This is a genomic window from Ensifer sp. 4252, from assembly GCF_050434565.1.
In the GTDB taxonomy this organism is placed as follows: domain Bacteria; phylum Pseudomonadota; class Alphaproteobacteria; order Rhizobiales; family Rhizobiaceae; genus Ensifer.
In genome coordinates this window covers 169,789-227,005 of sequence record NZ_JBNDIU010000008.1, presented here as the reverse complement: position 1 = coordinate 227,005, position 57,217 = coordinate 169,789, and the positions used below count along the sequence as shown (strand labels likewise).

Annotated in this window: 49 protein-coding genes and 1 riboswitch (1 of these 50 cut by a window edge); of the genes, 28 read left to right on the top strand and 21 right to left on the bottom strand. The window is 63.0% G+C overall.

What is annotated here, in order from left to right; translation table 11 throughout:
- Positions 1-135 precede the first annotated feature (135 nt).
- The gene (locus ABIE33_RS17780) at positions 136-327 is read left to right on the top strand and encodes a BA14K family protein (RefSeq protein WP_429127430.1); all 192 of its coding nucleotides are present in this window, start codon (positions 136-138) and stop codon (positions 325-327) included.
- 68 nt (positions 328-395) lie between these two features.
- Here the strand turns inward: ABIE33_RS17780 and ABIE33_RS17775 are convergent, their stop codons facing one another.
- The 6 genes from ABIE33_RS17775 to ABIE33_RS17750 are packed head-to-tail and all read right to left on the bottom strand — an operon-like array spanning position 396 to position 7,988.
- The gene (locus tag ABIE33_RS17775) at positions 396-2,135 is read right to left on the bottom strand and encodes a M14 family metallopeptidase (RefSeq protein ID WP_429127427.1); all 1,740 of its coding nucleotides are present in this window, start codon (positions 2,133-2,135) and stop codon (positions 396-398) included.
- Positions 2,132-2,986 carry an ABC transporter permease gene (locus tag ABIE33_RS17770; RefSeq protein ID WP_429127424.1) on the bottom strand — a complete coding sequence of 285 codons (855 nt, stop codon included), beginning with the start codon at positions 2,984-2,986 and terminating at the stop codon, positions 2,132-2,134. Before ABIE33_RS17770 ends, ABIE33_RS17775 begins: the two co-directional genes overlap by 4 nt.
- A 4-nt stretch (positions 2,987-2,990) precedes the next feature.
- On the bottom strand, positions 2,991-3,914 hold the full coding sequence (locus ABIE33_RS17765; protein WP_429127421.1) for an ABC transporter permease: 924 nt from the start codon (positions 3,912-3,914) through the stop codon (positions 2,991-2,993).
- Positions 3,915-3,974: 60 nt separating this feature from the next.
- Entirely contained in the window at positions 3,975-5,507 is a 1,533-nt protein-coding gene (locus ABIE33_RS17760; protein ID WP_429127418.1) for an ABC transporter substrate-binding protein, read from the bottom strand.
- Between the two features lie 50 nt (positions 5,508-5,557).
- Positions 5,558-7,390 (bottom strand): dipeptide ABC transporter ATP-binding protein, encoded by a 1,833-nt coding sequence (locus ABIE33_RS17755; protein WP_429127415.1) that lies wholly within the window; start codon positions 7,388-7,390, stop codon positions 5,558-5,560.
- A 13-nt stretch (positions 7,391-7,403) separates the two neighbouring features.
- A complete protein-coding gene (locus tag ABIE33_RS17750; RefSeq protein ID WP_176353696.1) occupies positions 7,404-7,988 on the bottom strand; it encodes a winged helix DNA-binding protein in 585 nt (194 codons plus the stop codon).
- 121 nt (positions 7,989-8,109) lie between these two features.
- On the opposite strand from ABIE33_RS17750, the gene ABIE33_RS17745 reads away from it, so the two are divergent.
- Positions 8,110-11,730 carry a hydantoinase B/oxoprolinase family protein gene (locus tag ABIE33_RS17745; RefSeq protein WP_429127412.1) on the top strand — a complete coding sequence of 1,207 codons (3,621 nt, stop codon included), beginning with the start codon at positions 8,110-8,112 and terminating at the stop codon, positions 11,728-11,730.
- 283 nt (positions 11,731-12,013) lie between these two features.
- A complete protein-coding gene (locus ABIE33_RS17740; protein ID WP_429127409.1) occupies positions 12,014-13,915 on the top strand; it encodes a methyl-accepting chemotaxis protein in 1,902 nt (633 codons plus the stop codon).
- A 76-nt stretch (positions 13,916-13,991) separates the two neighbouring features.
- Here ABIE33_RS17740 and ABIE33_RS17735 read toward each other — a convergent pair whose 3' ends face one another.
- The 3 genes from ABIE33_RS17735 to ABIE33_RS17725 form a co-directional block, all read right to left on the bottom strand.
- Complete coding sequence (locus tag ABIE33_RS17735; RefSeq protein ID WP_429127406.1) at positions 13,992-15,536, bottom strand: aldehyde dehydrogenase family protein; 1,545 nt, start codon at positions 15,534-15,536, stop codon at positions 13,992-13,994.
- Positions 15,537-15,554: 18 nt separating this feature from the next.
- Entirely contained in the window at positions 15,555-16,439 is an 885-nt protein-coding gene (locus tag ABIE33_RS17730) for an NAD(P)-dependent oxidoreductase (RefSeq protein WP_429127403.1), read from the bottom strand.
- Between the two features lie 237 nt (positions 16,440-16,676).
- Positions 16,677-17,666, bottom strand: coding sequence for a zinc-dependent alcohol dehydrogenase family protein (locus tag ABIE33_RS17725; RefSeq protein ID WP_429127400.1), 990 nt, complete (start codon positions 17,664-17,666; stop codon positions 16,677-16,679).
- 103 nt (positions 17,667-17,769) lie between these two features.
- Here ABIE33_RS17725 and ABIE33_RS17720 point away from each other — a divergent pair, with 103 nt between their 5' ends.
- Positions 17,770-18,669 (top strand): LysR family transcriptional regulator, encoded by a 900-nt coding sequence (locus ABIE33_RS17720; RefSeq protein ID WP_429127398.1) that lies wholly within the window; start codon positions 17,770-17,772, stop codon positions 18,667-18,669.
- 160 nt (positions 18,670-18,829) lie between these two features.
- On the opposite strand, the gene ABIE33_RS17715 is transcribed toward ABIE33_RS17720, so the two are convergent.
- The 5 genes from ABIE33_RS17715 to ABIE33_RS17695 form a co-directional block, all read right to left on the bottom strand.
- Entirely contained in the window at positions 18,830-19,195 is a 366-nt protein-coding gene (locus tag ABIE33_RS17715) for a VOC family protein (RefSeq protein WP_429127395.1), read from the bottom strand.
- A 107-nt stretch (positions 19,196-19,302) separates the two neighbouring features.
- Positions 19,303-20,220 carry a LysR family transcriptional regulator gene (locus ABIE33_RS17710; RefSeq protein ID WP_429127392.1) on the bottom strand — a complete coding sequence of 306 codons (918 nt, stop codon included), beginning with the start codon at positions 20,218-20,220 and terminating at the stop codon, positions 19,303-19,305.
- Positions 20,221-20,244: 24 nt separating this feature from the next.
- Positions 20,245-21,402, bottom strand: coding sequence for a M20 aminoacylase family protein (locus ABIE33_RS17705; RefSeq protein WP_429127390.1), 1,158 nt, complete (start codon positions 21,400-21,402; stop codon positions 20,245-20,247).
- A gap of 63 nt (positions 21,403-21,465) precedes the next feature.
- Positions 21,466-21,981 carry a hypothetical protein gene (locus tag ABIE33_RS17700; RefSeq protein ID WP_429127387.1) on the bottom strand — a complete coding sequence of 172 codons (516 nt, stop codon included), beginning with the start codon at positions 21,979-21,981 and terminating at the stop codon, positions 21,466-21,468.
- Between the two features lie 16 nt (positions 21,982-21,997).
- Complete coding sequence (locus ABIE33_RS17695; RefSeq protein WP_429127384.1) at positions 21,998-22,813, bottom strand: DUF3100 domain-containing protein; 816 nt, start codon at positions 22,811-22,813, stop codon at positions 21,998-22,000.
- Between the two features lie 463 nt (positions 22,814-23,276).
- Between ABIE33_RS17695 and ABIE33_RS17690 the strand changes: the two genes are divergently transcribed.
- From ABIE33_RS17690 to ABIE33_RS17665, 6 genes are all read left to right on the top strand, one after another.
- On the top strand, positions 23,277-24,302 hold the full coding sequence (locus tag ABIE33_RS17690; RefSeq protein ID WP_429127381.1) for an ABC transporter substrate-binding protein: 1,026 nt from the start codon (positions 23,277-23,279) through the stop codon (positions 24,300-24,302).
- A 68-nt stretch (positions 24,303-24,370) separates the two neighbouring features.
- Positions 24,371-25,876, top strand: a complete 1,506-nt coding sequence (locus ABIE33_RS17685) for a sugar ABC transporter ATP-binding protein (RefSeq protein WP_429127378.1) — start codon at positions 24,371-24,373, stop codon at positions 25,874-25,876.
- On the top strand, positions 25,876-26,868 hold the full coding sequence (locus ABIE33_RS17680) for an ABC transporter permease (protein ID WP_429127375.1): 993 nt from the start codon (positions 25,876-25,878) through the stop codon (positions 26,866-26,868). Before ABIE33_RS17685 ends, ABIE33_RS17680 begins: the two co-directional genes overlap by 1 nt.
- Complete coding sequence (locus ABIE33_RS17675) at positions 26,865-27,821, top strand: ABC transporter permease (protein ID WP_429127373.1); 957 nt, start codon at positions 26,865-26,867, stop codon at positions 27,819-27,821. Before ABIE33_RS17680 ends, ABIE33_RS17675 begins: the two co-directional genes overlap by 4 nt.
- Positions 27,818-28,840 (top strand): LacI family DNA-binding transcriptional regulator, encoded by a 1,023-nt coding sequence (locus ABIE33_RS17670; protein WP_429127370.1) that lies wholly within the window; start codon positions 27,818-27,820, stop codon positions 28,838-28,840. The genes ABIE33_RS17675 and ABIE33_RS17670 overlap by 4 nt, the downstream gene beginning before the upstream one ends.
- 22 nt (positions 28,841-28,862) lie before the next feature.
- Positions 28,863-30,107, top strand: coding sequence for a Gfo/Idh/MocA family protein (locus ABIE33_RS17665; protein ID WP_429127368.1), 1,245 nt, complete (start codon positions 28,863-28,865; stop codon positions 30,105-30,107).
- A gap of 79 nt (positions 30,108-30,186) precedes the next feature.
- On the opposite strand, the gene ABIE33_RS17660 is transcribed toward ABIE33_RS17665, so the two are convergent.
- Positions 30,187-30,657 carry a pyridoxamine 5'-phosphate oxidase family protein gene (locus ABIE33_RS17660; protein WP_429127365.1) on the bottom strand — a complete coding sequence of 157 codons (471 nt, stop codon included), beginning with the start codon at positions 30,655-30,657 and terminating at the stop codon, positions 30,187-30,189.
- A gap of 275 nt (positions 30,658-30,932) precedes the next feature.
- Between ABIE33_RS17660 and ABIE33_RS17655 the strand changes: the two genes are divergently transcribed.
- From ABIE33_RS17655 to ABIE33_RS17640, 4 genes are all read left to right on the top strand, one after another.
- Positions 30,933-31,532 (top strand): SLC13 family permease, encoded by a 600-nt coding sequence (locus ABIE33_RS17655; RefSeq protein WP_429127362.1) that lies wholly within the window; start codon positions 30,933-30,935, stop codon positions 31,530-31,532.
- A complete protein-coding gene (locus tag ABIE33_RS17650; RefSeq protein WP_429127360.1) occupies positions 31,529-31,780 on the top strand; it encodes a hypothetical protein in 252 nt (83 codons plus the stop codon). The genes ABIE33_RS17655 and ABIE33_RS17650 overlap by 4 nt, the downstream gene beginning before the upstream one ends.
- A gap of 6 nt (positions 31,781-31,786) precedes the next feature.
- Positions 31,787-32,407, top strand: a complete 621-nt coding sequence (locus ABIE33_RS17645) for an SLC13 family permease (RefSeq protein WP_429127357.1) — start codon at positions 31,787-31,789, stop codon at positions 32,405-32,407.
- Positions 32,408-32,578: 171 nt separating this feature from the next.
- The gene (locus ABIE33_RS17640; RefSeq protein ID WP_429127354.1) at positions 32,579-33,751 is read left to right on the top strand and encodes a glycerate kinase family protein; all 1,173 of its coding nucleotides are present in this window, start codon (positions 32,579-32,581) and stop codon (positions 33,749-33,751) included.
- A gap of 142 nt (positions 33,752-33,893) precedes the next feature.
- Here the strand turns inward: ABIE33_RS17640 and ABIE33_RS17635 are convergent, their stop codons facing one another.
- Positions 33,894-35,297, bottom strand: coding sequence for a S8 family serine peptidase (locus ABIE33_RS17635; protein WP_429127351.1), 1,404 nt, complete (start codon positions 35,295-35,297; stop codon positions 33,894-33,896).
- Between the two features lie 158 nt (positions 35,298-35,455).
- On the opposite strand from ABIE33_RS17635, the gene ABIE33_RS17630 reads away from it, so the two are divergent.
- Together ABIE33_RS17630 and ABIE33_RS17625 are read left to right on the top strand one after the other, a co-directional pair.
- A complete protein-coding gene (locus tag ABIE33_RS17630; RefSeq protein WP_429127348.1) occupies positions 35,456-35,998 on the top strand; it encodes an RNA polymerase sigma factor in 543 nt (180 codons plus the stop codon).
- A complete protein-coding gene (locus ABIE33_RS17625) occupies positions 35,995-36,807 on the top strand; it encodes an anti-sigma factor family protein (RefSeq protein ID WP_429127347.1) in 813 nt (270 codons plus the stop codon). The genes ABIE33_RS17630 and ABIE33_RS17625 overlap by 4 nt, the downstream gene beginning before the upstream one ends.
- 3 nt (positions 36,808-36,810) lie before the next feature.
- Here the strand turns inward: ABIE33_RS17625 and ABIE33_RS17620 are convergent, their stop codons facing one another.
- Entirely contained in the window at positions 36,811-37,305 is a 495-nt protein-coding gene (locus ABIE33_RS17620; protein WP_429127344.1) for an Lrp/AsnC family transcriptional regulator, read from the bottom strand.
- A gap of 104 nt (positions 37,306-37,409) precedes the next feature.
- On the opposite strand from ABIE33_RS17620, the gene ABIE33_RS17615 reads away from it, so the two are divergent.
- Genes ABIE33_RS17615 through ABIE33_RS17605 form a run of 3 tightly spaced genes read left to right on the top strand, consistent with a single transcriptional unit; the run spans position 37,410 to position 41,094 of the window.
- A complete protein-coding gene (locus ABIE33_RS17615) occupies positions 37,410-38,618 on the top strand; it encodes a diaminopropionate ammonia-lyase (protein ID WP_429127341.1) in 1,209 nt (402 codons plus the stop codon).
- 5 nt (positions 38,619-38,623) lie between these two features.
- Positions 38,624-39,799 carry a M20 aminoacylase family protein gene (locus ABIE33_RS17610; RefSeq protein WP_429127339.1) on the top strand — a complete coding sequence of 392 codons (1,176 nt, stop codon included), beginning with the start codon at positions 38,624-38,626 and terminating at the stop codon, positions 39,797-39,799.
- A gap of 44 nt (positions 39,800-39,843) precedes the next feature.
- On the top strand, positions 39,844-41,094 hold the full coding sequence (locus tag ABIE33_RS17605) for a Zn-dependent hydrolase (RefSeq protein WP_429127479.1): 1,251 nt from the start codon (positions 39,844-39,846) through the stop codon (positions 41,092-41,094).
- A 222-nt stretch (positions 41,095-41,316) separates the two neighbouring features.
- On the opposite strand, the gene ABIE33_RS17600 is transcribed toward ABIE33_RS17605, so the two are convergent.
- The 4 genes from ABIE33_RS17600 to ABIE33_RS17585 form a co-directional block, all read right to left on the bottom strand.
- Complete coding sequence (locus ABIE33_RS17600; RefSeq protein ID WP_429127336.1) at positions 41,317-41,835, bottom strand: hypothetical protein; 519 nt, start codon at positions 41,833-41,835, stop codon at positions 41,317-41,319.
- A 211-nt stretch (positions 41,836-42,046) separates the two neighbouring features.
- Positions 42,047-43,867 (bottom strand): phosphomethylpyrimidine synthase ThiC, encoded by a 1,821-nt coding sequence (gene thiC, locus ABIE33_RS17595; RefSeq protein WP_429127333.1) that lies wholly within the window; start codon positions 43,865-43,867, stop codon positions 42,047-42,049.
- 93 nt (positions 43,868-43,960) lie between these two features.
- Positions 43,961-44,091, bottom strand: a riboswitch (TPP riboswitch).
- 178 nt (positions 44,092-44,269) lie between these two features.
- Positions 44,270-45,634 (bottom strand): sigma-54-dependent transcriptional regulator, encoded by a 1,365-nt coding sequence (locus ABIE33_RS17590; protein WP_429127330.1) that lies wholly within the window; start codon positions 45,632-45,634, stop codon positions 44,270-44,272.
- A 3-nt stretch (positions 45,635-45,637) separates the two neighbouring features.
- The gene (locus ABIE33_RS17585) at positions 45,638-47,506 is read right to left on the bottom strand and encodes a sensor histidine kinase (protein ID WP_429127327.1); all 1,869 of its coding nucleotides are present in this window, start codon (positions 47,504-47,506) and stop codon (positions 45,638-45,640) included.
- Positions 47,507-47,735: 229 nt separating this feature from the next.
- Between ABIE33_RS17585 and ABIE33_RS17580 the strand changes: the two genes are divergently transcribed.
- From ABIE33_RS17580 to ABIE33_RS17540, 9 genes are all read left to right on the top strand, one after another.
- Entirely contained in the window at positions 47,736-49,061 is a 1,326-nt protein-coding gene (locus ABIE33_RS17580) for a dicarboxylate/amino acid:cation symporter (RefSeq protein WP_429127325.1), read from the top strand.
- Positions 49,062-49,314: 253 nt separating this feature from the next.
- Positions 49,315-50,583 (top strand): ABC transporter substrate-binding protein, encoded by a 1,269-nt coding sequence (locus ABIE33_RS17575; RefSeq protein WP_429127322.1) that lies wholly within the window; start codon positions 49,315-49,317, stop codon positions 50,581-50,583.
- 139 nt (positions 50,584-50,722) lie between these two features.
- Complete coding sequence (locus ABIE33_RS17570; protein ID WP_429127319.1) at positions 50,723-51,598, top strand: sugar phosphate isomerase/epimerase family protein; 876 nt, start codon at positions 50,723-50,725, stop codon at positions 51,596-51,598.
- Entirely contained in the window at positions 51,595-52,389 is a 795-nt protein-coding gene (locus ABIE33_RS17565; RefSeq protein WP_429127316.1) for a 6-phosphogluconolactonase, read from the top strand. The genes ABIE33_RS17570 and ABIE33_RS17565 overlap by 4 nt, the downstream gene beginning before the upstream one ends.
- On the top strand, positions 52,386-53,312 hold the full coding sequence (locus ABIE33_RS17560; RefSeq protein ID WP_429127313.1) for an ROK family protein: 927 nt from the start codon (positions 52,386-52,388) through the stop codon (positions 53,310-53,312). The genes ABIE33_RS17565 and ABIE33_RS17560 overlap by 4 nt, the downstream gene beginning before the upstream one ends.
- Complete coding sequence (locus tag ABIE33_RS17555; protein WP_429127310.1) at positions 53,309-54,382, top strand: ABC transporter ATP-binding protein; 1,074 nt, start codon at positions 53,309-53,311, stop codon at positions 54,380-54,382. Before ABIE33_RS17560 ends, ABIE33_RS17555 begins: the two co-directional genes overlap by 4 nt.
- 4 nt (positions 54,383-54,386) lie before the next feature.
- Positions 54,387-55,301: a carbohydrate ABC transporter permease gene (locus tag ABIE33_RS17550; RefSeq protein ID WP_429127307.1), complete on the top strand. Its 915-nt coding sequence runs from the start codon at positions 54,387-54,389 to the stop codon at positions 55,299-55,301.
- A 1-nt stretch (position 55,302) separates the two neighbouring features.
- Positions 55,303-56,142, top strand: a complete 840-nt coding sequence (locus ABIE33_RS17545; RefSeq protein WP_429127304.1) for a carbohydrate ABC transporter permease — start codon at positions 55,303-55,305, stop codon at positions 56,140-56,142.
- A gap of 36 nt (positions 56,143-56,178) precedes the next feature.
- On the top strand, positions 56,179-57,217 hold the 5' portion of the coding sequence (locus tag ABIE33_RS17540) for a Gfo/Idh/MocA family protein (protein ID WP_429127301.1). It continues 47 nt past the right edge of the window; only the first 1,039 of its 1,086 coding nucleotides appear in the window; the start codon lies at positions 56,179-56,181; its stop codon lies beyond the right edge, outside the window.

Here is a 57,217-nt window from a genome sequence, read left to right as displayed (position 1 = left end):
TGCACGACCAGAGCCTGCACTCTGCGAACAGGATTTCTCCATCACCGCGAAGCGGGCGACAAGGGCCGATCGTCTCAAAGCTTCCTTTTCCCACATCGGCGCGCAAGGAAGCGCGTCACAAGCCCGAAGGATCTCATGGCGGGACTTATCGGCTTGGCAATCGGTGCAATCATTATCAGCGCGGCACAGGAGGCAGAAAGAAAACGCCAGAGCGAACAATATGGCGGCGATGATCGAGACGCGCGCTGCCTCGCCCGCTACCACACATATGATCCGCGCAGTGGCACTTTCGTCGGACGCGATGGCCGCCGATACGAATGCCGCTAAAACAAGCAAGCGTGACGGCCTTCAAAGGCCGTCACGTCATTGGGGAAGGATTTGCCGGAGGTGTAAGCTTAGGCGACTGCCATCATCGATTGGAACGCCTCGTATGCGGCCAGAACCGTCTCCCGTTGAGCGTCATGGCCGGCAACGAAAGCGTCGCCGTAGATGGTCTCGTCGGGATATTCGGTGATCAGCGTCAGCGGCGCCTTGTGGCGATCGTCGACGGAGATCATGCAGGGGAAGCCGTTGATGATGCGGAATCCGGTTTCGCCAGCATGGGTTTCGTAAAGTGCGATCTGCTGGTCGTTGTATGCGAGCAGACCAGGCACAGTGGCGAGACGAGCTGTCACCGCTTCGATCAGCTGTTCGGCGCGCGTCTCCCAATCGGCGTGGTGGCGCATGATCAGGAAAAAGCCCTTCGGCAGCGTCCACATGGCAAAGCCGCGCGGGACATAGCCTGACAGCGGCCGCGTCCACTCGTGCGAGGGGTAACCGTGCAGGTTGACATGGAGCTCGGCGCCCGACAGTGCCTCGGCCTCGTTGCGGATCGCCCGCTCATTGAGGGCGGCACCGGCGCGGTATTCGAGATCGTCGCCAAGTGCTGTGTAGCGGGCGGCGTGATGCATGTGCAGCGGGTTGTCGGCGCGTAACCGCTGGTGAACGGCATAACCGTCTGGGTTTTCGAGCGGCGATATCGTGAAGTGCGTGCCGGGGAGAGTGGCCAGGGTCTGAGCCGCCCGCAATGCGCCGACGATGCCGGTGGTCTCGTTGGGGTGCTGGCCGCCGCTGATCATCACGGCAGCATCGGTGCCCTTGTGGTAGCGCGCCTTGACCGGCCGACGGGCGCGCGATTGCGCCTGGAAGGACTGGCCCTCGATCTTCTCCAGCTCGGCATGGACCTGGGCAACGGCGAGCGGCGCATGCGCCGTATCGAGAGGCTGGATCTCGCCATCGGCGTCCGCTGTGGCGAGCGGTCGCGTTTCGACCATGACGGTTGGCTTGCCGTCGGCAAAGACGATTTCTGGGACGATCTGGCCAGGTTTCAGGCCACGGTCGCCGAGCGGGCGGCCCGACTTCTTCTGGAAGACTTCGAGCAGCGAGAAGTAGAAATCCTCATGCAGCGCCTCGCGCAGACTGACGACCTCTTCGCCGACCGGCAATCGTAGATCGTTGATCGGCAACGTCGCGCGGATGTTGAGCTCGTCGAAATAGGGTTCGCTGTCGCCCCAGCCATGCTCGGCAATCGCACGCATGGCGCCTGTAAACAGCCGCTCATAGTCGGTTTCGAGATGGCATTCCCGCCGCTTGCTGCTTGTGTCGTCGAGGCGGACCCATCCGGTTGGAGACAGCAGCGTTTCGCCGATAAAATCAATGTGCTGGCGGTTGGGTGCAAACACCGCATGCCTTTCCGTGCGTCCGTCGGCAAAGGTCAGCGCGACGTCGTAGGTCAGCGCCGTATCGCTGCCGCCGACAAAGGTGATCTTGGCGTCGCCGACGAGTGCTGCCAGCGGATAGGCCTCGAGCAGGAAGCGGTTTGCCGGGCAGTTGTCCGGCTGCGGATAACGGACGTCGACGCGCTTGAGGGCCTTGAGGTCGATCTCTTCGAGAAAGAAGTGCAGCAGCGGCTTGTAGGCGCTCCTAAGCTTTGCCTCGACGCCGAAGGCGCCAAGCTTCTGCTCGGCCTCCCTGCGGCTTTCACGATCATCGAAGAGCCATGCCTCCAGCCGGGTGCCGCGGGCAGCCTCCTTGCCGTAGGTTGCGAGCATGGTGTCGAGCGTGCGCTCGAACGTCCCTTCGAAAATTGTGGTCATCGTGAAGTTCTGCCTGTTGGGTCGAGACTGTCGCGCAGCCAGTCGCCGAGAAGGTTGAGACCAAGGACGGTGAGAAGGATTGCAAGGCCCGGGAAGACGCTGACCCACCAGGCGTTCTGCAGGTAGGTGCGGCCATCGGCAAGCATGCCGCCCCAGCTCGGGATCAGCGGGTCGACGCCAAGGCCGAGGAAGGTCAGGCTGCTCTCGAGCAGGATGTTGTTGGCGACGTTGAGCGTCATCAGCACGATGACCGGGCCGATCAGGTTCGGCAGCAGATGCTGGAACAGGATCTTATAGTCGCGCACGCCAATGGCACGGGCCGACTGGATGAACTCCCGTTCGCGTAGCGACAGCACCGAGCCACGCACGAGGCGGGCATACTGCACCCACTGCGACACGATGAGCAGGATGATGGTGTTGGTCAGCCCGCCGCCGACGATGGCGATGAACGTAATGGCAAGCAGGATGAACGGCAGCGCCAATTGCACGTCGGCAAAGCGCATGACCACCATGTCCCAGAAGCCGCGGTAGTAGCCGGAGACGAGACCCATTACCACGCCGACGACGACGGCGCCGGCAACCGACGTGAAGCCGACCAGCAGCGAAATCTTGCCGCCGGCAACAACGCGCGCGAGCACATCGCGGCCGAGCGGGTCGGTGCCGAGCGGGTGCGCCCAGTTGACGAAGGGTGCTGTCAGCCGCGCCATCAGATCGATCTTGTCGGCGCCGCCGGGGAAGAGCACGCCAGACAGGAGAACGGCGAGGCACATGCCGCCGGCAAGCAGCGCGCCGAGGATGAATTCGAGGTTGCGGAAGCGGGCGAAACGGCTGTTTTCGGCCTTGGTGGTCATCGGCTCACTCCGTCCGGATGCGCGGGTCGACCAGGCCATAGGCGATATCGACGATGAGGTTGACGCCGACGATCATCAGCGAGAGCACGGTGATGACGGCCTGCAGCACGGGATAGTCGCGGGCGCCGACGGCGTCGAAGGCAAGCGTGCCCATGCCCGGCCAGTTGAACACGCGCTCGACGACGACGATGCCGCCGAGCAGACCGCCGAACTGGAGGCCGAAATAGGTGATGAGCGGGATGGCGCAGTTACGAAGCGCATGCTTGTAGAGCACCTTGCTTTCGCTGAGGCCCTTGGCGCGGGCGACCATGATGTATTGCGACTGCAGCGTTTCGAGCATTGCGGTGCGAACCAGGCGCACGTTGGTCGCCGTCAGGATGATGCCCATGGTGACAGCCGGCATGATGAAGCTTGCAAACCCGTCCATGCCGCTCGGTGGCAGCCATTTGAGGGTGATTGAAAACAGCAGCACCAGCATGATCGCCAGCCAGAAATTCGGAAAGGAAAGACCGACGAGCGAGAGGATGCGGATCGCCTGATCGGCCCATTTTCCGCGGGCGACGGCGGCCTTGATGCCGAGCGGGATCGAAATGATGATCGAAACGATCAGTGATGCGAAGGCCAGCATCATCGTTGCGGGCAGGGCGGCGGCAATCAGTTGCGACACCGGGGTGCCACCCATGAACGAGCGGCCGAAATCCAATGTGAAGAGGCCTTTGATGAAGGCAAAATACTGCGTCATGAAGGGCTGGTTGAGGCCGAGCGCCTCGCGGATGCGCGAGAGGTCTTCCTCGGTGACGCTGCCCGCACCTTGGGCGAGCATCAGTGCCGGGTCGCCCGTCAGGCGGATGGCAAAGGAGACGGTGAGCGTTACGACGAAAACGACGAACACCGCCTGCAGAACACGTTTGATCAAAAATCCGGCCAACTTACCCGCCCTTCATGAAGACGATCCGCCGCTCGCCAAAGCGAGCGGCGGATCTGATTGTTACTCTACCGTGACGTCCGTCAGCCGCAGGCGGCTGTCGGGAACGGGCGTGAAGTTCTTGACGCGCTTGCTCACGCCGTAGATGGCGTTGAGGTTGTAGAGCGGCATTTCCAGCGCACGGTCGGCGGCGTAGTTGGCGATCTGCTTGAGGATTTCCTCGCGCTTGGGCTGATCGGTGATCGAGCGCTGGGATTCCAGCAGCTTGTCGAGATCGGCGTCAGCGTCGTAGGGGTTCCACTTTTCGCCCGAGTGATACATCGAGTAGGCCGTGTTGTCGTAGTCGAGTGTCCAGCCGCCCCAGGCCTGCTGAAACATCGCGCCGGTCTTGCCGGCGGGGATGATGTCGTTCAGGAGAACGTTGGTCTCATACGGCTTGATCGTCGCGTTGATGCCGACGAGTTGCAGGTAGCTGGCGACAGCCTGCACCACTTCGTTGAACGTTGCGTCGTTGCCGCGCACGTCGATCTGGACGGAAGCGCCCGGAGCCACGCCTGCTTCCTTCAGAAGCGCCTTTGCTTGCTCGGGATCATAGGGCAGCGGCTTCATGGTCGGGTCGAAGCCGAACGACAGTTCGCCCTGGAAGCTGGCGATCGGTGCGGCCTGGCCGCCGAGGATCGACTGGATGATGGTGTCGCGGTCGACGCCGAGGATCAGCGCCTTGCGGACCTTCGGATCCTTGGTGATGCCGTCGCGGGTGTTGAAGCGCAGCGCATAGACGGTCGGGCCGGGGGTCGAGACGAGTTCGAGCTTGTCGTCACCCTCGATCGTCGGGATCATGCCGATCGGAATGGTCGGCGGGATGACGAGGTCGACGCGGCCGGCCTGCAGTTCGGCAACGGCGGTTGCCGGCTCGGCGATGAAGCGGAAGTCGAGGTTGGAGAGCTTCGGCGCGCCACCCCAATGATCGGCGAAGGCTTCGAGCTTGATCGCCACCTTCGGCTCATAGGAGACGAACTTGAAAGGGCCGGTACCAACAGGATGGGTGTTGAAGTAGTCCTCACCCTTTTCCTGGATGTATTTCGGCGGCACGATCATTGCGCCATAGCCTGCGAGCTTGGTCAACAGGACCGGATCCGGGGTCTTCAGGTGGAGATCGACGGTCTTCTCGTCGACGATCTCGACACGCTCGATCACGGCATAGTTGGACTTCTGCGGGCCCTTGGAACCTTCCTCGCCGAGCAGGCGGTCAAAGGTGTACTTCACCGCTTCGGCGTTGAAGGGCTCGCCATTGTGGAACTTGACGCCTTCGCGCAGCGTGAAGCGCAGGCGCTTGCCGCCGTCGAGCTCTTCCCAGGCAGTCGCGAGGCCGGGAACCAGCTTGCGGTCAGGGCCGCGATAGGTCAGGCCGTCGAAAATGTTGGTGGAGACAGACGCCCAGTTGACGAGGAAGGTGTCAACCGGATCCCAGCTACCCGGATCCTGCGGCGACGAAACCGTCAATGTGCCGGCGGCAAAGGCCGGCGCCGCCGTCAGAAGGCTGCCAGTCAGCGCAAGCGCGATGAAGGCGGCGTGGATCCCCTTTTTGTTGATCATTTTTTACTCACTCCTGTTTCGACTGCCTTCCCCCGACGGAGAAAGCGGCTTTACGCGTCCAGGGCCACGAAATGGCCTGGCGCGATCTCCTTGCGCGGAAGCACCGCGGGTTCCTCTCCGACGCGCCGGATCGGGCTCGGGATCTCGCCTTCGATCATCCCTCGGTCGCGCCCCTTGCCCGGATCAGCGACCGGAACGGCGGAAAGAAGCCGGCGGGTATAGGGATGGGTCGGGGTTTCGAACACCTGGCGGCGGCTGCCGAACTCCATAACCTGGCCGAGATAGAGCACGGCGACACGGTGGCTCATGCGCTCGACCACGGCCATGTCATGGCTGATGAAGAGATAGGCGAGACCTTCCTGCTCCTGCAGTTCCATGAACAGATTGATGATCTGGGCCTGGATCGACACGTCGAGCGCCGACAGCGCTTCGTCGGCGATGATCAGCTTGGGCCGGGAGGCAAGCGCACGGGCAATGCAGACGCGCTGACGCTGGCCGCCGGAAAACTCATGCGGATAACGCTGGGCATGGGCGGATGTCAGCCCCACCCGTTCGAGCAGTTCGTCGACACGCTTTGCAATCGCCTTTTCGCCAAGGATCAGCCCATGGGTACGGATCGGTTCGGCAATCGAGAAGCCGACAGTCTTGCGCGGGTCGAGCGAGGCGAAGGGATCCTGGAAGATGTACTGGATTTCCTGCTTCAGCCGCTGACGCTCGGCAAAGCTCATGGAAGAAACCGGACGTCCGCCGAAGAGGATCTCGCCCGAGGTCGCGTTCTGAAGCTGCTGGATCGTGCGGCCGATCGTCGACTTGCCGGAACCGCTCTCGCCGACAAGCGCCAGGGTCTCGCCCGGGAAGATGTCGAAGCTGACATTTTCGATCGCGTGAACGCGATGCGTGGTCTTGCCGAAAAGGTTCTTCTTGACGTCGAAACGGGTGACCAGATTGCGCACGGATAGGATCGGCGCGGTGTCGTAGCGGGCAGTCCGCTGGATGTGCTCTTCGCCCACCAACGTCGGCGCACCGTCGATCATCATCGTCAGCGGCATGCGCTTGGGGAAGTCTTCGCCGGTCATGCTGCCGAGCTTCGGCACGGCCGAAAGAAGCGTCTGCGTATAGGGGTGTTTCGGGTTGGCGAAGATCTCGGCGACCGGGCCTTCCTCAACCTTGCGGCCCTTCCACATGACGACGACATCGTCGGCCATCTCGGCAACGACGCCCATGTCATGGGTGATGAAGATCACCGCCATGCCGAGCTCCTTCTGGAGGTCGCGGATGATGGTGAGGATCTGGGCCTGGATGGTCACGTCGAGCGCCGTCGTCGGCTCGTCGGCGATCAGAAGCTTGGGGCGACAGGCAAGCGCCATGGCGATCATCACGCGCTGGCGCATGCCGCCGGAAAGCTGGTGCGGATAACGGCTGACGAGTTCGGCGGAATCAGGCAATCGCACCATGTCGAGCAGCCGGCATGTTTCGGCGAGCGCTTGCGCCTTCGTCATCTTCTCATGCAGCATCAGCACTTCGGCAATCTGGTCGCCGATCGTGAATACCGGGTTGAGCGAGGTCATCGGCTCCTGGAAGATCATGGCGATCTCCTTGCCGCGAATGCTGCGCATCGCCTTCTGCGGTTCGACTGTCAGGTTCACCGCGCCGTTCTTGCCCTGGAACAGGATCTTTCCGGTCGGGAATTTTCCGCCCATCATGTCGGCGAGCCGCATGATCGAAAGGGACGTCACCGATTTGCCGGAGCCCGATTCGCCGACGATTGCGAGCGTCCGTCCCGCCGTGACCGAAAAACTCAGGTCTTCGACGACGGCATTGCCGTTGAAGGCGACGGACAGGTTTTCAACCGCCAGCAGCGGAGGTGTCGTATCAGCAGTCACGCGATCTTCCTTGTCACAATGTGGTCGCGGCGCGCGCGGACTGTTCATAGGCCCCCGACATGAAGCGCAGCACGGCGGCGATTTCCGACAGCGTCTCCTCGGAAGGGCGGGCATTGGCCGTCGACGTCACGAGCAGGCGCTCGCGGATCTGCGCATAACGGGTGCAGGCCTCTGCCCCCTTATCGGTGATCTGGATGGTCTTTTCCTTGCCTTCCTTGCCTGTCGTGACAAGGCCGGCCGCCTCGAGCTTGCGGATGGCATAGGTCGCGACATGGGTGTCTTCGATGTCGAGCACGAGGCAGATGTCGGCAAGCTTCTTGCCGCGATCCCTGTGGCGGATCGTATGCAGGATCAGGATTTCTGTGGACGAAAGGCCGGGCACGCCGGCGGCCGCCATGCAGCGCACCATCCAGCGATGAAACGCGTGCGAGGCGAGAATCAGGCCGTACTCGACTTCGGACAGCCCGGGGGATCCGCCTTCGGCAAGATGTGCGGAGGAGACGATCGGCCCGATGGCAGCCACTGGCTTCATATGGCCGGGCAGAGCGTCTTGCGCCCATTCCCTGCCGTCAAAGCTCTCCTCAGACTTCTTCGTCATTCAGCACTTCCTCATCTTGACGATTTTATGTCATCATTTTATCGACATTTTGTCAACGAACTGCTTTGATGATTTTCGGAGCCGACCCGAGCTGGCGGCATACGAGTGAGAGGGATGGACGATGAGCGCACGCGAAACCGGTAGCTGGGACTTCTGGATCGACCGTGGCGGCACCTTCACCGACGTGATCGGCAGGGACCCGCAAGGCGTTCTGCATGCGCGCAAGGTGCTGTCGGAAAATCCGGAAGCTTATCGCGATGCGGCCGTGCAGGGCATCCGCCTGCATCTGGGCCTGCCGGCCGGCGCGCCGATCCCGTCCGGGCTCATCAGCGAAGTGCGCATGGGCACGACGGTCGCGACCAATGCGCTGCTTGAGCGCAAAGGCGAGCCGCTGGCACTGGTGACGACGCGCGGCTTCCGCGACGCGCTCAGGATCGGTTACCAGGAGCGTAAGAACATCTTCGCGACCGAGATCATCAAGCCGGAAGCGCTCTATAAGGACATCGTCGAACTCGGCGAACGGGTGCTGGCCGACGGCACGGTCGAGCAGGCGCTCGACGAGGCAGAAGCGCGCCGGGCCCTGACGGCGCTCCGCGACCAGGGTTACAACACTGTCGCGATCGTCTTCATGCACGCCTACAAATATCCGGAACACGAGGCGCTGGTCGCCCGGCTTGCCCGCGAAATGGGCTTCGAGCAGGTGTCTGTCAGCCACGAAGTCTCGCCATTGATCAAATATGTCGGTCGCGGCGATACCACTGTCATCGACGCGTATCTCTCGCCGGTGCTGCGCCGCTATGTGGCGCAGGTGTCGAGCGAGCTCGATGTCGCGCGCTCCGGCGCCCGCGTCATGTTCATGATGTCGTCGGGTGGCCTGACGGCTGCCGACATGTTCCAGGGCAAGGATGCAATCCTCTCCGGCCCGGCCGGCGGCGTTGTCGGCCTCGCCAAAACCGGTGAAGCGGCCGGTTTCGACCGGGTCATAGGCTTCGACATGGGCGGCACCTCCACCGACGTTGCCCATTTCGACGGCGAATATGAGCGCGCTTTCGAAACCGAAGTTGCCGGCGTGCGCGTGCGCGCGCCGATGATGCTGATCCACACGGTTGCCGCCGGCGGCGGTTCGATCCTGCATTTCGATGGCGAGCGCTTCCGGGTCGGCCCGGATTCCGCCGGCGCCAATCCCGGCCCGGCCTGCTATCGCAACGGCGGACCGCTGGCCGTCACCGATGCCAATGTGATGCTCGGCAAGCTGATGCCGGAATTTTTCCCGGCGCTGTTCGGGCCGGAACAGAACGAGCGGCTCGATGTCGAGGCGGTGCGTGAGCGTTTCGCAGCGATGGCAGCCGAAATCGGCGATGGCCGCAGCCCCGAGGATGTTGCCGACGGTTTCATCCGCATTGCGGTCGCCAACATGGTCGAGGCGATCAAGAAGATCTCGGTCCAGCGCGGCTACGACGTGACGCGCTATGCGCTCAGCTGCTTCGGCGGTGCCGGCGGCCAGCATGCCTGCCTTGTTGCCGATTCTCTGGGCATGAAGAGCATTCTGGTGCACCCGATGTCGGGCCTGTTGTCGGCCTACGGCATGGGCCTTGCCGATATCCGCGCCACCCGCCAGAAGGCGCTCGGCGTGGCGCTCGACGACAAGGCTCCGGCAGCCCTCGCTGGGCTTGGGTCCGACCTGCAGGTGGAATGCCTCGGCGAACTCGAAGCGCAAGGGATCGCTAGCGACGAGATCCGCACCCATCTTCGCGCCCATATCCGCTATGCCGGCACCGACACGGTTCTGGCTGTCGATGCGACCTTCCCGGAGCATGACGATATCGCCCGCCTGCGCGCAGAGTTTGAAACGCTACACAAGCGTCGCTTTGGCTTCGTTGCCGAGAACAAGGCGCTGGTGATCGACGCGGTCGAAGTCGAAACCGTCGGCGGCGGCGCGGCCCAGATGGAAGGTGAGGGCCTGGCAACGACGGAAGGCACACCGGCGCTCAGCCGCAGCACCCGCTTCTATTCCCAGGGCCAGTTCCACGATGCGCCGGTGGCGCTTCGCTCCGAGATCAAGCCCGGCCAGCACCTCGACGGCCCCGCGATCATCATCGAGCCGAACCAGACAGTGATTGTCGAAGACGGCTGGCAGGCGGAACTGACGGCCAAGGACCATATCGTGCTGCGCCGCGTCAGGGCGCTGCCGGCGCGCAGCGCGATCGGCACCAAGGCCGATCCTGTCATGCTCGAAATCTTCAACAACCTCTTCATGTCGATCGCCGAGCAGATGGGCGTGACGCTGCAAAACACCGCCTATTCTGTCAATATCAAGGAGCGTCTCGACTTCTCCTGTGCGGTCTTCGACAACAGGGGCAATCTCGTTGCCAATGCGCCGCACATGCCGGTGCATCTGGGCTCCATGGATGCCTCGGTCGCAACCGCGATCCGCGAGAACCCGGTTATTCACCCCGGCGACGTCTTCCTGATCAATGCGCCTTACAACGGCGGCACGCATCTGCCCGACCTGACGGTCTGCACGCCGGTGTTCGACGATCAGGGCCAAGAGATCCGCTTCTGGGTCGCAAGCCGCGGCCATCATGCCGATATCGGCGGAATTTCGCCCGGCTCGATGTCGCCGCTTGCCACCAACATCGAGGAGGAAGGCGTCTATATCGACAACTTCAAGCTCATCGATGCCGGACGTTTCTGCGAGGCCGAGCTTGAGACGCTGCTGAACGGTGCGCGTTATCCCGTGCGCAACATCGTCCAGAACGTCAACGATCTGAAGGCGCAGGTCGCCGCCAACGAAAAGGGCGTAGCGGAACTGAAGAAGATGATCGCCCAGTTCGGCGAAGATGTCGTCGAGGCCTATATGGGCCACGTCCAGGATAATGCCGCCGAAAGCGTGCGCCGCGTGCTCGACCAACTACCCAACGGCGAGTTCTCCTACGAGATGGATCAGGGCTGCAAGATCGTGGTGAAGATCACCGTCGATCGCGACAAGCGTGAAGCCACGGTCGATTTCACCGGCACGTCGGAGCAGCGTGGCGACAACTTCAATGCGCCGGCGCCGGTCACGCGCGCCGCCGTTCTCTATGTCTTCCGCGTGCTTGTCGAAGCCGACATCCCGATGAACGCCGGCTGCCTGAGGCCGATCCATATCGTCATCCCCGAAGGCACGATGCTGACCCCGAGCTATCCGGCCGCCGTCGTTGCCGGCAATGTCGAAGTCAGCCAGGCCGTCACCAACTGCCTCTTCGGTGCCGTTGAAAGCCAGGCGGGCGCGCAAGGCACGATGAACAACCTGACCTTCGGCAACGCGCACTATCAGTATTACGAGACGATCTGCTCAGGCGCGCCGGCGGGTCCGGGCTATAATGGCGCTGATGCGGTCCATACGCACATGACCAATTCGCGCCTGACCGATCCGGAGATCCTCGAGACACGCTTCCCGGTGGTGCTGGAGGACTTCCACATCCGCCGCGGTTCCGGCGGCAAGGGCAAGTGGTCGGCCGGCGACGGCACGAAGCGCACGATCCGCGCCCGCGAAAAGCTCGATTTCGCGATCCTCTCCGGACACCGCCGCGTTGCCCCCTTTGGCATCAAGGGTGGTGAGGTCGGCAATCTCGGCCAGAACCTCGTGCGCCGCAACGATGGACGGACCGAGGAACTGTCGGGCTGCGCCCATACGGTTCTGGAAGCCGGCGAGGCCTTTACCGTCGTCACGCCCACCGGCGGTGGCTACGGCAAGAATTGATCTCCCAAGACTGCTGCGGCGGTCTGCGGGCGGGCGAGCGATCGTCCGCCCGCTTTGCGTTTGCAAGGGCGCTCGACGCATGCGCATCCCGGTCGAGCCGATCCTGGTGTTGCTGTTTTAACGTTAATTTAAATTCGCAATTACTAAGTATCTCTCGGTCGGTGCGCTAGAAACCTCCGCCTCCTCCCACGGAGCGCACGCAACATTCCGGGTCTCCTCCCACCGGTTTGGCCGACCATGTTCAGCAAACCAGCGCGATCGCGACATCACAGGAGTCACGGCAGTGGCGTTCAAGAATTTATCGATATTGACCAAGGTCGGCCTCGTGGTCGTGGTCATGGGAATTTCCTCAACCCTGATCGCGCTTGCTGGCGCGCGCGGGCTCTCCTCACTCGGAACGACGATCGTCGAAGTCGGCGCCCGCGAAGAAGCGGCGCGCGAGGCGATGGACCTCCGGGTCGACATCATCGCCATCAGCCGCATGACCTATCAACTCGCGGCAACACCCACGAAGGCCTCGGAATTCGGCGCAGAGACCGAAACGCGCGCCTCTGAAATGCTTGGTCGCCTGACCAAGATCGAGGCGGTCGCCGACGATGCCGAGGACAAGTTGCTCAACGATATCCGCACGACGCTGAACAGCTATTTCGACGAGATCCGGGCGATGATTGCCGTCGCCGGCTCGAACGGCGCTGACGCCAATGCCGTCAAGGTCGCCCTCGACAAGGCGCTTGAAGCCCAGAAGACGGTGACCAGCACCGTCAAGGCCTACAGCACCTATTCGGGCGACGCGCTTGCGACCGCCCGCGCCGAAGCGCTCTCCTCTTCCTCAGTCGCGATGACGATCCTGCTTGCTGCAGCCGGCGCCTGTATCGTCTTCGGTGTGGCGGTCAGCCTGCTCGTCGCCCGCCGCGGCATCGTGCTTCCGGTGCAGTCGCTGACCTCGATCATGAGTGAGCTTGCCGACGGCAAGCTGGATGGCGACGCCGCAGACGTTTCACGTCGCGACGAAATCGGCGAGATGGCCCGTGCTGTCGAAGTCTTCCGCAAGAACGCCATCAGCATGCGCGACATGAAGGCCCAGGAGGCTGTGCTGCATGCCCGCAGCAGCGATCTCCAGTCAAACATCAGTATTGTCGTTGCCGCGGCTGTTGCCGGCGATTTCACCGGCCGTATCACCAAGGACTACAGCAACGAGGACCTCAACCGCTTCGCAGCCAGCGTAAACGAGCTGGTGTCCAGCGTCGACTTGACGGTCAATGAAGTCCGTCGCGTTGTTGCCGCACTCGCGGACGCCGACCTGACGCAGACGATGCGTGGCGAATTCCATGGCGCCTTCGCCGAGCTGCAAACCAATGTCAACGCCACGATGGTGACCCTGCGCTCGACAATGCAGAACGTGCGCACCGCGGCCGGCACGATCAACGACAATTCCGTGGAGTTGAGCTCGGCTGCAAACGATCTGTCGAAGCGGACCGAGCAGCAGGCGGCCGCACTCGAAGAAACCGCGGCGGCCCTCGACGAAATCACCTCGACGGTCCGGACCGCTTCGCAGCGGGCCAACGAGGCGCATGAAATGGTGCGCACCACCAAGGATAGTGCCGGCCGCTCGGGCGCGATCGTGCGCAGCGCCATCGATGCCATGGGCCGCATCGAGGATTCCTCGAACCGGATCAACCAGATCATTTCCGTCATCGACGAGATCGCTTTCCAGACCAATCTGCTGGCACTGAATGCGGGCGTCGAAGCGGCCCGGGCCGGCGAGGCGGGACGCGGCTTTGCCGTCGTCGCACAGGAAGTCCGCGAGTTGGCACAGCGCTCGGCGAATGCTGCCAAGGAGATCAAGACGCTGATCCACAGCTCGGCAAGTGAAGTCGAAAACGGCGTGTCGCTGGTGCGCTCGACCGGCGAGGCGCTGCTCGAGATCGAGACCCTGGTCAACAATGTCAGCGGCCACGTCAATACGATCGCCACGGCCGCACGCGAACAGGCAACGGCGCTGCAGGAGATCAACACATCGGTCAACCACATGGACCAGATGACCCAGCAGAACGCGGCCATGGTCGAAGAAACGACGGCCGCAAGCGGAACGCTCGCCGAAGAAAGCCGTCAGCTCCGCACGATGCTGGCGAAATTCAAGCTCGAAGGAGCGGCAACGCGCGAAAACTGGAGCCGCGCGGCCTGACGGTTAAAGGCAAACGGAAGCAAAAGGGAAGGGCCGGCAATTGCCGGCCCTTCTGCTATTCGTCGCTTTGGTTGCGTCACGCTTCCGGGGCGTAGCCAAAGACGACAGCTGGATTTTCCGATGTCTCGACCCAGACGCTTTTCGTCTGGGTGTAGGCGAGCAGTGCGTCGCGGCCGCTGGAGCGGCCATAGCCGGAGCGGCCGAAGCCGCCGAAGGGCGACATGACGCTGATCGTCTTGTAGCCATTGATCCAGAACGTACCGGCACGCACGCGCGAGGCCATGCGGTGGGCGCGCCCTACGTCTTTGGTCCAGACCGCGCCGGCAAGGCCGTAGGGGTTGTCGTTGGCAAGCGCAACAGCCTCGTCCTCGTCATCGAAGACGCTGACGCCGACGACCGGCCCGAAGACTTCCTCGCGCGCGATTGTCATGTCGGGCTTGACGTTGTCGAGGATGGTAGGGGCGAAGAAGAAGCCGCCGGAGGACGAAAGTGCTGCCGGCTTGGCGCCGCCGGTTGCAAGCGTCGCACCTTCGGCAACGCCCTGACGCACCATCTCGTCGATCTTAGCCCATTGACGAGCATTGTTGATCGGGCCGATCTGGGTGGCGTCGAGATAGGGATCGCCGACCGGAATACGCTCGGCGGCGCGAGCATAACGCTCAACGAATTGCTGGTGCACCGAGCGGTGGATCAAAAGGCGCGAGCCGGCAACGCAGCTTTGGCCCGCGCCCGAGAAGATCGCCGATTGCGCGCCGACAATGGCCCGGTCGAGATCCGCATCGGCAAAGACGATGTTGCCGGACTTGCCGCCGAGTTCGAGAATGCAGGGCACGACGTTCTTCGCAGCTGCTGCCGCAATGGCAGAGCCGGCCTGAGCCGAGCCGACGAAGACGACGAGGGCCGTCTTCGGGTGGGCAACCATGGCAGCGCCTGCGGTCAGGCCCGCTCCGGCGATGACGTTGACGAGGCCGCGCGGTGCGCCGCCCGCCTCGCATAGCGCGCCGAGGACAAGCGTGCTGAGCGGCGTCAGCTCCGACGGCTTGATGACGACGCCGTTGCCGGCGCAAATTGCCGGGGCGATCTGCCAACCGCCGGTGAAGAGGGGCGCGTTCCAGGGCGTGATCTGGGCAACGACGCCAACCGGCTCGTGCCTGATATAGTTGAGGTGCGACGTCGGCACCGGAATGACTTCGCCGTGCAGCTTGTCGCACCAGCCAGCGTAATATTCGAACATCTCGGCGACACGTAGCGCTTCGCCACGGATGTCGCGGATCGGCCGACCGGCCGAACGGCTTTCAAGCTCGGCCAGTTCCGGTGCGCGTTCACGGATCTTGCGGGCGATCTCGTTCATGACGCGGCCACGGGCGGACGCCGTCATGGCCATCCATTCGCGCTGGGCCTGTGTCGCCGCTTCCATCGCCGCATCGACGACGTCGTTGCCGGCGTCCTTGAACGTGGCGAAAACCTCGCCGGTCGCCGGGTCGGTCAGATCCTGCTCGGGCCCGGAGCCTGCAACCAGCGCGCCGTCGACATAGCTGCCGATCTTGCTGCCGGGCAGGAAGCCATGAAACAGCGCTTGGATGCGCTCGGCCTTGGCGGCCGGCATGGTCATGTCGTTCATCGTCTTCCCCTTGTCTTCTCAGTTGTCGTTGGCCGCGGCGCGAAAGGCGCCCATGCGGGTGAAGTCATCGGCATTATCGAGCGGGCTTTCGGCCCAGAGTCGGGCGACTGCCGCTGACAGCGGCAGAGCGGCACCGGTGCGGACGGCGAGCTCGCTTGCAAGCCGTACGTCCTTGCGCATCAGCCCCATGGTGAAGCCGCTGTCGAAGCGGTCGTTCATTACCCAGGTCGGGAAATGCACTTCGCTGATCATCGATTTGCCCGAGGCGGCGTTCAGCACCTTGAGGGCCTGCTCGGGCTCAAGCCCGGCCGAAAGCGCCAGCTTCAAGCCTTCGCCGGTCGTCACCATATGGGCGGCTGCAAGCAGGTTGTTGACGAGCTTGGCGACATTGCCGGCACCGCTCGGGCCCACATGCAGGGCCTTGGCCGCCATCGCATCGATCACCATTTTCGCGCGGGTAACATCGGCGTCGCTGCCGCCGATCATCATCGTCAGCATGCCGCTCGCCGCTCCCGCCGGTCCGCCGGAAACCGGCGCATCGAGGAAACCATGGCCAAGCGCATTCAAACCGGCGGCAAGATCCCGCGAAACGTCGGGTTCCGACGTGGACGTGTCGATGATGACGACACGCTCCTTGGCCGCCTTCAGCGCGTCGAGATTGGCTTCCACGACCGCGGCAACATCCTTGGCGGTGGGCAGCGAGAAGACGATGAAATTGGTATCGGCGAAGACGTCGGCGAGCGTTTCGCAAGGCGTCACGCCGCCTTCGGCAGCCAGCTTGCGTCTGCTATCGGAAAGGTCGAATCCCTTCACGGCAAAGCCGTCGCCCGCAAGCGTGGTCGCCATTCCGAGCCCCATGGCTCCAAGCCCGACCACGCCAATGGCTGTCTCTTTCGTCGTCATATCCGGTGTCACCCTCGGCATTTGTTTTAGTTCGGCGAAGGTGGCACGGGGTGTCCGGGGCGGGTAGACGGCGGAGCCGGTACACTGCGTTGCTGGCGCCGCAACGAAGGAAGGGCCGGCCCGCTGCACCGAGCGTTTCCGGTTTAGCCGCAGTCGCAGAAACGCGCCTGATCTCTTTGCTTTCCGTATTTCCTGACTGAAAACCGCATCACACCTTTCCCGGAACTGCTCCAATCGTCAGACCGTCACGACGATCTTGCCGAACTGTTCGTTCGTCTCGAGATAACGATGCGCCTCGACGATTTGCCCGAACGGAAAGGTCCTTGCGATCGCCGGTTGCAATGAACCCGACGTGAGGCCGTCGAGGATGAAGGCCTTGGCTGCCTCCAAGCGATCCGGATCGGAAATGATCTCGTGGACGAGATAGCCTCGTAACGTCAGTGTTTTGCTGAGGACGGCAAACAGCGGGAAAGGTGTAGGCTCCGGGCTGAGGCCGCCATATTCGATCAGGATGCCGCCACGCGCCATTGCCGCCGTCAGCGGTTCGAATATCGGTCCGCCGATCGGGTCGAACGCCACGCGGATGCCCTTTGGACCGGCAATCTCCTTCAGTCCGGCTTCCAGGTCGTCCTCTGCCGAGGCGATCACATGCGCAGCGCCGAAATCGAGCAGGGCCTGCTTCTTGGCTGAAGTCCGCGTGACGGCGATCACGGTTGCCCCGACCAGGTTGGCGATCTGGATGGCGGCCAATCCGACGCTGCTCGACGCGGCGGTGATCACGACCACATCTTGCCTGCCGAGCCTGGCGATGTCGATTAGCGCGCCGTAGGCCGTCAGATATTGCATCCAGACGGCCGCGGCCGCTTCCCAACTGAGCGATGCCGGATGCCTGACCACCTGCGCGGCAGGGAAGGTAATGAGCTCGCCATAGGCGGGCCAGCGGACCATCGATATCGGCGGAATGATGCTGACGGCGTCGCCAGGCATGAAACCCTCGACCCCGGCGCCGACCGTCTCGATCAACCCCGCAGCCTCGAGACCGAGACCGGACGGCAATGTCGGCGTCTCGATGTACCGGCCCGAGCGCAGCAGCGCCTCGGCCCGATTGAGGCCAAGGGCCTTGACGCGAATCTGGACCTCGCCCGGGCCGGGGACGGGCACATCCTGATCCTCGATGCGCAGCACCTCGGGACCACCATACTCATGAAAACGAACGACGCGGGCCATGAGCTGCAACTCCATAATGGTTGAACTGAATGAGCTATGCACGCCGGTATCATTTCGATAAATGATGCTTTCGGCAGAACAGTAGAAACCAGGAGTTTTGAATATGGATCGCCTTACGAGCATGGCGGTGTTCGTCAAAGCCGTGGATCTCGGCTCGTTTGCGGCTGCTTCGGTCGCTCTCGATCTCTCCGGGCCGATGGTCGGCAAGCATGTCCGGTTTCTGGAAGAACGGCTCGGCGTGCGTTTGATCAACCGTACGACGCGCCGACAGAGCCTGACCGAGTTCGGCCGCGCCTATTATGACCGCTGCCGCGTCATTCTTGCGGAAGCGGAAGCGGCGGATGCGCTGGCCGCCGATCAGCTTTCCGAGCCACGCGGAAGGTTGCGCGTCACCATGCCGGGGCTGCTCGGCCGGCGGTGCGTCGCGCCCATTCTCATGGAATTTTCCCGCAAATATCCAAGGCTCGAGCTTGAACTCTCTTTCGGCGATCGCATCGTCGATCTCGCCGAGGATGGCTACGACCTTGCCATCCGCACTGGTGCTCTGGAGGACCGGTCCGGGCTTATCGCCCGTCGCTTAGCCAGCCACAGCATGGTCGTCTGCGCATCGCTGTCCTATGTCGAGCGCTATGGCGCCCCGAGACGGGTCGACGACCTCAGCGGCCATCATGCGGTGACGTACAATCGGCCCGGATGGGTGCATCCCTGGATGTTCCCGCGCGACGGGCAGCCGGCACTGGAAGTGACGCCCGCCAATCGTTTGCGGCTGGACGATCTCGAGGCGATCGCCGATGCTGCGGCCGCCGGAATGGGGCTGGCCTGGCTGCCGTCATGGTTGGTTCGCCACCGTATCAAGTCCGGTGTCCTTGTCGAAGTGTTGCAAAGCGAGCCTGGATATGTGTTCGACAACTATGCGCTGTGGCTGCGTACACCGCACCTGCCCCTGAAAGTCCGTCTTGCGGTCGATGCGCTGGTGGCCGCTTTGCCCACGGCGATGATCTAGGCCGGGAACCATAAACCGGATGACTGAGATGGGCGTGAATTCCGGCCCAACCGCTATTGGTTAAAGGCGGCGGGATTGACGTCGGCGGTGGAACGCACCCTGACCATGGCAGACGACGTATCAAAAACAACCGCCCGTAGCCCTCAGCTTTACGTCGGGTTCAGTCCTTCTTGAACTCGAATAGCTCGATGACGTTGCCCGATGGATCTTCGAGCAAGATGGCGCGGCCGGCACCGCCGTCGCTGATTTCACCGCGGAATCTTGCATCGGCGCGGCGCAACCGCTCAATGAGGACATCGACCTCGTTAGTAATGATCATAAATCGGTTCCACCCGCCCGGCTTCGGATCGCCGCCGGCCTGGCCACCGCTCCCGGCACCTGGGGCGCTGAGATACAGCGTCAGATCGTCGCGCAGCAGCGCGGCGAACTTGCCCGGGTTGTGCTTGTCGATCTTGAAATCGAGATTGTCTCGATAAAACGCGACCGCCTCGTTGACGTCCGCGACGATGTATCGGACGGATGCCATCCAACCTTCTCCTCTGTCTTGTCGCTACAACGGTCAACTCGCGCAAAGGTTTCCTGTCGGTGGAGCAAAGTGCAGAACGGGCTGTCTGGATGCTGGTTCGGTAAGCCTTAGGCTTTGAAGGACTGCATTTCCAGCGCGAGATGTTGGCCGAGTTTCTCCACCGAGAGCGGCAGACGGCGATGGGCGCGCACCATCAGATGGGCGCTCGCCTCGCGCAGCAGCGGATCTTCAAGATCGATCGCCTGCATGACGCCGCGGTCGATTTCGCCCGAGACTGCGGCGCGCGGCAGGAAGGTGACACCAAGAGCGGAGGCGACGAAGCGGCGCAACACTTCGGTCGAATGGGTTTCGAGCAACGGTGCCAGCGCCATCCCGGCATCGGCGGCCACACGGGCAACGAGCTGGGTGACGCCATTGCCCTTGCCGAGCAGGGCGCAGGGCGAGGTCAGACAGTCCGCCAGTTTCAGATCCCGCCGCCCGGAGAGCCGATGCCCGTTTGGCACGATGACGCAGAGGGGCTGGCGCGCGATCGCCAGCGCCCGAATGCGCGGATCCGTCAGCGGTGTGTAGGCGATGCCGATATCCGCGTCGCTGTTGGCAATGGCGTCGACCACATCCTCTGTGCTGCCGAGTTCGACGATATAGCGGACATAGGAATGCGCTTTCGAGAATGACGACAGCCCATGCTCGACAAGATCGGCCATGAAGCCTTCGCCACAGCGAATGCGGATGCGCGTCTGCTGGACGCCGCGAATCTGGTCCAGCTGTTCGGCAAGCAGGCCGTTGTCTTCAAGAACACGTTTGCCGTGTTCGAGAACGAGTTCGCCGGCATCCGTCAAAACGGTGCCACGCGCAGTGCGCTCGAACAGCGCAAGGCCGATCTCGCGTTCGGTGTCGGCGATCTGGCGGCTGACGACCGATGGCGCCAGCCCCATATGTTCGGCAGCGCCCCGGATCGATCCGATACGGGCTACTGCCATAAAAATCTTGAGCGCTTTCGCGTCGAGCACATCCATGGTGGTCATGGTTGCGACGAAACCCGTTGGAGGTCAACGACCAAGAGACGTGGCGATCAGCTTTGTCCAGAGGTCGACGCCCTGCGGAACAATCGCGTCGTTGAAATCGTAGTGCGGCGAATGCAAGCCGGGGTTTGCGCCGTCGCGGCGTGCGCCGAGCCAGAGGTAGCAGCCTGGGCGCTCCTCCAGCATGAAGGCGAAATCTTCCGCGGCCATGCTGGGGGCGGCGTCGACAACCGAAAGCGCGCTGTCCTGCACTGCGACCGAGCGCACGAAGGCAGCTGTCGCTGCATCGTTGATCGTGGCGGGATAGCGGTACTGATAGTCGAGATCGGCGCTGCAACCGAGGCCCTCGGCGACGGCCGCCGTCAGCGTCCGCATGCGTTTTTCGAGGATTTCGCCAACCTCTTTCGCGAACCAGCGGGTCGTGCCGCGGATGACTGCTTCTTGCGGGATCACGTTCCAGGCGTCGCCGCCATGGATCTGGGTTACGGAAACCACGGCCGCGTCGAGCGGTGAGACATTGCGGCTGGCAATCGTCTGCAGCGCGGTGACGATCTGTGCCGCGGCCACCAGCGGGTCGGCGCCCTCATGCGGCATCGCACCGTGGGCGCCCCGGCCGGTGACGCGGATTTCGAACACGCCGAAGGCGGCCATCATCGCGTCGTCGCGGGCAACGCAGGAGCCGACGTCGAGCGCCGGCCAATTGTGCAGCGCATAGACGGCGTCGGCTGGAAAATCACGAAAGAGACCGTCGGCGACCATGGCGCGGGCGCCACCTTCCGCTTCTTCGGCCGGCTGGAAGATGAAGTGGACGGTGCCGTCGAAATCCAACTCGGAGGCCTGTCGTGCCGCGGCGAGCAGCATCGAGACATGGCCGTCATGGCCGCAGGCATGCATCTTGCCTGATGTTTTCGACGCATAGGCAACGCCGCTTGCCTCGACGATCGGCAGCGCGTCCATGTCAGCTCGGATGGCGATCGTCCGGGGCGAGGTGCCCCGCGACAATGTGCCAACGAGGCCGGTGCCGCCATAGCCGCCTTTGACGGCGATGCCCCATTCGGCAAGCTTCCCGGCGATGAAGGCGGACGTTTCCCGTTCCTCGAAGGCGAGTTCCGGATGGGCATGCAGGTGATGGCGCCAGGCGATCGTTTCCGCGATGCGGTCGGGGCTGATGTCGTGGCGGCTCATCTCGTTGATCCTGTCCTGCAAATTGAAGGCCGGCCGTAAGTGCGGCCGGCCCCTTGTTCTATCCTACTGACCCAATCTCAGGAACAGATCGGCGACGACGACGGAACCCATATAGGTTCCGATCATCACGCAGATTGCCACGATGACGATTTTCCAGCCCGAGCGGCGGGCAATCGCAAATTCGCTGGCGGTCAAGGCAAGGCCGCCATAGGCGAGCGCCGGGGTGGCGAGTGCCAGGAAGTTCAGGTGTTCGACCTGTTCGCTGACCCAGGCTGCACCGGGGACGCCGGGGATGGTGATCAGGATCGCGATCAGCGAGACCCAGGCAACGCTCGGCAGGTAGAAGGGCACGAAGCGCGCGAAACCAAGGCCGATGATGCAGGCGACATAGAGTACCGCCATGCCGGGCAGCGCGACGAGCGGCGACGTGCCGGTGCCGACCCAGTTGGCGATGAGGCCGATGGCGCAGGCGATCAGCAGCAGCCCGGAGTGGCGAATGACATCGATCTTGCGCTCGTCTTCCGCATTCAGCGGCAGGTCGTCGGCAAGATTGGCGGTGGTGTTGGTTTGGTTGGCCATTGTTCCTGTCTCCCGATCAGGCTGTTGCGCGTTCGAACGGGCGGGCTTTGTTGTAAAGCCATTCCGTCAGCGGCAGGGCGACGAACATGCCGACATAAAGGCCGGTCGCGTAGGTCAGGATGTTGCTGGCCGCTGCCAATGCCAGGATGATGTCCTTCTGGTCGGGAACGACGGCGACGAGACCGCCGGTGCAGGCCGCAAGCATCGAGCCGGAGCCGACGCCGCAGGACATGGCAAGCGCACGTACGTCGAAGATACCGAGACCGTGGACGAGCGGCGGCATGACGGCGAAGACGAATGTGCCGATCAGCGTGCCGGTGGCATAGACGCCCATGGCGCCAGCACCTTCCGGCGAGTTGAGGCCGTATTTGTCGGCGATCAGCGCGATGTTGGGCTCGCGGTCGATCGAATAGGTGGCGCCGACGGCTTCGCGGCCCATCTTGAGCAGGAACACGGCGACGGGGAAGGCGACGAGGATGGTGCCAAGATTGCCGAGTTCCTGCAGCACGAGCGCCGGTCCGGCCTCGATGATCTTGGAGATCTGTGGTCCGACGGTCGTGCCGAACTTGGCGATGAAGGGCATGATCGCAACGGTGATCATGGCGCCGGACAGCTTGACCGCATCCTTGGAAAGGAACTTGGCGCTCGCCTTGAAAATGGCGGGATTGAGCAGGATGCCAAGTGCGAAAGCGTAGAGGATCGGCAGGAAGATCACGGTGCCGAGGCCGATCGACAGGCGTTGAATGCCGATCAGCTCAGAGACGATGACGATCGCGAGCACAAGGATGTGCAGATAGAGCCCGCCCGTGGCGGCTCCGGGTTTTCCGGTCATGATGTTCTCCTCTGGTTGGGGACCAGTTGTTGTTCTTTGCCCAAACTTAACACTATTGGCTGAGGGCAAATGCCGGCTAGCCGGTCGGCGAGCAACGAGGTGTTGCAGTTCCAGCAACAGGCCGTTGGGTTGAAGGCGGCTGCTGCAAAGCCGTCCATCACTTATGTCATTTCATGGTCGCGGTCCTGCTTTGGCCGAGTGCGGACGCGAATCGCCCTTTCGCCTTGCCCCGCTTTTGCATGTGCCGCCCCGATGGCCAAGAGCACATCTGGCCAAGTGGGGGCGAGCGGCGCGGAAAGCGCCAGCTTTCCCCAGCAATCCTGTCGATCGGCCTAGCCAAGTCACAGCTTTCGCGGGTTCGCGACGGAAACTCGCAAAACCCACCAAAAATCGCTGAAAATCCCCATTGAAATCGATTACATTTTCTGGCTTCATGGTTCTCGCAAGATTTTGGGAGGATCTTATGAAGAAGCTTATCGCCGTAGCACTCGGCACCGTCGCATCCATCGCCATCTCCGCCTCGCTCGCCAATGCCGAGACCTTGAAGATTGGTCTGTCTAACGGCTGGGTCGGCAGCGAGTGGCGCACGCAGATGATCGACGAGGCCAAGGCGGCCGCGGAAAAATGGAAGGAAAAGGGCGTCGACGTCGAAGTCAGCGTCCAGAGCGCCAATGTCGACGTGCCCGGGCAGATCGCCCATGTGCGCAACTTCATTGCCGAGGGCGTGAATGCCATCATCATCAACCCGAACAGCCCGACGGCCTTCGACCCGATCTTCGCGCAGGCGAAGGAAGCGGGCATCCTGGTGATCGCGACCGATGCCGAAGTCTCGTCGCCGGATGCGACCTATGTCGGCATCGACCAGACGGCCTGGGGCGCAGCCGGCGCCAAGTGGCTGGCCGAAACGCTCGGCGGCAAGGGCAAGGTCGTTGCCATCAACGGCGTCGCCGGCCACCCGGCAAACGAGATGCGTGTCGCCGGCTACAAGAGCGTCTTCAAGGACTATCCGGATATTCAGGTGGTCAACGAGGTCAACGCCAACTGGGATCAGGCGCAGGGCCAGCAGGCCATGCAGAACATTCTTGCGACCTATCCTGACGTCAACGGCGTCGTCGTGCAGGACGGGATGGCTGCCGGCGCATGGAAGTCGATCATGGATGCCGGCAAGGCGAGCCAGATCGCCGCAACGGGCGAAATCCGCAAGGACTTCATCGACCTCTGGGGCAAGGACAAGCTGAACTCCGGCGCGACCGTCAACCCGCCCGGCGTCATGGCAAGCGCGCTCAACGTCGCCGTCCTCATGCTGCAGGGCAAGGAACTAAAGGAGCCGGCAACGGCCGGGCAGTACAAAAACGCCATGTACCTGCCGATCCCGTTCATCGATAGCAAGAACCTGGCGGATGCCGCCAAGCAGGTCGATGGCAAGCCGGGCTACTACTCCTACACCAGGGCTCTTTCGATCGAAGACGCCGAAGCGCTCTTCAAGTAAGCGTCTGAAACCGGGCGGATCTGATGGTCCGCCCGGCGTCCCGGACCCGATTTTACGGACGACACCCCATGTCGAAACTTAAATTGAACGGCGTAAGCAAGGCTTACGGCGCCACCCTGGCTTTGCGCCGCGGCGACCTCGAGATCGCCGCCGGCGAGGTCCATGTGCTCATGGGCTCGAACGGCTCGGGCAAGAGCACATTGTGCAAGATCATTGCCGGCAGCGTGCGACCCGATGGCGGTGAAATCCTCATCGACGGCCGGGCGGTCACGATATCAGGGCCGCAGTCGGCACGGGCGCAGGGCATCGGCATCTTCTACCAGGAACTCAGCCTTGCCGCGAACCGCTCGGTCGAGGAGAACATCTGCCTTGCGATGCTGCCGGTGAAAGCAGGGATCTTCATCGACCGTACTGCGCTGAAGGCAAGGGCTGCGCGCTACATCGAGCTTTTCTCCGGGGTTTCGGGTGATGGTTTTGCGGCCGAGACCCTCGTCGGCAATCTGCGCGCCGATCAGCGACAGCTTGTCGAGATCATGAAGGCGCTCGCAAGCGAAGCGCCGATCCTGATCTTCGACGAGCCGACCTCGGCGCTCGATCGGGCACAAGTCGACCGCTTCTTCGATATCCTGCGCGGGCTAAAGCGCGACGGCCGCGGTATCATCTTCATTTCGCACCGCATGGACGAGATCACCGCGATCGGCGATCGGGTGACGATCATCCGCGACGGCGAGACGATTAAGACACTCAATCTTTCCGAAACCGATCCCGCTGCGGTCATCCGGCTGATGGTCGGCGGCGCCGGCGACATGCCGGCGTCCCAGTCGTCCGCGCCTGCCGTGGCGAGCTTCGCGACCGGTGCCGCCATGACCGTCGACAAGCTGTCCGGCACCGGTTTCCGCAATGTCAGCTTCGAGGTCGCCAAGGGCGAGATCCTCGGTTTCGGCGGGCTTCACGGGCAAGGACAATCGGCGGTGCTGCGCGCGATCTTTGGCGCAGGCTCCATAACGTCGGGCGAGATCCGCATCGGCGGTGATCGTTTGGATGCCAAGAGCCCGCGCGATGCCATCCGGCGTGGTTGCGCCTATGTCTCGGGCGACCGTGGTCGCGACGGCGTCATTGCCGGCAGGCCGATCATCGAGAACGTCACCCCCATCCACTATCTGCGTGATCGGCTGATGATCGCACGCCCGTCAAGCCTCAGGGAAAAGGCGACGCCGGCGCTTGCAGCGATGCACACGAAGTTCGCGAGCCTGATGCATCCGATCAACTCGCTTTCCGGCGGCAACCAGCAGAAGGTGATCATCGCCCGCTGGCTGATCGATCGGCCTGATGTGCTGCTGCTTGACGATCCGACCAAGGGCATCGACCTGTCGGCCAAGGCCGATCTCTTCGCCCTCATTCGCCAGCTGGCCGCAGACGGGCTAGGCATTCTGCTCTACTCCTCAGAGGACGCGGAACTGCTTGGGAACGCCAACCGCATCCTCGTCTTCAATGGCGGATCGGTCACGCGCGAGCTCACCGGCGAAGATCGCACCCGCTACAATCTCTACCAGGCTGCATACGAGGCCGCGTGATGACACCGACCACGACAGACATTCGACCTTCCCGCGCCGGCGGCCTGAAGCTCTGGCTCGAACGCTACCCGTTCCTGCCGGCGTTGATCATCGTCGTAGCACTTCTGGCGCTGAACGGCGCGTTCTCGCCCAATAGCCTGAGCTACCGCTCGCTGACGGGCTTGCTCAGCACCTATATGGCGCTGATCATGCTGGCGATCGCCCAGACCTATGTCGTTTCCGCTGGGGACATCGATCTTTCGGCGGGCGCGACACTGTCGCTCGTCAATGTCGCCATTGTTGTTTTGATGGAGAAATGGGGTGGCGGCGCTGGTGCCGTCATCGGCGCCATGATCTGTGGCGTTCTGCTCGGGCTCGTCTGCGGCGTTGTCAACGGCATCGTCGTCGCAGCGCTGAGATTGCAGGCGATCGTCGCCACTTTCGCGACCAGCATCTTCTTCACCGGCGTTGCGCTCTATGTCATGCCGGTGGCCGGAACACCGGCGCCGGCGCTCTTCTGGCGCACCTATGGCGGCAGGCTGCTCGGCCTTCCCTTCGTCTTCTACGTTCTCGCGGCACTGACCCTTCTGCTCTATGTGCTGTCGCGCACTCGCCTCGTCACCCAGCTTCTGGCTGTTGGCGACGACCAGCAGGCGGCCTACCAGACCGGCCTTCCGGTCGTTCTGGTCCGCATCAAGGGCTATGCGCTCTGCGGTCTGTTTTCAGCGCTCGCAGCGTTCTGCCTGACCGGCGACACCGCCAGCGGCGATCCGCTCGTCGGTGGCAAGATGACGCTTTATAGCGTCGCGGCCGTGGTGCTGGGGGGCAGCGCGCTTGCCGGCGGCTGGACGACCGTCGTCGGTTCACTGCTCGGGGCGCTGACGATCGGTCTCGTCAATTCGCTCGTCTTCTTCATGGGTACGCCGTCGGAGTGGCAGAATTTCGTCCAGGGTCTCGCCATCCTTCTCGTCTTGATGGCAGGCGTGCTTGCCGGCCGGAGGGCACGCGCATGAACGCCGTTATTTCCTTCGTCAAGAAGCCGCTGGTCATCGCGCTGCTTCTGATCGTGGCACTTCTCTATCTCGGCGAAAGCCTGTCTCCGGGCTTTGCCTCGGCCGACCAGATCCTGCGCCTGCTGATCGTCGCCTCGCTGCTCGGCATTGTTGCGGCCGGCCAGAATGTCGTCATCCTCGGGGGCCGGGAAGGTATCGATCTTTCGGTCGGTGGCGTCGTCTCGCTCTCGGCGATCATCGCTGGCAATGTCATGAACGGGGCCGACGGCGGCATCCTGCCGGCGATCCTTGCCTGCCTGGCGGCCGGTGCCTTCTTCGGCCTCCTGAACGGGCTTGGCGTCACGCTGCTGCGCATCCCGCCGCTGGTGATGACGCTCGGCATGCTCGGCGTACTTCAGGGCCTGCTCGTCGTCATTCGCAACGGCATTCCCTCCGGGCGCGCAGCGCCTGGTCTTTCCACCTTCGTCACCCAGCCGCTGGTGCTCGGCATTCCCGGCATCATCTGGCTCTGGATTGCTATCGGCCTTTTTATGGCTTTCATGCTCAACCGCACCGTCTTCGGCCACCGCATCTATGCAATCGGCTCCAACGAGCATGCGGCCTATATGGCCGGCGTGCCGGTCCGCCGCATGCGCATTGGCCTGTTCATGATCTCCGGCATGTTTGCGGCGATCGCCGGCCTCTGCCTGCTCGGCTATTCCGGCTCGTCCTTCGCCAATGTCGGCGAGCAATACATGCTCTCGTCGATCATCGCCGTTGTCTTCGGCGGTACGTCGCTGGCAGGCGGAAAGGGCGGGTACACCGGCACCATGGCCGGAGCGCTGTTGCTGGTGATCCTCCAGGGCATCCTGACCACCGTCAACATCGACGAATCCGGCCGCCAGATGGTGTTCGGCGCGACGCTGCTGCTGTTGATGCTGTTCTACGGGCGCGGAAGGGCGATGCGGGCATGAGCGATCACCGGCCGAAGATCAAGGATATCGCCGAGCGCGCCGGCGTTTCCGTCGCAACCGTGTCGCGGGCGCTGAGCGATTCCGACCTGGTGACGGCCGAAACGCGCCAGCGCATCCATGCGCTGGCGCGCGAGCTCAACTATCGGCCGAACGTCAGTGCCCGCAACCTGCGCACCCGCAAGTCGATGTCGGTGCTCTTGGTCGTGCGCGACGTCGGCAACCCGTTCTATCTCGACATCCTCAAGGGCGTCGAAGCGACGGCGCGCGAGGCCGGTTACTCCGTGCTCATGGGCAACACCGAGAATGATCCGGATCGCGAGACGGAATATTTCAACATGCTGCGCGATGGTCATGCGGATGGCATGATCCTGATGACCGGCAAGCTACCGCCGGCAGGCCATGATACTCGCGTCGACCTTACGCATCTGCCTGTCGTCGTCGCCTTGGAAATGATCGAGGCCTCGGGGCTGCCGCATGTGCAGGTCGACAATCTTGCCGCCGCCAAGGTCGCGGTCGAGCATCTGATCTCGCTTGGTCACCGCAAGATCGCCCATATCGCCGGGCCGCTGCCCGAAGTCATGGCCGTTCACCGCCGCGACGGTTATCGCGCCGCCATGCACGAGGCCGGCCTCGTTATCCCCGAGGGTTACGAGGTTCGTGGCGATTACCTGCTCGAAACCGGCCAGCTCTGCTGCGGCCAATTGTTTGCCTTGCCCGAGCCGCCGACCGCGCTCTTTGCCGCCAACGACGAAATGGCGTATGGCGCCATTCACGAGTTGCGTCGCCTTGGTCGCGACGTGCCGGGTGACGTTTCCGTCGTCGGTTTCGATGATCTCTACCTGAGCAAGGCTTTCTATCCACCGCTAACGACCGTCAGCCAGCCGCGCGCCGATATCGGCCGGACGGCGATGTCGCTGTTGCTTCGGATGCTTTCCGGCGAGGAGGTGGGCTTTGCCCCGCCCATCGTGCTGCCGACAGCCCTGAGCATCAGGGCCAGCACCGCCTCGCCACGCCAATAACCGAAAAATCTGGGAGAAGAGAATGACACAGCTACCGAAGCAGACGCTGCGCGTGGGGTTCGTCGGAACCGGCTTCATCGCCCATTTCCACCTGAAGTCGATGATCGGCGTGCGCAACGTCGAAGTGACGGGTGTCTTCAGCCGCAAGGCGGAGAACCGCGAGAAGTTTGCGAAGGAAGTGGGAGCACTCGGGCTCGGCTCCTGCCGCACGCATGAGAGCCTGGAAGCACTGCTTGTCGCCGATGACGTCGATGCGATCTGGATCCTTTCGCCGAACTATACGCGCCTCGAGGTCATGCGCACGTTGCATGGAGCGATCAAGGCCGGTCGCAGCAAGGTGTTCGCGGTCGCCTGCGAGAAGCCGCTGGCGCGCACGGTGGCGGAAGCCCGCGAGATGATGACGCTCGCCGAGGATGCCGGCCTTAACCACGGCTATCTCGAAAACCAGGTGTTCTGCACGCCCGTTTTGCGCGGCAAGGAGATCATCTGGCGACGTGCCGCCTCCACCACCGGCAGGCCCTATCTTGCGCGCGCGGCAGAGGAGCATTCCGGCCCGCACGAGCCGTGGTTCTGGCAGGGCGACAAGCAGGGCGGCGGCGTTCTCTCCGACATGATGTGCCACAGCGTCGAGGTGGCGCGCTATCTGCTGACCGCACCCGACGCGCCGCGCAACTCGCTGAAGATCAAGGCGGTCAACGGCACCGTCGCCAACCTGAAATGGACGCGCCCCAACTATGCCGAACAGCTGCGCAAGCGGTTCGGCAACGATGTGGACTATCGCAACCGCCCTTCGGAGGATTTTGCCCGCGCAACCGTGACGCTTGAGGATCAGGACGGCAACGAACTGATGATCGAGGCGACGACGTCCTGGGCCTATGTCGGAGCCGGCCTGCGCATCCAGCTCGAATTGCTCGGCCCGGAATATGCGCTCGAATACAATTCTCTGAGCACGGGGCTTAAGATTTTCATGTCTCGCGCAGTCACGGGTTCGGAAGGCGAAGATCTGGTCGAAAAGCAGAATGCGGAGCAGGGGCTGATGCCGGTGCTCGAGGACGAGGCCGGCGTTTACGGCTACACCGACGAAAACCGCCACATGGTCGAGTGTTTCCGCAAGGGCCAGAAGCCGCTCGAAACCTTCGAGGACGGTCTGGCTGTGGTCGAGATGCTGATGGGGCTCTATCGCTCCGCAGAGATCAACGCCACCTTGCAGTTCCCGGCGCCGGAACTCGAACATTACGTGCCGGTCGTCGCGCGCAAGGGGGCCTGACGGCTCAAGTCTGAGATTGACGGGCGCGCAGCCCCCGTCAACTGGATAGGCCAAGCCTCCGGGTTTGGGCGTCTCTTCGTTAATGCGAAGAGATGTCCACCGGATCTTCGTCCATGGCGCGTCCGGTCATCTCGTCGACCTCGATCACGAAGAACAGATGGGGCGACGTTCCGACGACGCCTTGTTCTCCCGGCTTCAGGCCGCCTGGCTCCCACCAGTTGGTGCGTTTCTCCAGCAGCGACCATGCCTGCAGGCGCTCTTGATGTCCTTGCTCGGTATCCGGCAGTTCCCGATATCTGCCGTAGATGACCGCACTTTTCCAGCTTCCCCTGTCGGAGAACGCGTCGATCTGGACACAGACGCGGGGGTTTGCGCGCATCCAGTCGACTTTCTGTCCGGGCATCGAGAAACCGTATAGCCGGTTTGCGGCAAAGGCGTACTGGATGGGGACGATGTAGGGCTGGTCATCCCTGGCACAGGCCAGCCGGCCGATATGGTGCGAGGAGATGAGGGCGATACATTCCTCACGCGACAATTCCCTGACGAACATAATTCGCTACCTCCAACGGCGAACCGTAGCCCAAGACTGCCGGCATTTCGCGGTCCACTACATTGATATGGCGCAAGGCATGAACATTGACAGGCGCGCTTGCCGAAGTGCGCGCAACTACCTCGTCCGATCAGCAAATTGAAACGGGCCGTGCTTCGGGCAGGAATAAACCGCGTGCAGCGCCGTTAGGCCCTCATCGAGACATCATGACGGTCGGTTGTCGCACGTGAGTTTTCGCCGCGAACCGGCTGCGGTTAAGAAAAGGATTGGGCACCATGAACAGCGTTCGAGCAATTGCATCGGAGCGAGACGTCGTCATTCCCTCCGCGAGCGAAGTGCGCAATTTCGGCGATCAGATGCCGCTGCGCCAAGTGCGGCTATTGACTGGGTCGATGCTGCTCATCTTCGCGGCGATCCTGATCTTTGTTGCAGCCGATGGGCTGACCATGCCGATGCGTCTGGCGCTGATGGTGTTTGCGGCAACGCTTGTCTACTGGACGATCTTCGATCTTCCAGAAACGCCGGTGGCGCTTGCCGGCGCACTGGCTCTCGGCGCCACGGGCACGGTCAGCGAAGAGGCGGTGTTTGCAGCGCTCGGCAACGATATCGTCTGGCTGATGATCGCCGCCTTCGTCATCGCCTCGGTGCTGCAGGCATCCGGGCTGGTGGAGCGTCTCACCTTCCGGCTGCTGGCACCGTTCCAGCGCGTCAGCAGCCTCTTCTGGGCGGTAACTCTGACGATCTTTGCGACCGCCTTCATCATCCCCTCCACATCCGCACGGGCGGCAATCTTCATGCCGGTCTTTCTCGGCTTGACGGCCGCCATCGGAAGGCCGGGCGTGACGCGGGCGCTCGCGCTGCTTTCCCGTCGGTGATCCTGCTTTCGGCGGCCGCCTCGCTGACCGGTGCAGGCGCACATCTGGTGGCGGTGGATTTCATCCGCCGTAGCGGCGGCAACGCGCCGGATTTCCTCCACTGGGCTCTGCTGGCGGCGCCGTTCGGACTAATCACAACCTTGATTGCCTGCGGCCTCATCCTGCGGTTTTTCCTCGGCGCCGAAGATCGCAATGCCGCTTTCGAGCCATGCCAGTCTGACGAGAGACCGCTGCTGCTTGCACAGTAGCGGACGTTGCTGGCGGTCACCGCACTCATCGTGCTGGCGCTTGCGACATCAAGCCTTCACGGCGTTGCCTTGCCCTTCGTTGCCTTGTTCGGCGCTCTCGTCATGGCCTCGGAAAAGGTCTCGGGATTGCCCTTTCGCAAGGCGCTGAAGACCGTCGAGTGGAACCTGCTCCTGTTTCTCGCCGGCACGCTGGTCATCGGCGAGGCGCTGATGAGCACCGGAACTGCAGCCCTGCTCGCCGACCGCGCTATCGGCCTGCTCAGCCTCGTCGGAAAACCGCCGGCCTGGTTGGTGATCCTGTTCACGGTGATCCTTGCCACATTTGCGCACATCGTCGTCGCCTCCCGGACAGCGCGGGCGACGGTGCTGATCCCGACGCTCGCCCTGCCGCTGGCAGGGCTCGGCGTCAATCCCGCAGTTCTCATCATGACTGCTACCCTGGGTAGTGGTTTCTGCCAAACCTTGATGGTTTCGGCCAAGCCCGTGGCGCTGTTCGGCGGCATGGAACCGCCTGCCTTCACGCCATCGGATCTGATGCGTCTCGCCGCGATGCTGCTCATCCCCTTCATTGGGCTCCTGACGCTTTTTGCCGTCTTCGTCTGGCCGCTGATGGGCTTGGGAGGTTGATGTAAGAATTTGAAAATATATGCCTTTAGCAAGGCCGGAGCCCGTCAGCTCCGGCCTTTGCTTTTTTCTGCGCTAACGGCGAAATAGTTTGGCACCCCTCGGAATAAACTCTCCGAGCGGCCGTTTCTCCCTTGCATCCGCATTGTCACAAAAACGCAAGGAGACTGTCACATGACACTTACCATTCTGGTTGCACCGTCTGGTTTCAAGGAAAGTCTGTCGGCGGAAGAAGCGGCCGATTGCATCGAGAAGGGTGTGCTGCGCGCCTGCCCGCAGGCCAAGGTTCTGAAAGTGCCGATGGTCGATGGCGGCGAAGGCTTTACCAAGGCTCTGGTCGCAGTCACCGGCGGCACGCTGCACGAATGCGTCGTGACCGGGCCGCTCGGCACGCCGGTCCTGTCGCATTTCGGATTTCTCGGCGGGCAGGATAAACCGGTCGCCATCATCGAAATGGCCGCCGCCGCCGGCCTAAGGCTGGTGCCGCGCGATCGCCGCAACCCCTGCCTCACCACGAGCTACGGCGTCGGCGAACTGATCCGGGCAGCGCTCGACGCCGGCGCGCGCCGCATCCTGCTCGGCTGCGGCGACAGCGGCATCAATGACGGCGGTGCCGGCATGGCGCAGGCGCTGGGTATCAAGCTACTCGATAAGGATGGCCGGTCGCTGCCGCCCGGCGGCGGTGCACTTGGTCATTTGGCTCGGATCGATCTCTCGCATCGCGACCCGCGTCTGAATGAGGTTCGTATCGATGCCGCCGTCAACTGGCACAACGTGCTGCTCGGCGAACGCGGCGTTGCCCGGGTCTTCGGCCCGCAGAAGGGCGCGACGCCTGAGCAGGTCGAACTGCTTGCCCATGCCATGGAGACCTATGCCGCAGCGATCCATAGCACGGCCGGTATCGACGTCGGCGGCGCGCCCGGCGCCGGCGCCTCTGGAGGCCTCGGTGCCGCCGTCCTCGGCCTGCTCGGCGGCAAGCTGCACCCGCGCTACGATATCGTCATGCAGTATCTTGATCTCGACAGCATGATCGCGAGGGCCGATCTCGTGATCACGGCCGAAGGCAGCCTCGATGGCCAGACGCCCTTCGGCAAGGTGCCGGCAGAGGTCGGCCATCGCGCCAAGGAGGCAGGACGTCCGGTGATCGCCTTGGCCGGCACGATCGGCAAGGGCGTTACCTTGAACTTCGAGCACGGCATCGATGCCTTCGCCTCGATCCTGAAGGCGCCTTGCAGCCTTGACGATGCGATCAGCGCCGCGCCGAAACTGCTGGTGCGTGCCGCGGAAGATGCTGTGCGCATGGTGCGGGTCGGCATGCTGCTCACCGAGCGGGGTCTTGCCGCCTGATCAAAGTTGGGCATGACGGCTCCGGCGGAAAGGAGGTGCGACAGTCGACACCTTCTTTCCGCCGGAGCTTTTTCAATGGGGGGTGCTGCAGACCCATCAGGTGGTTATCACGTTTGGTGCAGGGCGTCGAAGAGCCCGGCCGCTACGAGCGGCAGAGTTCGCGAGCGTTCAGGACACCCCAGCCGAAAACCGGATCCTTGCCTGGCGCGCCGACATCCTCAGTCGTTTGCACCACGAGCTTGCCGATCTCTTCGGCCGACAGCGAAGGGTTCGATGCTCTCAGAATGGCAACGGCGGCCGTAACGAACGGGGCGGCAAACGACGTGCCTGTGCGCGGTCGGCCGCCGTCGACGGACGCGGCGGTCCACACCCCAGTCCCGAGTGCTGCAACATCGATGTGATCGCCCTGTGCCGCATGGCGATAGGGGCGGAAGTTGCGGTCTACGGCGGTAACCGCGATCAGCTCGGGGTAGGCGGCGGGATAGACGGGCTTCGCCCTGGGGCCGTCATTACCGGCGGCCGCCACTTGCAGGATATTGCGCTCTGCGACCAGCGAGACGGTTTTCTCCAGCAACTGATTGTGAGGGCCCGAAAGGCTCATGTTGATCACCGCCACGCCACGGGACGCCAGAAGGTCGATCGCCCTGACCAGATTGTAGGTCTCGGCGACATCGGCGTCCCCCTTTGTCTTCTGGAAGGCGTCGACTGCGATCAATCGTGCATCGCGCAGCAGGCCCGGTGCCCGGCTGTCCTGCCGGCCGGCGATGAGCGCGGCAACTGCAGTGCCGTGCTGGCGTCCGGACTCCGGCGCTTCGTCGGCTGCCAGGCGGACGATGTCGAGGTCTACACCCTGAAGCGCCGGGTGGCCGGGGTTGATCGCGGTGTCAATCAGCCCGATAGGACCGGCAGCGGTGCAGGCTTTCCCGGCATCGGGTTCGGGCCACCCGATGGCTGTTCGAACCAGTGCGCAACGCCCTTCGCCGCACGGCGTCGGCTGAACAGTGCCTTCGTTCGGCTCGAAATAATGGTTGAGATCGGCAACGGCGCCCGGCGAGGCAGCCGCGACCTCCTGTCGTGCGAGCTCGAGCGTCATTCGCGCGGGTACCGAAAGCTTGACGATCTGCGAGCCGGAAAGTCCGAGGGACTGACGCGCCCGGACCGTGAAACCTCTTTCGCCGAGGCGCTGGATCGCGGCGTCATCCAGCCCGAGAGCGATGATTTCGCCCGGCACGTGGGTCGGTTTGCGGGCCGGTTGCGGGCGTCGGGCGGTTCGCTTTTCCGGCGCGCCTCGGAAGAGGTCGAGCAGATTGCCGCCACCGCGCCAGACGCCGCTGGAGCCTCGATCGGACGAACGGCCCGAAGACGAACTGCTACCGCCACCACCGTCATCGTCGCCGCCATCGTCGTCGTCTGCGTGAGCCGCCGTGACAAAGGCAAAGGGAGCGTTGGTCGTGGAGCCGGCAATCCCGGCTGGCACGAGGTCGCCATTGGCGACAGCCAGGCCGCAGATCGATGCGGCGGTCAATCGAAGCAGGCGTTTTCTCAAGGCAATCTCCTTGTCCCAACCGCGCCCAGTGGGGTCAGCTTACCGTGAAAGGCATGCTCATCGGTGGTGACTTTTGCGTGTGCTTCACATATCGCTCAACGGATGAATGGACGAATTATTCCCCCGCGTGCACGCCGAAGCGCCGGAAGGAACGTGAAATGACCGATCAGGACATCGCCTTCGGCGAGCGCCTCGTCGCTTTCCTGCCGAATCTGCGTCGCTTTGCCATCTCGCTTTGCCGCTCCCGCGATCTTGCCGACGACCTTGTGCAGGCCGCTTGCGAGAAGGCGCTTGCCGGTTCCGAGCGGTTCGAGGAGGGCACGCGTTTCGACGCGTGGATATTCCGCATTCTGCGCAACCTGTGGATAGACCAGCTTCGCCGCCAGAAGACGGCCGGCCCGACCGAGGAGATCGAAGCTCAGCCGGAACTTGCCGTTCCATCAGGCGAAACGGGTTGCGAGGCGCGCATCACGTTGAAGAGCGTGGCCGCAGCCATCGATGATCTCGTGCTTGAACAGCGCGAGGTGCTGCTGCTGACATGTGTGGAGGAGCTCTCCTACAACGAGGCGGCCGATGTGCTCGGCATTCCCATCGGTACGGTGATGAGCAGGCTTGCGCGCGCCCGCAAGAATCTTGCTGAAGCCGCGGGAATAGAACCGGCGGCCGCGCGTTCACCGGATATGAGAGGCGGGGCGAGATGAGCGATATGGTATTCACCGACGAAATCCTGATGGCGTTTGCCGACGGCGAACTCGACGACGAAACGACACGCCTCGTCGAGGCAGCACTCGAGACGGACGACGACCTGATGGCGCGCGTGGCCATGTTCATGGAAACGCGGGCTGCATCGAGCGAGGCGCTGAAGCCGCTGCTCGACGAACCTGTGCCGGATCATCTGGCACAAAAGGTGCGCGCGATGGCCGCCGATGCTGCAGCGCGAGGGGACGACGGCCGCACCGTCGCTGCGGCCGATGACAGTGCGAGCACGGATAACGTCGTCATGTTTCGCCGTCCGGAGCCTGCGGTTCAGTCGCCGCGTCGTCCGTCGCAATTGATGATGGCGTTGGCTGCCTCGCTTCTGATTGTCGTCGGTGGCGTTGGCGGGTACTTGGTCGGCGGCGCCGGCCGGGTGGACGTCGGAAACCCGCAGGTCGCAGGTCTGGTTGATCCGATCGTGTCGGGCATTCTCGATCAGCACGCCTCGGGCGAGGAAATCGCGATCGGGGAGGGGCAGGCCAAGGTTCGATTGGTCTCGACGTTCCAGGCAGGCGGACAGCAGATTTGCCGCGAATATGAGATGAAGCGGCCGGATCAGCCGGATTTCGTCTCGGTCGCCTGCCGGAACGCCGGCCACTGGCAGACGCAACTGGCAATCGTGATACCCGAAAGTGGTGAAGGATTTGCGCCGGCCTCGTCGCTCGAAACCGTCGATGCCTATCTGACCTCCATCGGCGCCGGTGCGCCGCTGGAGGCGGAGGCGGAGAAGAAGGCGCTCGCCGGCCGGGAGTAGCGTTCAGCGCGACTTTTCCACCGGTACGGAGAGGCCGACCTTGACGCGATCCATGGTGACGAAGGTTCTAAAGCGCCGGATGTTGGGGTTGCCGAAGAACATGCGGCGGGTGAAGGCCTCGTAATCGCCCATCGTCGGCACGATCACGACAAGCATGAAATCCACGTCGCCCGTAACGTAGTAGCATTGCTGCACTTCGGGAGCAGCCGAAAACGCCGCCTTGGCCGCATCGAGCAGGTCGATCTGCTCGCTCTCCACCTCCACCTCGACAAGGATCGTCAGCGCCTGGTTGACGCGGGCCGGGTCGACTACCGCCACGTTGCTGCGGATGACACCGGTTTCTTCCATGCGCTTGATCCGCCGTTGCACTGCAGGCGCGGACAGGTTGACGGCCTCGCCGATTTGCCTCTGCGGCGTCGTGTTATCCTTCTGCAGGATTGAGAGGATTGCCAGATCGAAGCGGTCGAGCTCCGCCGATGTGGTCTTTGAAACGGCCATCGTCTGCTCGCTGTTGTTTACAAACTTGCACGAGTGCCACCCATTTAGAGCGCATTTCTCTCACGAGGTGAAATAGAACTTCATCAGACAGGGAGATTGCCCACATGCTCATTCGCAACCACCACGCCGACGTCGGATCATCGCTGCTGCCGGATGATGCCGACATGTTGTCGATTGCCGCCACCGCTGAAGTCGAGCGCATGCTAGCGCGCCGCGACGACCATTGGCCGACGCCGCTTCATTCCTTGCCGGCGCTTGCGGCTGAACTCGGGACCGGGGCGATCTTCGTCAAGGACGAGGGCCATCGGCTCGGCCTCGGCAGCTTCAAGGCGCTCGGCGGGTCCTATGCGGTGATCCGACTGGTGCTCGATGAGGCGCGAAAGCGGACCGGCCTGGATGTCGATATCGACGATCTCAAGCGCCCGGACGTTCGCGCGTTCGCGCGTGAGATGACGTTCGGTTGCGCCACCGACGGCAACCATGGTCGGTCAGTGGCAATGGGCGCTGCGCTTGTCGGTGCGAGGTCGGTGATCTTCGTGCATTCGGGCGTCAGTCAGAAACGCATAGAGGCAATTGCCCATTATGGCGCCGAGATCATCCGGGTCGAAGGGACCTACGACGACTCGGTCGAATTTGCCGCGAAGGTCTGCGTAGAGCGCGGCTGGACGGTTGTCTCCGACACGTCCTGGCCTGGATACGAATACATCCCCGGTCTGGTCATGCAGGGCTATACGGCGCTTTTGTGCGAGGCCTTGCGGGAGATCGACGCGCCGCCTTCCCATGTCTTCGTTCAGGCCGGCGTCGGCGGCATCGCCGCGGCAGCGGCCGGCCACCTGGCGCTACGCTATGGTCATGACCGGCCGCGCTTCGTCGTCGTCGAGCCGGCCCGGGCTGCCTGCCTGCTGGAAACGGCAAAGGCCGGGCATCCGGTGAAAGTGCTGCATGGCGAGCCGACTGTCATGGCGATGCTCGAATGCTACGAGCCTTCGCTTGTCGCCTGGCGTATTCTTTCGCGCGTTGCTGATGCTTTCATGACCGTCGATGAAGACGATGCAGTCTCGATCATGAACCGCCTCGCCCGCCCGAAAGGCGGCGACCCGGCAATCGTTGCCGGTGAAAGCGGCGGCGTCGGGCTCGCCGGCCTTGTCACGGTCGCCGGAGATCCGGACATGCGTGCCGCCCTCGGCCTTGATGCCAATTCGCGGATACTGGTGATTAATACCGAAGGCGCCACGGATCCCGAACGATACGAAGAACTGGTTGGCCTTGCACCGGCACAGGTCGCTGCGGCGGCGAAAATGGAAAGGGTTTGACGCGAATGGCAAGCACGGATATCGGCAGGCTTGTGGCGGAGATGAGGGCGTGGCGTCATGATCTGCATGCCCATCCGGAATTCGGCTTCGAAGAGAAACGAACGGCAGCCTTTGTCGCCGCCAAGCTACGAGAGTTCGGCCTCGACGAGGTCGCTGAAGGTATCGGCGGCACCGGGGTGGTCGGGACGCTGCGGCGTGGAACGGGAAATCGCGCCATCGCGCTGCGCGCCGATATGGATGCGCTGCGCATCACGGAAGAGGGGGCTGTTGCCTATTGCTCCACCCGGCCCGGTACGATGCACGCCTGCGGCCATGACGGTCATACGGCGATGCTTCTTGGCGCGGCGAAGCTGCTGGCTGAGGACGGCGGCTTCGATGGGACGGTGCGCTTCGTTTTCCAGCCGGCCGAGGAATGGGGGAAGGGCGCACTTGCCATGCTCGCCGATGGTCTGCTGGAACGCTTTCCGTTTGACGAGGTCTATGGCCTGCACAACATGCCGGGCCTGTCGGTCGGAAAATTCGAGACACGGCCGGGCGCCATCATGTCGGCGGAAGACAATTTCGAGATCGTGCTCAAGGGCGTCGGCGGGCACGCGGCGCGGCCGCATTGGGGCAATGAGACCCTTGTTGCCGCCTGCGCCACTGTCGTCAATCTGCAGACGATCGTCTCGCGCCGTCTGTCGCCGACTGATATCGGCGTCGTTTCGGTGACGGAAGTGCTGACCGATGGCACGCGCAATGCGTTGCCCGGCCTCGCACGGATTCTGGGCGATGCCCGCAGTTTCCGCCCGGAGGTCAGCGCCAAGATTGAGGCGGAGATGCGCACGATCGCCAAAGGAACGGCGGATGCCTATGGCTGCGAGGTCGCGGTGAACTACACGCGCGAGTTCGTGCCGTTGCTCAACGATCCAGTACTCGTCGACCATGTCTTCGCTGCGGCCGGTGTGGTGTTCGGGATGGAGAATGTCGCCGTTGCCGCCGAGCCGATGACCGGCTCGGAGGATTTTGCGCGGTTTCTCGATCATGTGCCGGGTTGCTTCGTCTTTATCGGCAACGGTGGGGAATCCGCGCCGCTGCACAATCCGCATTACGACTTCAATGATGATGCCCTGATCTTCGGTGCCCGGTTCCATGCCGAAATCGCCCGGCAACGACTGGCCGCACCGGATGCCGGACAATGACAGACGCGATGCTCATTACCAACACAGTCGAAGGCGACACCGACATGCCTCATCAGTCCATCAATGCCGAGCGTCTGCTGGCGCGCATCCGCGAACTCGGCGCGATTGGGCGCGACGGCCGGGGCCAGCTGACACGGCTTGCGGCCTCCGACACCGAAAAACTGGGGCGGGACGCTCTTGTCGGCTGGCTGGAGGCTGCGGGGCTGGATATCGCAATCGATCGCATCGGCAATATCTTCGGTGTCTGGCAAAGCCATGACAACGCAGGGCAATTGCCGCTGATGCTAGGCTCGCATATCGACACCGTCATCAATGCCGGCATCTACGATGGCTGCTACGGCGTGCTTGCCGCCCTCGAAGTGATCGAGACGCTGAAAGAGCAAGGCTTTACGCCCGCGCGCCCGATCGCCGTCACCGCCTTCACCAACGAGGAGGGCGTGCGCTATGCGCCCGACATGCTGGGTTCGCTTGTTCATGTCGGCGGTCTTGCGGTCGAGGCTGCACTTGCAACGGTTGCAACCGACGGAACGGTGCTCGGATCTGAATTGGCGCGCATCGGCTACGCCGGAAGCGTCGAGCCCGGCTCGTTGAAACCCCACGCCTATGTCGAATTGCACATTGAGCAGGGGCCGGTGCTCGATCGCGAAGCGATCACGATCGGCGCCGTCGAAAACCTACAGGGCATCTCCTGGCAGCGCGTGACAATCGACGGTGTCGCCAATCACGCCGGCACGACGCCAATGGCGATGCGCTGTGACGCCGGGCTTGCGGCCGCCCGCATCGGCCTTTTCCTGCGCGATCATATAACCCGCTCGAACGCTCCGAGCGTCGCGACCATTGGCACCATGCGGTTTGAGCCGGACGCAATCAACGTCATCCCGTCGCGCGCAACCTTCACCGTCGACTTGCGCGACCCGGATGAGGATCGGCTACAGGGGCTCGAAGCGGCGCTTGCGGATTTCCTCCTGCGTGTCGCCGCTGAAGAGGGTGTCGAGATATCGGTCGAGCGCCTTGCGCGTTTCCAGCCGGTCGCCTTCGATCTGGGCATTGTCGCCACGATCGAGGCTTCGGCGAAGGCGCGCGGCCTCAAGAGCCGGCGCATGACTTCGGGCGCCGGCCACGATGCGCAGATGATCGCACGCATCGCGCCGACGGCGATGATCTTCGTGCCGAGCCGCGACGGCATCAGCCACAATCCGCGCGAACACACGGAGGCGGATGATCTGGTTGCCGGGGCGAATGTGCTGCTCGATGTCGTCGAGCGGATTGCTTGCAGCGGCTGGAAAGGCAGTTAGGAATACTCGCGGCGAGAAAGACGATGCTCTGTATCCGTAGCTGCGCCGCCACACCCCGGCAGGTCGTGATCGGGATAGACCTATCTCGAATGTAAAGCTCTGACGCCAGTTGATCTGTTCTCGCGCGTCAGAACCCGTTCCTACCGCACATCCGGAGTCCGGTTTCGAGAAATGGCGCAGGTCCCCCTCCGTTGCGACGAAGTTGACCTGTCTTCAAGGCTCTCATTTCGTGTCAACGGTCTTCTGCCGGGCAGACGATTCAGGCTGGCTCCGTTCGAAGCGCCTTTCCGGCGTTTGGCGGAAAAGGTTAAGGAAATTGCTGCCGCCGTGCCAGACCTTGCCGCTTGGTCCGTAATCCCGTGATTCGCGCAAGGATGAGTGGGGCTCGCTGTGGCTATCGCTGTCGATGACGGCAGCACCTCCGCCGCCTGCGCCGGTACCGCCGGGAACGCCGCCTACGCCGCTGCCGTCACCGGTGCCCCAATCGCCACCACCCCCATCGCCGCCACCCTCTGTGCCGTTGCTTCCGCCGCTCTCGACGTTTTCGCCACCTTGGTCGCTGCCGCCCGCGCCATTTTCACCATTCCCGCCGCCGACATCGGCGTCGTCCGCATGGGCGGCGGAAATCCAGGAAAAACCCGCGGCAAAACTCCCGCTGTCGTCGAGGCGTGGCAAATCTCCAGCGAGTGCCGCAAGGCCGCCTAGCGACAGGGCCGTCAGTCTCAGCAGGCGTGTCCTCAAGTCATTCTCCTCGTAAACGGCGTTTTTTCGTCACCTTGCAAGAGCGCCGCAGAAGACGGCAGCTTGGCGTGAATGACGGGTCCGCCGGTGGCGACTTTTGCGTGAGCCTTGCATATCGTTCAACCGGTAAGGGGGCAAGCTATTCCCCCGGGCCCAGCATCCGCCTTGCCGTCGGAAGGACTGTGAGGCGTCCCTCCCGACGTGTTGCGCTTTAACTCTTAGCTTCGACCTCAGCGACCGGCAAATAGAGATCGCCGCCCTCGCGGTATTTCGCGGCCATTGCTTCCAGCCCTTCCTTCTGCGCCTCGGCGCGGATGTCGTGTGAGATCCGCATCGAGCAGAATTTCGGGCCGCACATCGAGCAGAAATGCGCGACCTTGTGCGCTTCCTTCGGCAGGGTTTCGTCGTGGAAGTTGCGGGCCGTCTCCGGGTCGAGGGAGAGGTTGAACTGGTCCTCCCAGCGGAACTCGAAGCGGGCGCGTGACAGCGCGTCGTCGCGCACCTGTGCGGCCGGGTGGCCCTTGGCAAGATCGGCGGCGTGGGCGGCGATCTTGTAGGTGATGACGCCGGTCTTGACGTCGTTGCGGTCGGGCAGGCCCAGATGCTCCTTCGGCGTGACGTAGCAGAGCATGGCGGTGCCGAACCAGCCGATCATCGCAGCGCCGATGCCCGAGGTGATGTGGTCGTAGCCGGGCGCGATGTCGGTCGTCAGCGGACCGAGCGTATAGAACGGCGCCTCGCCACACACAGTGAGCTGCTTGTCCATGTTTTCCTTGATCTTGTGCATCGGCACGTGGCCGGGACCCTCGATCATCACCTGGCAATCCCTGGCCCAGGCGATCTTCGTCAACTCGCCCAGCGTTTCCAGTTCGGCAAATTGCGCGGCGTCGTTGGCGTCGGCGATCGAGCCGGGGCGCAGGCCGTCGCCGAGCGAGAACGAGACGTCATAGGCGCGGCAGATGTCGCAGATCTCTTCGAAGTGCTCGTAGAGGAAGCTCTCCCGGTGATGGTGCAGACACCACTTGGCCATGATCGAGCCGCCGCGCGAGACGATGCCCGTGACCCGATTGACCGTCAGCGGGATATAATGCAGCCGGACGCCGGCATGGATGGTGAAGTAATCGACACCCTGTTCCGCCTGCTCGATAAGCGTGTCGCGATAGACCTCCCAGGTCAGATCCTCGGCGATGCCATTGACCTTTTCCAGCGCCTGGTAGAGCGGCACGGTGCCGATCGGCACGGGCGAGTTGCGGATGATCCATTCGCGGATGTTGTGGATGTTGCGTCCGGTCGAAAGGTCCATCACCGTATCGGCGCCCCAGCGCGTCGCCCAGACCATTTTCTCCACTTCCTCCGCCATCGAGGAGGTGACGGCCGAGTTGCCGATGTTGGCATTGATCTTCACCAGGAAGTTCCGGCCGATGATCATCGGCTCGGACTCCGGGTGGTTGATGTTGGCGGGCAGCACGGCGCGACCGCTGGCAATCTCCTGGCGAACGAATTCGGGCGTGACGTGATCGGGAATATGGGCGCCGAAGCTTTCGCCGTCACGCGGCGTGGCACGCGCGGCGTCGCGGCCGAGGTTTTCGCGGATGGCGACGAACTCCATCTCGGGGGTGATGATGCCGGCTCGCGCATAGGCAAGCTGCGTCACCGCGCGCCGACCGGTTGCGCGGAGCGGCGCGTGACGGAAGGGAAAGGTCGGCGTCAGCCGGTCGCCGGAGGCAAAGCCGTTGTCTTCCGGACGAACGCTGCGTCCGTCATAGGCTTCGACATCGCCGCGCGCGATGATCCAGTTTCGGCGCGGCCGTGGTAACCCGTCCTCGATGCGAATGTTCGCGTCTTCGACGGTATAGGGCCCGGAGGCATCGTAGACGGTGACCGGCGGCTCGCCCGACGTTGGATGCAGGGCGATTTCGCGCATGGGCACGCGGATATCAGGGTGGATCGTGCCTGGTTTGTAGACCTTCTTCGAGGCGGGAAGCGGGCCTTTGGTGACCGAGAGGTCTGCGGGTTTGGTGGCAATATTCATGGTGAGGCTCCAAGTTTGCGGTTGGAGACCCAGTTCTGAAGCCGGAAGGAAAAGACATGTTCGCCCAAACTCCGCGCGAATGACGGATTCCTGGCGTCGATGTCTGCACCGTCCCTACGCCAGTATGAACTGGATCAGGTTCAACGGGTCACTGCGCCTCGGTCGGCAAGCCGATCCGACCAGCAGTATCTCAGCCCCTTGACGGGACCCCCCTGGTGAATGCTGAGAGATAGCCATCGATCCCGATGCGCCGTCAAGCGCTAATCCGAAGGTTGCGCAATCGGCCTGTTGACCGTCCGCTAGAGCGTTTCCGGATGAGACGGAGCGGCAGAAACGGTCTATCGTGTTGTTTTTTACGCATTTCCTGACGGGAAATCGCCTCGCACTGTTCCTGGAAATGGTCTAGCGACCGGGCTTTTCGGATGCCGGGCGATCGGCATAATCCGCACGGTTGATGCCGTGCCGCTGCAGCTTGTCATAGAAGGTCTTGCGCGGAATGCCGAGCGCCTCGATCGTCGCCTTGACGTCGCCGTGCTGCGCCCGCAGTGCTTCTTTCAGAATTTCCGCCTCGTAGCGCTCGAGCCGTTCGGGCAGGGCCGCGCCGGTTGGCGCAGCGGCGGCGGCGGGTTGCCCGAGCGAGCCTTCGACGCCAAGGGCGACGCGCTCGGCGAAATGCGAGAGTTCGCGCACATTGCCCGGCCAGGAATGGGACATCAGATAGTGGTGCACCGCCGGCGAAACATCCGGCACGTCGCGCTTGAAACGCTCGGCCGCCCGCGTCAGGAAATGCGAAAAGAGCAGCGGGATATCGTCGCGGCGCTCGCGCAGCGGCGGGATCGAAAGCGTGACGACGTTCAGGCGGAAATAGAGATCCTCGCGGAAGTCGCCTCGCTGGGCGGGGTCGCCGAGGTCGATCTTGGCGGCCGCGATCACGCGGATATCGACCGGGCGCACGACATTGGTGCCGAGCGGCGTGATCTCGCGGGCTTCGAGCACACGCAGCATCTTGACCTGTGTGGCTGGTGGCATCGCTTCGATTTCGTCGAGGAAAAGCGTACCGCCGCTTGCATGTTCGACACGGCCGATGCGCTTCTTCAAGGCGCCGGTGAAGGCGCCGGGCTCGTGGCCGAAAAGCTCGCTTTCGATCACTGTTTCCGGCAGCGCGCCGCAGTTGAGCGCCACGAAGTTGCCATTGCGGCGGCGGCTCCAATTGTGGAGCAAAGTCGCCACCACCTCCTTGCCGCTGCCGGTCTCGCCGGCAACCAGCACATCCACGTCGGTGTCGGCGATATGCCGCAAGGTCTGGCGCAGTCGTTCCATGACCGGTGTCTGGCCGATCAGCGGCAGGCTTTCGCCGGCGACATCAGCTGCGCGTTTCAGCACACGGTTTTCCATCACCAGTCGGCGTTTTTCCAGCGCGCGGCGCGCGCTCTGCACCAGACGGTCGGCGGCAAAGGGTTTGGGGATGAAGTCGTAGACGCCGTCCTGCATGGCTTGAACGGCCATCGGGATGTCGCCGTGGCCGGTTACCAGAATGACGGGCAAGTCAGTGTCGAAAGCGGCGATCCGGCGAAACAGCGCCAGGCCGTCGATCCCCGGCATGCGGATATCGCTGATGACGATGCCGTTAAAGTCGGCCCCAAGGATCGCGAGGGCTTCGGCCGCGCCGGGAAACGCGGAGACAGTCAGACCGGCAAGCTCCAGCGTCTGCTTCATAGCCTTCCTGAGATCGTTGTCGTCGTCGACGAGGCATACGGATTGCTGCATCGCTCAGGCCCTCTTCAGGCGGACGGTGAAGACGGTGCCTTCTGGGCTGGTCCTGACCTCGATGTCGCCGCCGTAGTCGACGACGATCTCCTTGGAGATGGCAAGGCCGAGACCGAGACCCTGATCCTTGGAGGTGTTGAACGGGGTGAACAGGTCCTCGAGAATATCGGGCCTTATGCCCGGACCATTGTCGGCGACGATCAGGAGAACACTGTCGGACGGGCCTGTCTCGCACCGCACAAGGATTTCGGCCTCTGTCCGGTCGCCGAGTGCTTCCAGGGCATTCTGCAACAGGTTGATCAGCACCTGTTCCAGGCGGATGCGGTTGCCGAGCACGCTGAGCCCGTTATCAGGCAGATCGATGACGATCGCGTCCATGCGGCCGGCAAAGCGGCTGCGCAACAGCATTCGTGCGCCTTCGATCACCTCGCGCATCGCCGTCGGCTCGGCGGTGAAACGGCCCTTGCGCGCAAAGCTGCGCAACTCGTCGGTGATGGTGCCGACGCGCTCGGTCAGCGCGGCGATGCTTTCGAGGTTTTCGACCGCGGTTTCCTGCTGGCCGCGGTTGAGGAAGGTGCGTGCATTGTCGGCATAGGCGCGGATGGTTGCGACCGGCTGATTGATCTCGTGGGCGACGCCGGCTGCCACCTGGCCAAGGATTGCCAGCCGGTTGGCCTGGACCAGTTCCTGCTGCACCGCCTGCAGCCTTTCGCCCGTGCGCCTGTGGTCGGCGATCTCGGTTTCGAGGTGATCGCGGGCAAGGCTCAGGTCCTGCGTGCGCTCGGCAACGCGGCGTTCTAACTCATCGCGCGCGGCGCGCTCGTTTGCCGCGACCAGCGTTAGCGCCTGGCGCCGGCGAAGGAAGAGTGCGGCAAGCGCCAGCAGCGGCACGATGACGGCAAGCGCCAACAACCTTGCCTCGCGGCTCGCGGCGCCAAGGGCTGCGTCAAGCGGCGCCAACTGCTCCAGTCGCCAGCTGGTCGAGGGAACCATGGTCTCGACCCTGAGATATTGTTTCTCGCTGCTGCCGGGAAGAAGTGCTGTCAGCATGCTCGACCCGTCGGTTGTCGGTTCGATCCGGCGGAACGGCAGGGGTAGCAGCGAGGCATCGCCGAACTGCAGGCTGTCGCGGATGGCGGCGAGACGATCCCCGGGGATGTTGCGCGTCGTCATGAACCGCCAGGATGGGAAGCTGGTGATCAGCACGATGCCGCGCCGATCAGTGACATAAACCGGTTTGCCGGAAGCAAGCCAATCGGCCTCGACGCCGTCGAATTCAAGTTTTGCGACCACGACGCCGATAGGGCCGCCAGGCCCGTCGACGCGTCTGGAAATATAGAGGCCCGGGCGTTTGCTGACGGTGCCCATGGCGAAATGCTCGGCCTTGCCGTCGCGCATCGCCATCCGGAAATATTCGCGAAAAGCGTAGTCGTTGCCGACGAAGCTCGTCGGCTCGCGCCAGTTGCTGGCCGCAATCGCCACGCCGTCGAGGCCGATCGCGTAGATCACCGCTGCATCCGTATTGGCGGCCAGCGCCTCAAGCTTTTGGTCGAGCCTCTGCAACGGCTGATCGCCACCTTTTTCTAGGGCGGCCTTCACCTCGACGTCATCGGCCAGAACCAGGGGTAGCGCACGCTGGCGCTCCAGCACCGCTCTCAGCAGCGACGCCTTGAGATTGGCATCGATGCGGCTTTGGATGTCGACGGTTTCGAGCGCCTTCCTTCGCCCATATTCGCCGGCGACAAAGAGCCCCGCTGCCAGCAGAACCAGCGCGACCACGGCAAAAATCAACCAGGCACGGCGCATGTGCCGATCAAGATCGGCTGGTTTTATGGTGAGCGAGGTGGGTATGGACATGCCGGAATTGTGCATTAATCCGCTCAGATTTCCAGATCATCTGTGCGGATATCCGCTCAAATATTCGTGTAACTGATCCGGGTTCCAATAAAATGTGGCGATATTTCAATGGTCTAATCGGTCGCGCTGCGATCTGGCACGCCCATTGCAAATGACATCCTCATGACAGCCCGAGCTGTCGCGCTTCGGAAATAGGGCCCGGGAGGCCCGGCATGACGCCGGACTGGGCCAAGTGGAGGATATCATGATTATCGACCAATCCGCGGAACCGCGCGGCAAGACACCTTTCTATCGCCATCTCTACGTCCAGGTTCTGGCGGCGATCGCCGCGGGCATCCTGCTCGGACATTTTTACCCGGAGATCGGCACGCAGCTGAAGCCGCTCGGCGATGCTTTCATCCGCTTGGTGAAAATGATCATCGCGCCGGTGATCTTCCTGACGGTCGCCACCGGCATTGCCGGCATGACCGACCTCGCCAAGGTCGGGCGGGTCGCCGGCAAGGCGATGATCTACTTCCTGACCTTCTCGACGCTCGCGCTCATCATCGGCCTGGTCGTCGCCAATGTGGTGCAGCCGGGCGCCGGCATGCACATCGATCCCGCGTCGCTCGACGTCAAAGCGGTCACTTCCTACGCCGAAAAGGCACATGAGCAGTCGATCACTGGCTTCCTCATGAACATCATCCCGACCACGCTTGTCGGTGCATTCGCCGAGGGCGATATCCTGCAGGTGCTGTTCATCTCCGTCCTGTTCGGTCTTTCACTCGCCATGGTCGGCAAGAAGGCGGAGCCCGTCGTCGACTTCCTGCATGCGCTGACGCTGCCGATCTTCAAGTTGGTCGCGATCCTGATGAAGGCCGCACCCATCGGTGCGTTCGGTGCCATGGCCTTCACCATCGGCAAGTATGGTGTCGCCTCGATCGCCAACCTGGCGATGCTGATCGGCACCTTCTACTTGACGTCTTTCCTCTTCGTCTTCCTGGTTCTCGGCGCGGTTGCACGTTACAACGGTTTCTCGATCATCGCGCTGATCCGCTACATCAAGGAAGAGCTGCTGCTGGTGCTCGGCACATCCTCGTCGGAAGCGGCGCTGCCGGGCCTGATGAGCAAGATGGAAAAGGCCGGCTGCAAGCGCTCGGTTGTGGGCCTCGTCATTCCGACCGGCTATTCCTTCAACCTTGACGGCACCAACATCTACATGACGCTGGCCGCGCTGTTCATCGCCCAGGCGACCGACATTCCGCTGTCGCTTGGCGACCAGGTGCTGCTGCTGCTGGTGGCGATGCTGAGCTCCAAGGGGGCCGCCGGCATTACCGGCGCCGGCTTCATCACGCTCGCCGCCACGCTTTCGGTCGTTCCGGCCGTCCCGGTCGCCGGAATGGCGCTGATCCTCGGCATCGACCGCTTCATGTCGGAATGCCGGGCACTGACCAACTTCGTCGGCAATGCGGTGGCAACCATCGTGGTTGCAAAATGGGAAGGCGAACTGGACGAGACCCAGCTTGCCGCAACCCTTGGCGGCCGGGCGCTGCCGGAAAGCCCGGTTCAGGGCCTGCAGCCCGCCGAATAGAGCTGCCTCCCAGGGCAAGACCGCATCTCGGTGTGGCAAGGCGTGGTCCACTTTCCGGTGGGTCACGCCTTTTTCTTTTGCGGGCTCGCTTCGTGGCGTTGCCGCACTAAGTGAAATAGGCCGGCGGCTTGTTGGCGGCTCGTCGAAAGATGTTTTGATTTTGTCATCTCCCCCACTTTACTGTACCGTCTGGACGGTATAGTGATTTGTCATCACTGATCGAGGCAAAACGTTTTCTGGGGAGGAGACGAGAATGCATTGGACGAAGTGTGTGAAGGCGGCCGCCTTGGCCACCGCGGCGTTTGCCGCATATCCTGCGGCTGCGGCCGAAGTGTCGATTTTCTGCAGCTCGGCCGGCGCCGAGCTCGAGCTCTGCCAGTCTGCCTCCGAGGCCTGGGCCCAGGAAACCGGCAATACTGTCAAGATCAACAAGATGCCGGCCAACTGGGGCGAGGCGCTGCCGCTCTACCAGCAGCTGCTCGCCGGCAAATCGGGCGACGTCGATGTCCTGACGCTCGACAATATCTGGGTCGGCACGCTGGCCTCGCACCTCGTCGATCTCCGGCAGAAGGTGCCCGCGGACGAAGTTTCCAGCCACTTTGAATCCTCGCTCGCCGACGCGACCATCAATGGCCAGCTGCTGGCGATGCCGTGGTTCGTGGATGCCGGCCTGATGTTCTATCGCAAGGACCTTCTGGAGAAGTACGGCAAGGCCGAGCCGAAGACCTGGCAGGAACTCACCGAGACGGCGAAGTTCATCCAGGACAAGGAGCGGGCATCGGGCAGCCCGGACATGTGGGGCTATGTCTGGCAGGGGCGGGCCTATGAGGGGCTGACCTGCGATGCGCTCGAATGGGTGGCATCCTTCGGCGGCGGAACCTTCATTTCGCCCGAGGGCGAGATCACGGCCAACAATCCGAAGGCCGCCGAAGCGCTTGATCTTGCCCGCACCTGGATCGGCGGCATCAGCCCGGAAGGCGTGTTGAACTACGACGAGGAAGGCTCGCGCGGCGTATTCGAAGCCGGCAACTCGGTCTTCCATCGCAATTGGAGCTACGTCTGGGGCACGACGCAGGCCGACGGATCGTCGCTGCGCGGCAAGGTCGGCGTCATGGCATTGCCGGTCGGGGCAGAGGGCGGGAAGTCGAGCGGATGTTACGGGGCCGGCCTTCTCGGCGTATCCAAATACGCCGACGACGTCGACGCTGCCGTCAGCCTGGTCCGCTATCTGACCGGGCCCAAGGAACAGAAGCGCCGTGCGCTTCAGGCCTATAGCCCGACGCTGAAGGCGCTCTACGAAGACAAGGACATTCTGACCGCCAACCCATCACTGCAGTTTGCCGAGAAGGCCTATGCCGAAAGCGCCTCGCGCCCGTCGCAGGTGACCGGCGCATCCTACAATCGGGTCTCCCAGCGAATCTTCAACGGCGTGCACAATGTTCTGAGCGGCAAGGAAAGTGCGGGCGATGCGCTCACGAAGGTCGCGAGCGACTTGGAGCGTCTGAAGGCGCGGGGCTGGTAAGCCCCGCCTTTCTTCTGGAGCGTTTCAGGTTCAAACGAAGCCGAAGAAACGCTCTATCTCTTTGTTTTGTCCGCATTTCCTGACGGAAAACCGCTTCACGCCTTTCCTGGAAATGCTCTGGAGATCGAGGACATCACCCGTGAACATTGCGATCGCACCGTGCTGCTGGGGCGTTTACTGGCCTGAAGGCAACGACATCGGCTGGACCGACTATCTCGACCGCATCAAGGCGGCTGGCTACCGGCTCACCGAACTCGGGCCATACGGCTTCTTTTCTACCGATCCGGCGGTGCTTTCGTCCGAGCTTGGCCGCCGCGGCCTTTCGGTCGTCGCGGCCGCCCATGTTCACACGCTGGCCGATCCCGCCTCCTGGCCGATCCTTGAGCAAAAGACGCAGGCGATCTGCCGGCTGCTGTCTGAAATCGGCGCGACGCATTTCATCCTGATGGACGAATCCGAGTTCTATCCGAAGGACAAGATGGGTGTGGTCGATGAGACGGGCTGGCATTCCGTCGTCGAGCAGACGATGGGTGCTGCGCGCATCGCCCGCTCGCACGGGCTGGAGTTCAGCTTTCACCCGCATGTCGGTACATGCGTCGAGCTCGAGCCGCAGATCGAGCGCCTGCTTGCCGAGACGGAGCCGGGCCTCGTCGGGCTTTGTCTCGACACCGGTCACCACGCCTATTGGAAGGCCGATCCGACCGCCTTCCTTGCCCGTCACCGGGATCGGATCAACGCCATCCACCTGAAGAACGTCGACGGCGCCTACCGCGAACGCGTTCTTGCCGAAGGCATCCACAGCGACCGCGCCTTTGAAGAGGGCATTATGACCGACCTCGATCGCGGCATCGTCGACATCGCCGCTTTCGTCGATGCGTTGTTGGCTGCCGGCTATGACGGTCCCTTGGTGGTTGAACAGGATCTGGCGCGCGGCCATCCCGACACGCCGGAAACCATCGCCGAACGGAATTTCCGCTTCGTTTCTGAGCTTCTTGCGCAGCGGGCAAAGGCATGAAGGTCGAAATCCACGATACGCCGCTATCGATCGGCGAGCATCTGGCGGAGCGGATCACCGACGGCATCAGGGCGCGAGGCTCAGAGGGCCGCGCGTATGTGCTCGGCTGCCCGGGCGGGCGCAGCCCGATGCCGGTCTATGAGGCGATCGGCCGTCGGTTGACAGCGGGAGCGGTCGACTACTCGCGGCTGGTCATCGTGATGATGGACGAATATCTGCAGGCCAACGATGACAATGACCTGACGCCGCCCCTCTCATCGGCGCATTTCTCCTGCCGCGGATTCGGCGAGCGCGAGATCGTCGGGCGGATCAACGCGGCGCTCCCTGCCGAGTTTCGCATTCCTCAGGCAAACTTCTGGATGCCGGATCCAAGCAATCCCGGTGACTACGATGCCCGCATTGCCGCTATTGGCGGCATCGATCTTTTCCTGCTCGCATCCGGCGCCGGCGACGGTCACATCGCGTTCAATCCACCGGGCTCGGCCCGTGACAGCCGGACGCGGGTGGTCGCCCTTGCCGAGCAGACGCGACGCGACAACCTTGCGACCTTTCCAGACTTTCGCGGCATCGACGACGTGCCCTCCCATGGCGTGACGATCGGTATCGCCTCGATCGCGGAGCTGTCGAAATCCGTGGCAATGATTGCCTGGGGTGAGGGCAAACGCTACGCCTGCGAACGTATGACCGCTGCCACGGCCTATGATGCCACATGGCCTGCAACGATCGTTGCCGAATGCCGGGCCGCCGAATTGCACATCGACGCTGCGGCTGCCGGTCGAGCACGCCCGTGAGCCAGCACGCGATCGGCATCGACGTCGGCGGAACGAAGACCAAGGCGTGCCTCGTGCGTCTTGCCGATGGTGCCGTCGTCGCCGAGCGCACGGAGGCGACGCCCTGCCAGGCCGGGGGTCGAGCGGTGCTTGAACTGGTCGGCGTGCTTGCCGTAGCGATGGAAGCCGAAGGCAAGGTCCGCAATCTTGAGACTGCGGGCCTCGGCCTTTGCTTGCCGGAGCTGGTGACGCGGGACGGCGAACCGGCATCGGCCTGGAATTTCGATTGGCGCGATCTCGATTATCGTCAGCATCTCGGCCGGTTCGGCACTGTCCATATCGACAGCGATGTCCGCGCAGCGGCCTTCGCCGAAGGCTGGATCGGTGCCGGAGTCGATGCGGATCCCTTCGTCTATGTGACGATATCGACCGGGCTGTCGCATTCGCTGGTGATCGGCGGCACGCCCTATGCCGGCGCCCGTGGTTTTGCCATCCATTTTTCCGGCAGCGACATCGTAGCGTTTGCCGGCGAAGGTCAGGATCAGCCGGTGCGCCACAATCTTGAGCTTTTCGCCGGCGGCAAGGCCCTCGGCGAGCGTTACGGCAGGCTCATCGGTCGTCCGGGCACGACCGCGCTGCAGCTTTTTGAAGCGGAAGTATACGATCCGAAGGCGGCCAGGATGGTCGGCGACGCGCTTTTGTCGCTTGCTTCCTACCTCGGCCAGCTCGTCAACACGCTCGATCCTGAAATCCTCATCCTCGGCGGCGGTATCGGCGGCGACCCATCGGTCAACGAGCGGCTTGCCAGCCTGACGCGGCCGTTCATCTGGGCCGATGGTGCCCGGGATCTTCCCATCATCAGAAGCGTCCTTGGCGACACGGCCTGTGCGGTCGGCGTGGCGGCGCTTGCAAACAGGACTTGCAGACTGGCGGTGCGCATATGAGCGGAATTGACCTAACCGATGTCGTCAAGCGTTTCGGGGCGCTGACCGTGATCGACAAAGTCAACCTCAGGGTTGGCGAAGGCGAGTTCGTGGTGTTCGTCGGCCCTTCGGGCTGCGGCAAGTCGACGCTTCTGCGGATGATCGCCGGGCTCGAGGAAATCTCCGACGGCGAACTGCAGATCGGCGGCAGGCGCATGAACGAAACGCCGCCGGCCGAGCGCGGCATCGCCATGGTGTTCCAGTCTTACGCGCTTTATCCGCACATGAGCGTCGAGCGCAATCTCGGTTTCGCGCTGGAGACGGCGCGGATCGGTGCCGGTGAAATCAAGGAGCGGGTGATGAAGGTAGCGCGCTTCCTCAAGATCGAACATCTGCTGCACCGTCGGCCCGCCCAACTTTCCGGCGGTCAGCAGCAGCGGGTCGCCATTGGCCGCGCGCTGGTGCGTTCGCAGAAGCTCTTTCTCTTCGATGAACCGCTCTCCAACCTCGATGCGGATCTGCGCATGGAGATGCGCGTCGAGATTGCCCGCATCCATCGCGAGCTCAAGGCAACCACCGTCTACGTCACCCACGACCAGCTTGAAGCGATGACGCTCGCCGATCGCATCGTCGTTCTGAAGGACGGCCGGATCGCCCAGGTCGGGACGCCGATGGAACTCTACGAGCGGCCGGCAAGCAAATTCGTCGCCAGCTTCATCGGTGCGCCGCGCATGAATTTTCTGCCGGGGACGCTGCGTCGCGACGCGGCCACGAGCCGTCTGGGGGTCATGGGGGTCACACATTCTCTCGGCCCTATCGACTATGAAGGCGAGATCAGCATCGGCCTGCGGCCCGAGGATCTGATGCTTGGCGGCGGCGAAGTGCAGATACCGGCGCAGGTGCTGCTGGTCGAGCCACTCGGTGGCGAGGCGCTGGTCCATGCCCGCGTCGGCGATGGCCAGATGCTGGTGATGAAGGTGCAGGGCAAGCCGGATCTCCGACCGAATGCCGACATCACCATCGGCTGGACGCAGTCGAAGGCCCACTTGTTCGGCGCCGACGACATCGCACTCCGCCCGGCAGGGGTCTGAGACCATGGTGTCAGGTGGAGTGATCAAATCCCTCGGACTGCGCCTGGCCCGCGCCCGCACCGCCTGGTGGTTTCTGGCGCCGAGCCTGCTCGTGCTGACCGCCGTCGCCCTTTGGCCGCTCGGGCGCACTTTCGTCTTTTCCTTCACCGACGCGCTGCTGACGGAGCCGGATTTCTACAGTTACATCGGCTTCGACAACTATCGTGCGCTGTTCGAAGATCCGCTGTGGTGGCAATCGGTTCGCAACACGCTGTATTTCACCGTCATTTCCGTGTCGATAGAGACCGCTCTCGGGTTGACGATCGCGCTCCTCCTCAATTCTCACATTGCCGGGCGCGGCGCGATGCGGGCGATCATCCTGATCCCGTGGTCGATCCCGGTGGTCGTCAGCGCCCGCATGTGGCAATGGATGCTGCACGACCAGTTCGGCATCGTGAACCATGTGCTGAAGATGGCCGGTTTCATCGACAGCGGCATCGCCTGGACCGCCAATGCCTCGCTAGTGATGCCGGTGATCATTGCCGTCGACGTCTGGATCACCACACCCTTCATGGTTCTGCTGATCCTGGCGGGACTGCAGATGCTGCCACGCGGCATCTACGAGGTCGCGGCGATTGATGGCGTGCCGGCATGGAAGCAGTTCACCTCGCTGACTCTGCCGCTTCTGGCGCCGAGCATTGCGGTTGCCGTGCTCTTCCGCCTGCTCGATGCGCTGCGCATGTTCGACCTGAGTTTCGTGCTTTCTTCCAACAGCGACGATACCAAGACGGTGTCGATCTATGCCCGTGAGGTTCTCGTCAATTTCCAGGACATGGGGGTGGGCTCCGCCGCCAGTACCGCCGTCTTCCTGATGATCGCCGTCGTGACCGCGATCTACGTCACCGTCTTCCGTCTCAATCGCCGCCTTTTGGGAGTTTGACATGGTGAGAAGCAACACCCGCAAACGCCTGCATCAGGTGCTGATCTACAGCCTCTTCGGTATCGTCGGGCTCTATACGCTTTTTCCGTTCTACTGGATGATCGCGTCGTCACTGAAGTCGGGCCAGGCGATCTTCGACGTGACTTTTTTCCCGGACCTGAAGTTCAACAACTATGCGGCGATCCTGTCGGACGGCGTCTTCCTGCGCAGCCTCTTGAATTCGCTGATCGTTGCCTTCTCGGTCGTGGCACTCTCGCTCGTGCTGGCGATCGCCGCTGCCTACGCGCTCGGCCGGATCGACTTTCGCGGTCGTTCGCCGATCATGCTTCTGGTGCTCGCGGTCTCGATGTTCCCGCAGATCGCCCTGCTGTCGGGCCTGTTCGAGATGATCCGCTGGCTCGGGCTCTACAATACGGTCGGCTCGCTGATCTTCGCCTACATGATCTTCACGCTGCCGTTCAATATCTGGGTGCTGACCACCTTCATGCGCGATCTGCCGAAGCAGATCGAGGAGGCGGCGATCATGGATGGCTGCTCGCCTTTGCGGATCGTGCGTTGCATCTTCCTGCCGATGATGGGCCCGGCACTGATCTCGACGGGCCTGCTTGCCTTCATCGCCTCATGGAACGAGTTCATGTTCGCGCTGACCTTCATCCTGACGGACGAGAACCGCACGGTGCCGGTGGCGATCGCCCTGATCTCGGGCTCCAGCCGATACGAATTCCCCTATGGCGCGATCATGGCGGCGTCGACGATCGTCACCGTGCCCTTGGTCATCCTCGCTCTCATCTTCCAGAAACATATCGTCTCCGGCCTGACGGCCGGCGCGGTCAAGGGTTGAATTGTTGCCTCACCCAGAGGCGGAAAGGTTGCTTTCATGCGTGTCGTTCGCGTTGGTCTGATCGGGCTTGGCGAAGTCAGCCAGCTCATGCATCTGCCGATCCTTTCGGATCACCGGAATCTCTTTGAAATCGCCGGCGTCTACGACGTGTCGCCGAGCCTGACCGCCTATTGTTCGGCGCGCTATCCTGGTGCAAGGGCATTCGAAACGGCCGAGGCGCTGGTTTCGGCACCCGACATCGATGCCGTCTTCATCCTCACTCCGGACCAGACCCACAGCTTCTATCTCGAACTGGCGCTGAAGGCCGGCAAACATGTCTTCCTGGAAAAGCCGGCCTGCCTCACCCTTGGCGAGATCGATGCAGTTGCGCCGCTTGCCAAAGCCACCGACCGGCTGCTGTTCGTCGCTTATATGCGCCGTTATTCACCGAGCTTCCTCCGGGCCAAGGCAATGATGCCGGAGCAGGAAGCGGTTCGCTACGTGCGCGTGCGCGACATCATCTGCGAGGGGCCGTTCTTCATCAAACAGACCCGCAATATCTTCTACCCCAATGATCTCGACGCTACGTTTCTCGCCGAATCCCGCGCGCAGACAGCGGCGCTGCTCAAGCAAGTGGTCGGCCACGATGCGCCCGCCGATCTCATGCGCGCCTATCAGGTCCTGACCGGGCTATCGTCGCACAGCCTTTCGGCGATGCGCGAGCTGATCGGCATGCCGAAGCGTGTCATCGCCGCCCATCACAAGGCCAACGGAGAATCCATCGTCGCGCTTTTCGACTATGGCCATTTCACCGCGATCTACGAGGCGCTGATCGACAACGTCGCCCGCTTCGATGCCCGCATCGAGGTGCTGTCCGACCGCCGCCAGCTGCGGGTCAGCTACGACACGCCCTATATCCGCAACCTGCCGACCTCGCTGGAAGTGATCGATTCCACCGACACCGAGACGGAGACCCGGGTCTTCGGCCCTGATTACACCGATCCTTTCGCGCTCGAATTGCGTGCCTTCCACGATCATCTGGTCAAGGGCACGCAGCCGAAAACCACGCTGGATGACTCACGCAACGATCTGGCGC

What these genes read in the sequence shown, in the direction of transcription:
- ABIE33_RS17780 (WP_429127430.1), top strand. Translation starts at nt 136, where the DNA reads ATGGCGGGACTTATCGGCTTGGCAATCGGTGCAATCATTATCAGCGCG.
- ABIE33_RS17775 (WP_429127427.1), bottom strand. Translation starts at nt 2,135, where the DNA reads ATGACCACAATTTTCGAAGGGACGTTCGAGCGCACGCTCGACACCATG.
- ABIE33_RS17770 (WP_429127424.1), bottom strand. Translation starts at nt 2,986, where the DNA reads ATGACCACCAAGGCCGAAAACAGCCGTTTCGCCCGCTTCCGCAACCTC.
- ABIE33_RS17760 (WP_429127418.1), bottom strand. Translation starts at nt 5,507, where the DNA reads ATGATCAACAAAAAGGGGATCCACGCCGCCTTCATCGCGCTTGCGCTG.
- ABIE33_RS17750 (WP_176353696.1), bottom strand. Translation starts at nt 7,988, where the DNA reads ATGACGAAGAAGTCTGAGGAGAGCTTTGACGGCAGGGAATGGGCGCAA.
- ABIE33_RS17745 (WP_429127412.1), top strand. Translation starts at nt 8,110, where the DNA reads ATGAGCGCACGCGAAACCGGTAGCTGGGACTTCTGGATCGACCGTGGC.
- ABIE33_RS17735 (WP_429127406.1), bottom strand. Translation starts at nt 15,536, where the DNA reads ATGAACGACATGACCATGCCGGCCGCCAAGGCCGAGCGCATCCAAGCG.
- ABIE33_RS17730 (WP_429127403.1), bottom strand. Translation starts at nt 16,439, where the DNA reads ATGACGACGAAAGAGACAGCCATTGGCGTGGTCGGGCTTGGAGCCATG.
- ABIE33_RS17725 (WP_429127400.1), bottom strand. Translation starts at nt 17,666, where the DNA reads ATGGCCCGCGTCGTTCGTTTTCATGAGTATGGTGGTCCCGAGGTGCTG.
- ABIE33_RS17720 (WP_429127398.1), top strand. Translation starts at nt 17,770, where the DNA reads ATGGATCGCCTTACGAGCATGGCGGTGTTCGTCAAAGCCGTGGATCTC.
- ABIE33_RS17715 (WP_429127395.1), bottom strand. Translation starts at nt 19,195, where the DNA reads ATGGCATCCGTCCGATACATCGTCGCGGACGTCAACGAGGCGGTCGCG.
- ABIE33_RS17710 (WP_429127392.1), bottom strand. Translation starts at nt 20,220, where the DNA reads ATGACCACCATGGATGTGCTCGACGCGAAAGCGCTCAAGATTTTTATG.
- ABIE33_RS17705 (WP_429127390.1), bottom strand. Translation starts at nt 21,402, where the DNA reads ATGAGCCGCCACGACATCAGCCCCGACCGCATCGCGGAAACGATCGCC.
- ABIE33_RS17700 (WP_429127387.1), bottom strand. Translation starts at nt 21,981, where the DNA reads ATGGCCAACCAAACCAACACCACCGCCAATCTTGCCGACGACCTGCCG.
- ABIE33_RS17695 (WP_429127384.1), bottom strand. Translation starts at nt 22,813, where the DNA reads ATGACCGGAAAACCCGGAGCCGCCACGGGCGGGCTCTATCTGCACATC.
- ABIE33_RS17690 (WP_429127381.1), top strand. Translation starts at nt 23,277, where the DNA reads ATGAAGAAGCTTATCGCCGTAGCACTCGGCACCGTCGCATCCATCGCC.
- ABIE33_RS17685 (WP_429127378.1), top strand. Translation starts at nt 24,371, where the DNA reads ATGTCGAAACTTAAATTGAACGGCGTAAGCAAGGCTTACGGCGCCACC.
- ABIE33_RS17680 (WP_429127375.1), top strand. Translation starts at nt 25,876, where the DNA reads ATGACACCGACCACGACAGACATTCGACCTTCCCGCGCCGGCGGCCTG.
- ABIE33_RS17675 (WP_429127373.1), top strand. Translation starts at nt 26,865, where the DNA reads ATGAACGCCGTTATTTCCTTCGTCAAGAAGCCGCTGGTCATCGCGCTG.
- ABIE33_RS17670 (WP_429127370.1), top strand. Translation starts at nt 27,818, where the DNA reads ATGAGCGATCACCGGCCGAAGATCAAGGATATCGCCGAGCGCGCCGGC.
- ABIE33_RS17665 (WP_429127368.1), top strand. Translation starts at nt 28,863, where the DNA reads ATGACACAGCTACCGAAGCAGACGCTGCGCGTGGGGTTCGTCGGAACC.
- ABIE33_RS17660 (WP_429127365.1), bottom strand. Translation starts at nt 30,657, where the DNA reads ATGTTCGTCAGGGAATTGTCGCGTGAGGAATGTATCGCCCTCATCTCC.
- ABIE33_RS17655 (WP_429127362.1), top strand. Translation starts at nt 30,933, where the DNA reads ATGAACAGCGTTCGAGCAATTGCATCGGAGCGAGACGTCGTCATTCCC.
- ABIE33_RS17640 (WP_429127354.1), top strand. Translation starts at nt 32,579, where the DNA reads ATGACACTTACCATTCTGGTTGCACCGTCTGGTTTCAAGGAAAGTCTG.
- ABIE33_RS17630 (WP_429127348.1), top strand. Translation starts at nt 35,456, where the DNA reads ATGACCGATCAGGACATCGCCTTCGGCGAGCGCCTCGTCGCTTTCCTG.
- ABIE33_RS17625 (WP_429127347.1), top strand. Translation starts at nt 35,995, where the DNA reads ATGAGCGATATGGTATTCACCGACGAAATCCTGATGGCGTTTGCCGAC.
- ABIE33_RS17620 (WP_429127344.1), bottom strand. Translation starts at nt 37,305, where the DNA reads ATGGCCGTTTCAAAGACCACATCGGCGGAGCTCGACCGCTTCGATCTG.
- ABIE33_RS17615 (WP_429127341.1), top strand. Translation starts at nt 37,410, where the DNA reads ATGCTCATTCGCAACCACCACGCCGACGTCGGATCATCGCTGCTGCCG.
- ABIE33_RS17610 (WP_429127339.1), top strand. Translation starts at nt 38,624, where the DNA reads ATGGCAAGCACGGATATCGGCAGGCTTGTGGCGGAGATGAGGGCGTGG.
- ABIE33_RS17605 (WP_429127479.1), top strand. Translation starts at nt 39,844, where the DNA reads ATGCCTCATCAGTCCATCAATGCCGAGCGTCTGCTGGCGCGCATCCGC.
- thiC (WP_429127333.1), bottom strand. Translation starts at nt 43,867, where the DNA reads ATGAATATTGCCACCAAACCCGCAGACCTCTCGGTCACCAAAGGCCCG.
- ABIE33_RS17590 (WP_429127330.1), bottom strand. Translation starts at nt 45,634, where the DNA reads ATGCAGCAATCCGTATGCCTCGTCGACGACGACAACGATCTCAGGAAG.
- ABIE33_RS17585 (WP_429127327.1), bottom strand. Translation starts at nt 47,506, where the DNA reads ATGCACAATTCCGGCATGTCCATACCCACCTCGCTCACCATAAAACCA.
- ABIE33_RS17580 (WP_429127325.1), top strand. Translation starts at nt 47,736, where the DNA reads ATGATTATCGACCAATCCGCGGAACCGCGCGGCAAGACACCTTTCTAT.
- ABIE33_RS17575 (WP_429127322.1), top strand. Translation starts at nt 49,315, where the DNA reads ATGCATTGGACGAAGTGTGTGAAGGCGGCCGCCTTGGCCACCGCGGCG.
- ABIE33_RS17565 (WP_429127316.1), top strand. Translation starts at nt 51,595, where the DNA reads ATGAAGGTCGAAATCCACGATACGCCGCTATCGATCGGCGAGCATCTG.
- ABIE33_RS17555 (WP_429127310.1), top strand. Translation starts at nt 53,309, where the DNA reads ATGAGCGGAATTGACCTAACCGATGTCGTCAAGCGTTTCGGGGCGCTG.
- ABIE33_RS17550 (WP_429127307.1), top strand. Translation starts at nt 54,387, where the DNA reads ATGGTGTCAGGTGGAGTGATCAAATCCCTCGGACTGCGCCTGGCCCGC.
- ABIE33_RS17545 (WP_429127304.1), top strand. Translation starts at nt 55,303, where the DNA reads ATGGTGAGAAGCAACACCCGCAAACGCCTGCATCAGGTGCTGATCTAC.